Annotated in this window: 50 protein-coding genes (1 of these 50 running past the window's edge); 19 read left to right on the forward strand and 31 right to left on the reverse strand. The window is 61.1% G+C overall.

Annotation, left to right across the window (positions count from 1 at the left end; genetic code table 11):
• Positions 1-1,262: DUF262 domain-containing protein (locus OGI63_RS10240; protein ID WP_035136457.1), on the reverse strand; the 1,262-nt coding region annotated here is incomplete at its 3' end.
• Between the two features lie 147 nt (positions 1,263-1,409).
• Entirely contained in the window at positions 1,410-2,051 is a 642-nt protein-coding gene (locus tag OGI63_RS10245; RefSeq protein WP_004218733.1) for a sugar O-acetyltransferase, read from the reverse strand.
• 172 nt (positions 2,052-2,223) lie between these two features.
• On the opposite strand from OGI63_RS10245, the gene OGI63_RS10250 reads away from it, so the two are divergent.
• On the forward strand, positions 2,224-2,475 hold the full coding sequence (locus OGI63_RS10250; protein WP_004218732.1) for a hypothetical protein: 252 nt from the start codon (positions 2,224-2,226) through the stop codon (positions 2,473-2,475).
• A gap of 83 nt (positions 2,476-2,558) precedes the next feature.
• On the opposite strand, the gene acnA is transcribed toward OGI63_RS10250, so the two are convergent.
• The 7 genes from acnA to OGI63_RS10285 form a co-directional block, all read right to left on the reverse strand.
• Entirely contained in the window at positions 2,559-5,258 is a 2,700-nt protein-coding gene (gene acnA, locus OGI63_RS10255; RefSeq protein ID WP_004218731.1) for an aconitate hydratase AcnA, read from the reverse strand.
• 67 nt (positions 5,259-5,325) lie between these two features.
• Positions 5,326-7,896: an HAD-IC family P-type ATPase gene (locus OGI63_RS10260; RefSeq protein ID WP_004218730.1), complete on the reverse strand. Its 2,571-nt coding sequence runs from the start codon at positions 7,894-7,896 to the stop codon at positions 5,326-5,328.
• 48 nt (positions 7,897-7,944) lie between these two features.
• Positions 7,945-8,532, reverse strand: coding sequence for a hypothetical protein (locus tag OGI63_RS10265; protein WP_004218729.1), 588 nt, complete (start codon positions 8,530-8,532; stop codon positions 7,945-7,947).
• 335 nt (positions 8,533-8,867) lie between these two features.
• A complete protein-coding gene (locus tag OGI63_RS10270; protein ID WP_004218728.1) occupies positions 8,868-10,178 on the reverse strand; it encodes a class I SAM-dependent RNA methyltransferase in 1,311 nt (436 codons plus the stop codon).
• Positions 10,179-10,291: 113 nt separating this feature from the next.
• Positions 10,292-11,062 (reverse strand): DUF3159 domain-containing protein, encoded by a 771-nt coding sequence (locus tag OGI63_RS10275; protein WP_004218727.1) that lies wholly within the window; start codon positions 11,060-11,062, stop codon positions 10,292-10,294.
• Positions 11,063-11,130: 68 nt separating this feature from the next.
• Positions 11,131-11,988: a DUF3710 domain-containing protein gene (locus OGI63_RS10280; protein WP_004218726.1), complete on the reverse strand. Its 858-nt coding sequence runs from the start codon at positions 11,986-11,988 to the stop codon at positions 11,131-11,133.
• Between the two features lie 133 nt (positions 11,989-12,121).
• The gene (locus OGI63_RS10285) at positions 12,122-12,982 is read right to left on the reverse strand and encodes an exodeoxyribonuclease III (protein ID WP_004269170.1); all 861 of its coding nucleotides are present in this window, start codon (positions 12,980-12,982) and stop codon (positions 12,122-12,124) included.
• A gap of 173 nt (positions 12,983-13,155) precedes the next feature.
• Between OGI63_RS10285 and OGI63_RS10290 the strand changes: the two genes are divergently transcribed.
• Positions 13,156-13,830, forward strand: coding sequence for a membrane protein (locus OGI63_RS10290; RefSeq protein WP_004218724.1), 675 nt, complete (start codon positions 13,156-13,158; stop codon positions 13,828-13,830).
• Positions 13,831-14,089: 259 nt separating this feature from the next.
• Here OGI63_RS10290 and OGI63_RS10295 read toward each other — a convergent pair whose 3' ends face one another.
• From OGI63_RS10295 to OGI63_RS10315, 5 genes are all read right to left on the reverse strand, one after another.
• A complete protein-coding gene (locus OGI63_RS10295; protein WP_004269171.1) occupies positions 14,090-16,132 on the reverse strand; it encodes a dipeptide ABC transporter ATP-binding protein in 2,043 nt (680 codons plus the stop codon).
• 17 nt (positions 16,133-16,149) lie between these two features.
• Complete coding sequence (locus tag OGI63_RS10300; RefSeq protein ID WP_004218722.1) at positions 16,150-17,106, reverse strand: ABC transporter permease; 957 nt, start codon at positions 17,104-17,106, stop codon at positions 16,150-16,152.
• A 13-nt stretch (positions 17,107-17,119) separates the two neighbouring features.
• On the reverse strand, positions 17,120-18,046 hold the full coding sequence (locus OGI63_RS10305) for an ABC transporter permease (RefSeq protein ID WP_004218721.1): 927 nt from the start codon (positions 18,044-18,046) through the stop codon (positions 17,120-17,122).
• Positions 18,047-18,345: 299 nt separating this feature from the next.
• Positions 18,346-19,986 carry a peptide ABC transporter substrate-binding protein gene (locus OGI63_RS10310; protein ID WP_004218720.1) on the reverse strand — a complete coding sequence of 547 codons (1,641 nt, stop codon included), beginning with the start codon at positions 19,984-19,986 and terminating at the stop codon, positions 18,346-18,348.
• Positions 19,987-20,262: 276 nt separating this feature from the next.
• Positions 20,263-21,198, reverse strand: a complete 936-nt coding sequence (locus OGI63_RS10315) for a tyrosine recombinase XerC (protein WP_004218718.1) — start codon at positions 21,196-21,198, stop codon at positions 20,263-20,265.
• Between the two features lie 238 nt (positions 21,199-21,436).
• Here OGI63_RS10315 and OGI63_RS10320 point away from each other — a divergent pair, with 238 nt between their 5' ends.
• From OGI63_RS10320 to OGI63_RS10330, 3 genes are all read left to right on the forward strand, one after another.
• Positions 21,437-22,243: an ABC transporter ATP-binding protein gene (locus OGI63_RS10320; RefSeq protein ID WP_004218716.1), complete on the forward strand. Its 807-nt coding sequence runs from the start codon at positions 21,437-21,439 to the stop codon at positions 22,241-22,243.
• Between the two features lie 7 nt (positions 22,244-22,250).
• Positions 22,251-25,085, forward strand: a complete 2,835-nt coding sequence (locus OGI63_RS10325; protein ID WP_012619816.1) for an ABC transporter permease — start codon at positions 22,251-22,253, stop codon at positions 25,083-25,085.
• A gap of 144 nt (positions 25,086-25,229) precedes the next feature.
• The gene (locus OGI63_RS10330) at positions 25,230-25,481 is read left to right on the forward strand and encodes a DUF6725 family protein (RefSeq protein ID WP_004218710.1); all 252 of its coding nucleotides are present in this window, start codon (positions 25,230-25,232) and stop codon (positions 25,479-25,481) included.
• Between the two features lie 15 nt (positions 25,482-25,496).
• Here OGI63_RS10330 and OGI63_RS10335 read toward each other — a convergent pair whose 3' ends face one another.
• From OGI63_RS10335 to infC, 11 genes are all read right to left on the reverse strand, one after another.
• Positions 25,497-26,591 carry a prephenate dehydrogenase gene (locus tag OGI63_RS10335; RefSeq protein ID WP_004218709.1) on the reverse strand — a complete coding sequence of 365 codons (1,095 nt, stop codon included), beginning with the start codon at positions 26,589-26,591 and terminating at the stop codon, positions 25,497-25,499.
• Between the two features lie 8 nt (positions 26,592-26,599).
• A complete protein-coding gene (locus tag OGI63_RS10340) occupies positions 26,600-27,715 on the reverse strand; it encodes a prephenate dehydratase (RefSeq protein WP_004218708.1) in 1,116 nt (371 codons plus the stop codon).
• Positions 27,716-27,737: 22 nt separating this feature from the next.
• Positions 27,738-28,247, reverse strand: a complete 510-nt coding sequence (locus OGI63_RS10345) for a hypothetical protein (RefSeq protein WP_004218706.1) — start codon at positions 28,245-28,247, stop codon at positions 27,738-27,740.
• 109 nt (positions 28,248-28,356) lie between these two features.
• Positions 28,357-30,288, reverse strand: a complete 1,932-nt coding sequence (typA, locus tag OGI63_RS10350) for a translational GTPase TypA (RefSeq protein WP_004218705.1) — start codon at positions 30,286-30,288, stop codon at positions 28,357-28,359.
• Between the two features lie 353 nt (positions 30,289-30,641).
• The gene (locus tag OGI63_RS10355) at positions 30,642-32,051 is read right to left on the reverse strand and encodes an MFS transporter (protein ID WP_004218704.1); all 1,410 of its coding nucleotides are present in this window, start codon (positions 32,049-32,051) and stop codon (positions 30,642-30,644) included.
• 61 nt (positions 32,052-32,112) lie between these two features.
• Positions 32,113-32,922, reverse strand: a complete 810-nt coding sequence (locus OGI63_RS10360; RefSeq protein WP_004218703.1) for an NUDIX hydrolase — start codon at positions 32,920-32,922, stop codon at positions 32,113-32,115.
• 200 nt (positions 32,923-33,122) lie between these two features.
• Positions 33,123-33,962 carry a ParA family protein gene (locus OGI63_RS10365; RefSeq protein WP_004218702.1) on the reverse strand — a complete coding sequence of 280 codons (840 nt, stop codon included), beginning with the start codon at positions 33,960-33,962 and terminating at the stop codon, positions 33,123-33,125.
• 112 nt (positions 33,963-34,074) lie between these two features.
• Positions 34,075-34,998 (reverse strand): site-specific tyrosine recombinase XerD, encoded by a 924-nt coding sequence (xerD, locus tag OGI63_RS10370; RefSeq protein WP_004218701.1) that lies wholly within the window; start codon positions 34,996-34,998, stop codon positions 34,075-34,077.
• Positions 34,999-35,389: 391 nt separating this feature from the next.
• Positions 35,390-35,773, reverse strand: a complete 384-nt coding sequence (gene rplT / locus OGI63_RS10375) for a 50S ribosomal protein L20 (protein ID WP_004218699.1) — start codon at positions 35,771-35,773, stop codon at positions 35,390-35,392.
• Between the two features lie 49 nt (positions 35,774-35,822).
• Positions 35,823-36,014, reverse strand: coding sequence for a 50S ribosomal protein L35 (rpmI, locus tag OGI63_RS10380; RefSeq protein ID WP_004218698.1), 192 nt, complete (start codon positions 36,012-36,014; stop codon positions 35,823-35,825).
• 43 nt (positions 36,015-36,057) lie between these two features.
• The gene (infC, locus tag OGI63_RS10385; protein ID WP_004218697.1) at positions 36,058-36,732 is read right to left on the reverse strand and encodes a translation initiation factor IF-3; all 675 of its coding nucleotides are present in this window, start codon (positions 36,730-36,732) and stop codon (positions 36,058-36,060) included.
• Positions 36,733-37,183: 451 nt separating this feature from the next.
• Between infC and OGI63_RS10390 the strand changes: the two genes are divergently transcribed.
• From OGI63_RS10390 to ybaK, 3 genes are all read left to right on the forward strand, one after another.
• Complete coding sequence (locus OGI63_RS10390; protein ID WP_004218696.1) at positions 37,184-37,990, forward strand: thiamine diphosphokinase; 807 nt, start codon at positions 37,184-37,186, stop codon at positions 37,988-37,990.
• Positions 37,991-38,220: 230 nt separating this feature from the next.
• Entirely contained in the window at positions 38,221-39,279 is a 1,059-nt protein-coding gene (gap, locus tag OGI63_RS10395; RefSeq protein WP_004218695.1) for a type I glyceraldehyde-3-phosphate dehydrogenase, read from the forward strand.
• Positions 39,280-39,701: 422 nt separating this feature from the next.
• Positions 39,702-40,211: a Cys-tRNA(Pro) deacylase gene (gene ybaK / locus OGI63_RS10400; RefSeq protein ID WP_004218694.1), complete on the forward strand. Its 510-nt coding sequence runs from the start codon at positions 39,702-39,704 to the stop codon at positions 40,209-40,211.
• A 227-nt stretch (positions 40,212-40,438) separates the two neighbouring features.
• On the opposite strand, the gene OGI63_RS10405 is transcribed toward ybaK, so the two are convergent.
• A complete protein-coding gene (locus tag OGI63_RS10405; protein ID WP_004218693.1) occupies positions 40,439-41,416 on the reverse strand; it encodes a 4-hydroxy-3-methylbut-2-enyl diphosphate reductase in 978 nt (325 codons plus the stop codon).
• An 89-nt stretch (positions 41,417-41,505) separates the two neighbouring features.
• On the opposite strand from OGI63_RS10405, the gene OGI63_RS10410 reads away from it, so the two are divergent.
• Both OGI63_RS10410 and OGI63_RS14275 read left to right on the forward strand, forming a co-directional pair.
• A complete protein-coding gene (locus tag OGI63_RS10410; protein WP_004218692.1) occupies positions 41,506-42,498 on the forward strand; it encodes an aldose 1-epimerase family protein in 993 nt (330 codons plus the stop codon).
• A gap of 131 nt (positions 42,499-42,629) precedes the next feature.
• Positions 42,630-42,704: a 50S ribosomal protein bL37 gene (locus tag OGI63_RS14275; RefSeq protein WP_369803150.1), complete on the forward strand. Its 75-nt coding sequence runs from the start codon at positions 42,630-42,632 to the stop codon at positions 42,702-42,704.
• A gap of 142 nt (positions 42,705-42,846) precedes the next feature.
• On the opposite strand, the gene OGI63_RS10415 is transcribed toward OGI63_RS14275, so the two are convergent.
• Together OGI63_RS10415 and OGI63_RS10420 are read right to left on the reverse strand one after the other, a co-directional pair.
• Entirely contained in the window at positions 42,847-43,158 is a 312-nt protein-coding gene (locus OGI63_RS10415) for a hypothetical protein (protein ID WP_004218691.1), read from the reverse strand.
• Complete coding sequence (locus tag OGI63_RS10420; protein ID WP_225556805.1) at positions 43,155-43,907, reverse strand: sigma-70 family RNA polymerase sigma factor; 753 nt, start codon at positions 43,905-43,907, stop codon at positions 43,155-43,157. Before OGI63_RS10420 ends, OGI63_RS10415 begins: the two co-directional genes overlap by 4 nt.
• 129 nt (positions 43,908-44,036) lie before the next feature.
• Between OGI63_RS10420 and OGI63_RS10425 the strand changes: the two genes are divergently transcribed.
• A complete protein-coding gene (locus OGI63_RS10425) occupies positions 44,037-45,587 on the forward strand; it encodes a UDP-N-acetylmuramoyl-L-alanyl-D-glutamate--2,6-diaminopimelate ligase (RefSeq protein WP_004218689.1) in 1,551 nt (516 codons plus the stop codon).
• A gap of 50 nt (positions 45,588-45,637) precedes the next feature.
• A complete protein-coding gene (locus OGI63_RS10430) occupies positions 45,638-46,687 on the forward strand; it encodes a lipid II:glycine glycyltransferase FemX (RefSeq protein WP_004218688.1) in 1,050 nt (349 codons plus the stop codon).
• A 235-nt stretch (positions 46,688-46,922) separates the two neighbouring features.
• On the opposite strand, the gene OGI63_RS10435 is transcribed toward OGI63_RS10430, so the two are convergent.
• A complete protein-coding gene (locus tag OGI63_RS10435; protein ID WP_004218686.1) occupies positions 46,923-48,488 on the reverse strand; it encodes a bifunctional folylpolyglutamate synthase/dihydrofolate synthase in 1,566 nt (521 codons plus the stop codon).
• Positions 48,489-48,625: 137 nt separating this feature from the next.
• Between OGI63_RS10435 and OGI63_RS10440 the strand changes: the two genes are divergently transcribed.
• Together OGI63_RS10440 and OGI63_RS10445 are read left to right on the forward strand one after the other, a co-directional pair.
• Entirely contained in the window at positions 48,626-49,249 is a 624-nt protein-coding gene (locus OGI63_RS10440) for a response regulator (RefSeq protein WP_004218684.1), read from the forward strand.
• A gap of 1 nt (position 49,250) precedes the next feature.
• Positions 49,251-50,405: a sensor histidine kinase gene (locus OGI63_RS10445; protein ID WP_004218683.1), complete on the forward strand. Its 1,155-nt coding sequence runs from the start codon at positions 49,251-49,253 to the stop codon at positions 50,403-50,405.
• A gap of 12 nt (positions 50,406-50,417) precedes the next feature.
• Here the strand turns inward: OGI63_RS10445 and OGI63_RS10450 are convergent, their stop codons facing one another.
• Positions 50,418-51,209 carry a hypothetical protein gene (locus tag OGI63_RS10450; protein WP_004218682.1) on the reverse strand — a complete coding sequence of 264 codons (792 nt, stop codon included), beginning with the start codon at positions 51,207-51,209 and terminating at the stop codon, positions 50,418-50,420.
• A gap of 228 nt (positions 51,210-51,437) precedes the next feature.
• Between OGI63_RS10450 and OGI63_RS10455 the strand changes: the two genes are divergently transcribed.
• The 5 genes from OGI63_RS10455 to dtd all read left to right on the forward strand — a co-directional run bounded on the left by OGI63_RS10455 (position 51,438) and on the right by dtd (position 56,543).
• Positions 51,438-53,009: an aminopeptidase P family protein gene (locus OGI63_RS10455; protein ID WP_004218681.1), complete on the forward strand. Its 1,572-nt coding sequence runs from the start codon at positions 51,438-51,440 to the stop codon at positions 53,007-53,009.
• 23 nt (positions 53,010-53,032) lie between these two features.
• Positions 53,033-53,560, forward strand: a complete 528-nt coding sequence (locus OGI63_RS10460; RefSeq protein ID WP_004218680.1) for an NUDIX hydrolase — start codon at positions 53,033-53,035, stop codon at positions 53,558-53,560.
• 252 nt (positions 53,561-53,812) lie between these two features.
• Positions 53,813-55,018 carry an ROK family transcriptional regulator gene (locus OGI63_RS10465; RefSeq protein ID WP_004218679.1) on the forward strand — a complete coding sequence of 402 codons (1,206 nt, stop codon included), beginning with the start codon at positions 53,813-53,815 and terminating at the stop codon, positions 55,016-55,018.
• A 62-nt stretch (positions 55,019-55,080) separates the two neighbouring features.
• Entirely contained in the window at positions 55,081-55,977 is an 897-nt protein-coding gene (locus OGI63_RS10470) for a carbohydrate kinase family protein (protein WP_004218677.1), read from the forward strand.
• Positions 55,978-56,063: 86 nt separating this feature from the next.
• Positions 56,064-56,543 (forward strand): D-aminoacyl-tRNA deacylase, encoded by a 480-nt coding sequence (gene dtd / locus OGI63_RS10475; protein WP_004218676.1) that lies wholly within the window; start codon positions 56,064-56,066, stop codon positions 56,541-56,543.
• A 272-nt stretch (positions 56,544-56,815) separates the two neighbouring features.
• On the opposite strand, the gene OGI63_RS10480 is transcribed toward dtd, so the two are convergent.
• Positions 56,816-57,671 carry the 3' portion of a tyrosine-type recombinase/integrase gene (locus tag OGI63_RS10480; protein WP_004218675.1) on the reverse strand. Its footprint extends 245 nt past the window's final position, so the window shows 856 of its 1,101 coding nt (coding positions 246-1,101); its start codon lies beyond the right edge, outside the window; the stop codon is at positions 56,816-56,818.

Genomic DNA, 57,671 nt, shown 5'->3' on the forward strand with positions numbered 1-57,671 from the left:
CCTTTGTTCAGATCGCGCACGATTGTGGACGCGCGTGTGCGCCGTTCGAGCTCGCTCTTGCCGTTCAGGCAATCGGTGCCGGTGACGCGGTCGAGCGAGGCGAGCACGTCACGCAGACGTTGGGCGTCATGCACCTTCACCTGGTGTTCGCGCCCATGATCCGCCGTCTGCCGTTCGAAGACGACGGTGTCAGGGTCGTCGAGTCCTTTGAGCGAATGCACGAGCACCCACATGGCGACTGGATGCCAGTCCTTGGAGGGGTAGTCATTGAGTCCTATGAGCAGATCGACCACATCGTCCGGCAACAGGCTTTCTCCGGGTCGGTGAATGATCTCATTGGCGATCGCGTATGGCCGCAGCACCTCGTCGATGTATTCGATGCCCTCGCCCTTGCGCATATAGCGCTCGAGCACATGGTCCATGAAATCGGCGATGAGTGATTCACACAGCGGTGTCTTGGTGGCGATGAGGTCGAGATCCTTGAAGAAGCGTTCGATGCGTTCGGTGTCGTCGCCCATCGGCTCCATGATTTCGTCCCAATACCTGGCGTAGGCGTCGCGTGCCGCCGGTGAGATGGACGAAACCACCTTCGCCTTGAACACGTCGGAGGGGGTCAACGGCATGCCACGCATGTTCATCACGTCGAAGATGCGGTAGGCGCCGGAGATGTCGTCTGTGGTCACGATGACGAACATGACATCGTTGACCAGGTATTGCGCGAACTGGCGGCGTTCGTCGTCCTGCATACGCGCCAGGATGTCGTACGCGCATCTCGTGTTGCCCTGAATATTGCGCTGGGCCTGCGTGTGGATATCGGTCTCGCGCAGGTCGAACAGCGCCTCGAGGTCGCCCTGCTGCACGTATTCGCGGAAGAACCCCTCATCCTGCTCACGCAAGGTGAGTCTCGGCTCCGCGTTGATGCCACGCAGCTTGTCGCCGGCCTCCATAAGCAGTCCTTCCAGACTGGAGGTCAGCTGCGGGTCCTCCTCCAACGCAAGCAGGATCGAAAACAGGATCGACAGTGAGACCAGACGTTGCTGCCCGTCGATCACCTGGTGCATGCCGCGTTCGTCATGCACGAGAATCAGCGACCCAAGGAAGTACGGTCCGTCGTGCAACGCGCAGGCGTCCATGACGTCGTTGACGAGCTGCCGCATCTGCGCATCATGCCAACTGTATGATCGCTGGAACGAGGGTATGGTGAACCGGTAGTCGGAGGTGAACACCTTCGACAGCGGCTTCTCACTGGCACTAATCGACATCACGTCCCCCTTCCGGCATACGCCGATCGTGGCAGGGATGCGTGGTGCGCCCGCACGACGCCTGCCGGTCGCCCGCAATGATCGACACTGTTCTTTGCCTCACGCTGTCATTGTAACAAGGGTGACGCGCCGGGGTTCGTGCCGGCCTTAGATTCCCTCTTTCCATGCACGATATTCACGTGCCTTGCGCTGCCACTGTTCGTGGTCGGCATCGGTGATGGCACGGATCGGGCGGCACGGGTTGCCCACGGCAATGCAATGTGAGGGGATGTCCTTGACCACAACGGAGCCGGCGCCGATCACCACGTCGTCGCCGATCGTGACGCCCGGGCACACGGTGACGTTGCCACCGAACCATACGTCGTTGCCGATGGAGATTGGCTTGCCGCCCTCCAGCTGTTCGTTGCGCACCTGCGCATCGATCGGGTGATAGGGTGTGAGCAGGCTGACCCGCGGGCCGCAGAACACGTTGTCGCCGATGTCGATGCGTGCCACGTCGAGGAAGATGCAGTCGGTGTTCGCATAGAAATTCCTGCCGATGTAGGTGTTGCACCCGTAATCGGCGCGGAACGGCGGCTCGATGTACGAGCCTTCGCCGAAACTGCCGAACAGTTCACGGAACAGGGCTTCACGCTTGTCGAACTCGTCGTAGTCCGAACGGTTGATCTCCTGCACGAGCCTGCGACGCTTGAGGCTGTGTTCCTTGAGGTACGGGTCGTCTGCGATGTACAGCTCGCCGCTCAGCATGCGTTCGTACTCGCGGGTGTCGGCACTGGTTCCGTTGGTCATGGCGTTCGTCGTTCCTTGGGTTCGGGATTCATTCTCTGGCTCAAGGATATCCGAGGACGCACGGATTGCAATCCACGGCATCCCAGAACATTCCAATCTGCGCAGATTGGTGTATTCTGTTCTATGAAAGCGTTTGCAATACCAAACGAACGCTCTTTCAAAGGAGAAAGATATGACATTGCTGTGGAGCAGTCTGTTCACGATCATCGTCGTGGGGCTGGCACTGTGGGTCCTGTATTACATCATCCGCGCCGCTGTGAGCGCCGGCATCAAAGACGCCTATGCCCAGATGGGGTTCATTCGCGAGCCCGACACCAAGGAAGACCAGCTGCAGCGTAGGCGTGAGGAACTGCAGGAAGAGCGCGTGCAGACCATCGTGAATTCCGAGGCGGATCGAATGTCGGGGAAGAACGGCAAGCACTGAACAAGCGTTGAAATAACGTCTTATATGGGAAGGGGCGCACCTCGTTGGAGGTGCGCCCCTTCCCATATAAGACGGACCAATGCTCACTTCATGAGATTGCGCAGCACGTACTGCAGAATGCCGCCATTGCGGTAATAGTCGGCCTCACCCGGTGTGTCGATGCGCACAACCGCCTCGAATTCAGTCTTCGAGCCGTCTTTGTGTGTGGCCTCGACATGCACGCTTTTTGGCGTGACGCCGTTGTTCAGCTCGGTGATGCCGGTGATGCTGTAGGTCTCGGTGCCGTCAAGCCCCAGCGATTCGGCGGACTCACCCTCGGGGAACTGCAATGGCAGCACGCCCATGCCAATGAGATTCGAACGGTGGATGCGCTCGAAGCTTTCGACGATGACGGCCTTGACCCCGAGCATCGCAGTGCCCTTGGCGGCCCAATCGCGCGAGGAACCGGTGCCGTATTCCTTGCCGCCGAGCACGACGAGCGGCACGCCGTTGTCGATGTAGTCGCGGGACGCCTCGTAGATGGTCGTCGGCTTCATCGCCAGGAAATCGTAGGTGTAACCGCCGGGCCTGACCTCCTCTCCCACCGAGGCGAGGAGCATGTTGCGCAGACGGATATTGCCGAAGGTGCCGCGCACCATGACCTCATGGTTGCCACGACGCGATCCGTATGAGTTGAAGTTCTTCGGCTCGACGCCATGTTCGACGAGATACTTGCCCGCCGGGCTCGAGGCCTTGAACGCACCCGCAGGAGAGATGTGGTCCGTCGTGACCGAATCGCCCAGCAGCGCGAGCACGCGTGCGTCGCGAATGTCCTCGACCGGAGCCGGCGTGGCGCTCATGCCGTCGAAGAAGGTCTGCTTGCGCACGTACGTGGACTCCGGGTTCCAGGCGAACAGCTCGCCCTCGGGAACATCGAGCCCCTTCCAACGCGAATCGCCCTCGAACACGCTGGCATAGTCGTTGAGGAACATCTCACGGCTCACATTGCCGCTGACCACCTGCTCCACCTCGGCATTCGTGGGCCAGATGTCTTTCAGATAGACGTCGTTGCCCTCAGGATCCTTGCCAAGCGCCTCATGCTCGAAGTCGAAGTCCATCGTGCCGGCCAAAGCGTAGGCGATGACAAGCGGCGGCGATGCCAAGTAGTTCATCTTGACATCCGGGCTGATGCGCCCTTCGAAGTTGCGGTTGCCCGAGAGCACGGCGGTGACGGTGAGGTCGTTCGCATTGATCGCCTCGGAGATCTCGGGCAGCAGCGGGCCCGAATTGCCTATGCAGGTGGCGCAGCCGAATCCCACCAGTTCGTAGCCGAGACGATCGAGGTCGTCTTGCAGCCCGGCCTGTTTCAGGTAGTCGGCCACCACCTGGGAACCGGGGGCCAGCGAGGTCTTCACCCATGGCTTGGGCTTGAGGCCTTTGGCGACCGCATTACGGGCGATGAGGCCGGCGGCGATCATGACCGAGGGATTCGATGTGTTCGTGCACGAGGTGATTGAGGCGATGGCCACATCGCCGTTCGTCAATTCGAAATCACCCCGGAAATCGGTGGAGACGGGAACAGGGTTGCCGTTCGTCTTCTCGGTGATGTATCCGGGAAGCGTCTGCTCGAAGGTGGTCTTCGCATGGCTGAGTTCAATGCGGTCCTGCGGGCGCTTCGGTCCGGCGATTGACGGGACCACGGTGGACAGGTCGAGCTCCAGGTACTCGGAATAGCTCGGTTCCACGAAATTCGGATCGTTGACGTCATGCCACAGCTTGTTCGCCTTGGCATAGGCCTCGACAAGGGCCACCTGCTCCTCGGAGCGACCGGTGAGACGCAGATAGTCGAGGGTCACCTCGTCGATTGGGAAGATGCCGCAGGTGGAGCCGAATTCGGGGCTCATATTGCCGATCGTGGCACGGTTCGCCAGCGGCACCGAGGCGATGCCCTCGCCATAGAACTCGACGAACTTGCCTACGACGCCATGACGACGCAGCAGATCGGTGATCGTGAGCACCACATCGGTTGCGGTGACGCCCTCGGGAATCGATCCGGTGAGCTTGAAGCCGACCACGCGCGGCACCAGCATCGAGATCGGCTGGCCGAGCATGGCCGCCTCGGCCTCGATGCCGCCGACGCCCCAGCCGAGCACGCCCAGACCGTTGACCGTCGTCGTATGCGAGTCGGTGCCCACACAGGAATCGAGATAGGCCAGCGTGGTGCCCTTCGAGAGCTCCTTGCGCATGACCACCTGCGCCAGATATTCGATGTTGACCTGGTGGATGATGCCGGTTCCCGGCGGCACCACGCGGAAGTTCTCGAAGGCCTGCTGCCCCCAGCGCAGGAACCGGTAGCGTTCCCCGTTGCGCTGGTATTCGATGTCCATGTTGATCTCGACGGCGTTCTCTACGCCGTAGGCGTCGATCTGCACCGAATGGTCGATGATCATGTCGGACTGCACCTGGGGGTTGATCACCTCGGGATCGCCGCCAAGCGACTTGACGGCATCGCGCATCGTGGCCAGGTCGACCACGCAGGGCACACCGGTGAAGTCCTGCATCACCACACGCGAGGGGATGAACTGGATCTCATGGCTCGGATCGGCCGCAGGATCCCATGCGAGCAATTCCCGAACCTGCTCATCGGTGATGTTGGCGCCGTCGATGTTGCGCACCAGGTTCTCGACCAGCACCTTCAGCGAGTACGGCAGGTGATCGACGCCTTCAAGATCGGCGATGCGGTAGTAGTCATACGACTTGTCGCCCACCTTGAGGACATCCAGCTGTTCGTCGCGCAGAGACATAGTTCCTCCGAAATCTCATGGATGTTGCGTGCCACTAACACTACAGGGCGTTTGTGTCAACCCTTTTTCAGCCGTTTGTATTGTGAGATGCGCCATTAATCCCGGTCTCGCGGCCCGCCTCCCGCATCCACTTGGGCAGGAAGCGCGAGAACACCCAGATGCTGATGACGAACAGCACGGTGGCGACGGCCATCTGCAGCAACAGGATCCACACCGCGCGCCCCGCGGGCAGCCCGAATGCGAAGAAGCGCGCAATGAACGGGATGCACGCGCCGATCACGCCGGCGGCGGCGAAGGCGAGCACCAGCCAGCCACGCCATGAATTGAGCGGCTTCGACACCCTGGACAGCACGTAGATGCCCATGAGGAACAGCACGGTGGCACACATCGAACGCAACCAGAACAGCTGCTGCTCCGAGGTGAACACATTCCAGTGCATGAATCTGGGAATGAACCAGGCGCTCAGCAGCACCGAAAGTCCCGTGGCGATGCCGCAGGGCACCGAGAACGCGACCACCCTGCGTAGGAAGCCGGGAATGTAGCGGCGCGTGTTCGGGGCGAGAGCCAGGAAGAACGCCGGTGCGCCAATCGTCAGCGCACCGATGTAACTGATGTGGCGGGGCAGATACGGGAAGGGAATGCCCATGAGCACCACGCCGAGGGAAATCAGCGCGGAATAGGCGGTCTTCGTCACGAACAGGCTCGCCACACGCTCCATGTTCGCCATCACCTGCCGACCGCGCGCCACCACGTCGGGCAGATGCGAGAACTTCGAATCGACGAGCACCACCTCGGCCACGGCCTTCGTGGCCGGTGCCGCATTGCCCATGGCGATGCCGAGATCCGCCTCCTTGATCGCCAGCGCGTCGTTGACGCCATCGCCGGTCATCGCCACCACATGGTCCTGCGTGTGCAACGCCTGCACAATCGCCTTCTTCTGTTCGGGCAGCACACGGCCGAGCACGTCCACTCCCTCGAGCACCCGGGCCAGCTCATCGACGTTCTTCGGCAGCTCACGTGCGTCCATCGCCACAGGCTTGCGCTCGCCGGTCAACTGCACCTTCGCGGCGATGGCGCCCACGGTCACCGGGTTGTCGCCCGAGATCACACGGCAACGCACGCCCTGTTCACGGAACCAGCGAAGCGTCGGCTCGGCATCGGAACGAATGTGCTCCGAGCACAGCACGATCGCGACGGGCACCGCCGTACGCTCGAGTTGCGGGTTCGTTTCGAAATCGGCAGGCACATCGCCGCCGGGAACATGGGCGATGAGCAGCACGCGGTTGCCATTGTTGGCGTATTCGTTCACCTGCGCGAGAATCTGCTGGTATTCGCCGTCGAAACCGCTCAGCAGCACCTCGGGGGCACCCATGTACCACACGCCATTCTGGCCTTCGTCGGGAAGGCCGTGGAACGCGACCGCGCTCCATTTGCGCGCACTTGAGAACGGCACGCGCACCAAACCTGCGGAACCGGAGAAGCCTTGCTTGCCGAGCCCCTCCAACACCGCGCGTCCGGTGCCGTTGGGGCTCTCCTCGTTGGCGAGGTCGTATAGCGCCTGCATCGCATGTTGTTTGTTCCGGCAACCCGGCAGCGCTATGAAATCGTCGTACACGATGCCGCCGTCGGTGATCGTGCCCGTCTTGTCGAGATTGAGCGCATCCACGCGTGCGAGGGTCTCCACCGAGTCGAGGTCCTGCACCAGCGTGTTCTTGCGGGCAAGGCGAATGGCGGCGAGCGCGAAATTGAGTGACGTGAGCAGCACGAGCCCCTCGGGCACCATGCCCACGACGCCGGCCACGGAGGAGACGACAGCTTGGCGCCATTCTCCGGTCGCGATGGCGTTGTGCCAGCCGCCGACCGTGCGCATCTGCGTGACAATGAGCAGCATGCACAGCGGCACCACGAGGAACGTCATGAACTTGAGGATCGTGTTGATGCCCTTGTTCAGGTCGGAGACGTTCTTCTTGTACACCTTCGCCTGAGCGGTCAACGTGGCGGCATAACTGTGGGCGCCGACCGCGGTCACCTTGACGAGCGCCATGCCGGAGACGGCCGTGGAACCCGAATACACGGTCTCGCCCTCCTGTTTGCGCACGGTGCGTGACTCGCCGGTGATCATGGACTCGTCGAGCTCCAATCCCCAGGTATGCAGAATCTCGGCGTCGCACGGGATCTGCTCGCCGGAGCGGATCCACAGGCAGTCGCCGAGCACGATGCCGTTATGCGGGACGTCCACATCCTTGCCATCGCGGCGCACGAGGTAATCGGAGGCGATCAGAATGGAGAGCTTGTCGAGCGTGCGCTTGGCCCGCAACTCGGTGACGATGCCGATGCCGGTGTTGATCAGGATGACGAGGCCAAACACCGCGTCTTTCCACGAACCAGTGATGAGCACCATGACCATGGCGGTGAAGATGATGCCGTTGAACAACGTGAACACATTGGCGCGCACGATATCCGCCAGGGAACGCGACGTCGACGACTTCACCTCGTTCGTCTGGCCGCGCTCCACACGGTCGCGCACCTCGGCTGCGGTGAGCCCCTTCTCGGTGACGTCGGGCATATGTGCATGGTCGTCGCCACCTTGCGCACCGGTCATCGATACGCTCTGCTGTGCATTCGCGGAATCGCTCATGTTCGCCAGTCTACTCAACCGTACGCACGCAGGGGAATACGCCGGTGGTCAGGAACGCGTGCTGACGACGATCTCGCGCTCATGGGGATGGTCGAAGATCACCGAACGCAACGCCTCCCCCATGGGCTGCGCGTCCATCATGCGATCGTTGACGACGAAGGTGGCGGCGAACAGCTTGGTGTCGCCGGGCACATCGGCCGGATTGAGCAGCACGACCGGTATGCCCGCATTGCGCGCGTTGGCGAGCGCCGTATTCCACTGCGACTCGTCGTCATGGAAGGTGAGCCCGCTGATGACGATGACCTTGGGATGACGGCTCACCGCATCGCTCACCGCCTTCCGTGCGAAATCGGCGGCGCGTTGCGGGTCCGCCGAGTACTGCTGCACACCGGTGTAACTCGCCTTGAACTCCTTGGTGGCGAGCGAGCGCATCACCAGCTCATCCGCGCCACCGTGCGGCGAGCCAATCACCGCGACGTCCAGCCGCGCACCGGTGTTCTCATTGTGGTTGTGCTCATAGGTCTCGTTGTTTTGCGTGTCCCCCACCGCCGCACCTTTCGGCGTGCAGCCGGCCATCAGCGCCAGCGCCGCCACAGCGCATGCAATGGCCGCCAGCCGTTTCGTTCTCCGTGCCATGTTCCTCCCGCCTGCCGCGCTTCCCGTGCCCATCTCACCCAGTCGTAGCTCGGGTGCCGTGATGCATATAGCGTAGCGTGATTTCGTCATATCTGCGCAAATCTGCGACAGAACAACGCATATCGGCGTCCTATTTCGCCAAATCAACGCAGATTGGCGCAAGTACGACGACAATACGGGCATCTTTTCGTCCGTGTACCGCCAAAGTGCAGCGATATGACGAAAACAGCAGGTCTCAGCGAATGCAAGCACAGATTCGTGCCTGTGACCGCGACGAGCCATGGATACAAGCCCGCACCGGCACGGCACCGCCGGCAGATACGCGCTCTCTCCTCTCATTTCACGAAGACTGCGACGGTCTCCACATGGTGGGTCTGCGGGTAGATGTCGAAGGCCGCGATGGAGTGGATCCGGTACCCATGTTCGGTGAGCGTCGCCGTGTCACGTGCAAGCGAGGCCGGATCGCATGCGATGTAGACGACGATCGGCGCACCGCTGTTCGCGATCTTATGGCACACTTTGGCCTTCGCGCCGGCACGAGGCGGGTCGAGCACGACGATGTCGGGATGCGCGCGTTGAGGATCGATGTCCTTGTCAAGCGTGTGCAGCACGTCGCCGCACAATGCCTGCACGGTGTGGATTCCCGCGTTCCTCAGGTTCCGGCGCGCGTTGGCCACGGCGTCCTTCGCCCCCTCGATGCTCACGAGCTTGGCACGGTCGTCGAGCAGTGTGGCGAGGGGCAGCGTGAACAGGCCGGACCCCGAATAGAGATCCCAGATGACCAGATTGCGCCCATTGCGCGGTGCACGGTCGCCGGGCGTCTCACGAATCTGATCGATCACATACTGCGGAAGCACCATCGGCGCCTCGCGGTGCATCTGCCAGAATCCGCCGGCATCCACCGTGTATTCGAACGGTTTGCCGTCCACCATGATGGTTTCCTTGAGTGCGCGGCTGCCGTGACGCACTTTGCCGTCCACCATGATCGCATAGTTCCTGCCGATTGCCTTGCGCAACGCTTCGGGATCCGCAATCTGCTCGGCATCCACGCGCGGTTCGGGCACGGCGATGCGAATCTGCGCGTTCTCCGGCAGATTCCCGTCCCACACGCCGTTCATTTCGGCGACCTCGAGCACGGCACGCGTCGCCAGTGGCATCGTGTCGATCGGCACCCGCACATGGGTGCCCCGGCGGCGCATCGACGGGCGCCCCTCGTCGTCGGTGACCATCTCGATGCGGGTGCGCCAGTGAAGACCATGCGCCTGCTCATCCCCCGGCATCGCATATACAGGCACATCATCAAGGTCGACATGGCCTAGACGCTTCATCACATCCTTGAGGGTGGCTTCCTTCCAGCGTTCCTGGCCTTCCAAGGACACGTGGATGAGATCGGCGCCACCTGCTCCCCCTCCCATCGCAAGTGGTGCCGCCAACGGCCATAGCGGCTCCACGCGATCGGGGCTGGGTTCGAGCACCTCCACCACCTCGCCTGTCCAGAACCGGTCGTTGCGGTTCGTGGGTTCGTCGAGTTCGATGCGCACACGTTCGCCGGGCAACGCGAACCGCACGAAGACCACTCGGCCGTCAATGTGCGCCACGCACCTACCCTGATCCGCATATCGCTCGATGTCCACCGTGGCTTCCATATTCCGCCTTTCCGCTCAATACCAAACGAACTTAAGAGTACCGCATGCCATACATACGCGAGGGAGCCCGGTATTGCCGGACTCCCCCATGGCCCACTGTCGATGTGCCGCTGCTATTGGGCAGTCGGATGTGCGTCGCCGCCCTCAGTACTTGTGGATTCCCGCTCCTTCTCGAGCATGCGGTGACGGTGCAACGGGTCGGCGACGATGAGGTAGGAGATCCAGATCGCCAGCGCCCAGAACGGAATGCCCATGACCAGCCTCGTGGTGCCGAGCCACCCCACCTGATTCGTCATGTACAGTGGCACCTGCACGATGAGGCGCAACGCGAACAGGCCTATCCACAGCCATGTGATCCGGGCATACGCCTTGTAGAGCGCCCTGTCACTGCGCCAGCCGCTGAGCCAAGCCTTGAAATGCTCGGTGGGCAGCGATCGTATGAACTCCACGAGGAACCCGAGCCCCGGCACCCGTACCGCCATCGAGACGAGCAGCAGCACAATGTAGGCGGCGTTCGTAATGAACCCATACATGTAGTAGTTGCGGGCCTCGCCGCTCTTCCACGCCCAGAACAGGCATATGCCGACGGCGACGAGACCACCCAACGCGCCCATGACCGACTGGCGTTGAATGAGGCGTACGACCACCTGCACCACGGCAAGTGCGGCGGAGGCGATGACCGTCATACGCAGATCCGACGTGCAGATGAACAGCACGACGAACAGGAGTCCCGGAAGCATCGATTCCACGACGCCACGTACACCACCTATGGCGGCGATCACCGAGAACTCGTCGTTCTCCCCCGCATTCGCCAGTGCCGCCATGCCGCTTCGTGCGCGTGCCGGCCGGGTGTTGGAAGCGTGTCGCTCGTTCTGGTTGCTCATGACCTCGTTCGTGGGTGTTGGTCCGTAAATGTCGGATAGATGAGATGAGTAGGCGTTGCTAGGTGCCCTCAGCGCACTTCGGAGAACATCGGGCCTCGGCGCAACGTGGTCTGCTGCTCCACTTGCTGATCAGTGGACAACGGGCCATCCGGACGGCCGGGGATCTTCGAGTGGTCATCGCCTGCGAGATCGCCATCCTCCTCCTGGGCGGCGAGCGCACGGCGTTCATTCGGCGTCAGCGGACGGGCCATCGGAATGGGGTCGCGCGGCGACAACGGCTCATCGCCGCGCTCCACCACAATCTGTGCGAAGGCATCGTTGAGGATCTTCGTCTCGGTGCCGTCGGGGTCGGAGGCGGCCTTGCCGGAGAAGATACCCCTCAGCATCCACCGTGGGCCGTCCACACCGACGATGCGAGTGTGGGCCGTCTTGCCATTCGGCAGCTTGACCGGCAGCTTCACCTCGGTGCCGAAAATGCCGTCCACGGCCTCGGCCTCCGGATTCGATGCCAGCAGGTCCTCGCGCACGTCGTCCCACAGTCCCATCGTCTTCGGGGCGGCGAAGGCCTCGACCTCCAGGCTCGAATTGCCAATCGTCATCGTGGCCCCCACAATCTCATGGGTGGCGTTGTTCGCCTTGATGCGCAATTGGATGCCCTGCACGAATGGCAGATAGTAGGCGCCAAGTGAGAGGTACTCGTCGTAATCGGGGGCGTTCGCGTCATCCACATCCCACGGGCCGACCGTCTCGCCACGGCCCTCATAGTCGACACCGACCTCGGTGCGGGCGCCCTCAAGTACCTCAGTCTGCTCGTCGTCCTCGCTGTCTTCGACGGCGACGTCCTCGGTCCGCGAGTCCACCGCCTCGGCCAGACGCTCGTCATCCTGCTGCTTTTTCTTCTTTCTGCCGAATCCAAACAAGCCCATCATGCCTCCATGCAAGACGTATACCAATCGGTGAATAAGCTGTGTCCAACACTAGCACGCGCACTGGCAATGCACGTCAAATCAGGCCATCCCACGCCCAATCCACACACATCGACCCTGCACGCTGCGCCTCTCATACGTCGTAGCTGATCGTCAGCGGCGCGTGGTCGGACCACCGGCTGTCGTACGACGATGCGCGGTCCACCACAAAGCCGCGCGCCTGCTGGGCCAATTCGGGAGTGGCGAATTGGTAGTCCAAGCGCCATCCGGAATCGTTGTCGAAGGCACGCCCGCGCTGCGACCACCAGGTGTAGGGGCCTTGGATGTCGCCGGCGAGATCACGCATCACATCCACGTAGTCCATCTGGTCGATCCACTTGTCCATATAGGCGCGCTCGCGGGGGAAATACCCGTTGTTGTTCTCATTGGACTTCGGGTTCTTCAGATCGATCGGGTTATGCGCAATGTTGAAGTCCCCGCACACCACGGCCTGCCTGCCACCGCTTGCCGCCTCATCCTGCAACTGCTGCATGCGCTCGGTCATCGTGTCGAGGAAACGGTACTTCTGCGCCTCCTTCGGGTCGTCCACCAAGCCACCCGCATGCACGTACACGCACACGACGGTGATCACATACCCCTGTTCGGTGCGAACATCCGCCTCGATCCAGCGCCCCGAATCCACGTCTTCCTCGAGTCCGGGCAATCCCACGCGTGTTTCGAGCACCGGCATGTCGCTGATCATGCCCACGCCGGCGCGCCCCTTGATTCTGCAGACGTCCACCAGCGTATGCAGTTCCTCCGGCGACGCGATCTTGCCGGCATGCACATAGTCCGCCGCGAGCTCGCCGTAGATGTCGGCGATGATCTCCTGAGGCGCGCGCGTCTCCTGCATGCACCAGACATTCGGCGTATGCGCCTTCGCCCAGTGGTCGAATCCTTTGCGTTTGGCCGCACGGATGCCGTTCAGATTCGAGGTTGTGATTGTCAAAGCCATGCTTAAAGCCTACCAGCGCGCGCAACATATGGTTCTGGCGAACAGGTTTCATGCGGTGTTTCACATAAGCTGACATATGAAAGTCCCCTCGTCCCGCTCCCAACGAACTACTGTGTGAGCTGGGCGATGCCCACACCCGCCATCGCCGTGCTGTTCGATTACTGGGAGTGGATATGACCAAACCAACCGATTCCCCTGCCGCCAAGCTGCCCATGCCGCGTGGATTCAAGCTCTTCATTGCGCTCGCCGTGCTCATGGTGGTCGGCGCCGCCATCTCGCTGTTCGACAAAAGCGAGTTCTATGCGGACGTGTTCATCGAGATCTCAGTATTCTGCGTGTTCCTCGCCGGCTTCTTCACGAATACACGCACACTGCAGTTCGCCTATCTCGTCGGGGCGAACATCTATGTGATCGTCTGTCTGGGCGCATTCTCCACCGTGTTCTTCACGAAGATGAATCAGGGTGTGGGCGTGCTGCTGATCATCCAGATCATATTCTCATGCCTGAATCTTGTGCCGATCATCATCTACCACCTGACCGACCGCGAATTCTTCTATACCTACCAACGCCAGCTCATCTACCCCACGCTGTTCTTCGTGTTCGTGCTATTGGGGCATCTGCCAGGCGGCGATGTACTCACCAGCGAGGTCTCGCACGAGATCTTCTCCCTGATCATCTTCGCGCAGGCATTCGAGATCATGGACGCGATTCACAAGGTGGGCAAGGCGCACCATATGGCCGCCTATGCGATCAATACACAGCCGCTCGGCACGAAGCTGGTTCCCGATACCGATGATGCAGATGATTCCGAGGGCTCCCTCGACGAACCCGAGGATGTCGAGGAATAGACTTGCGTAAAAGGAGACAGATTAAGCAAGAATCTGTCCCTTTTACGCATGATTATCTCGTGTGTGAACACCTTGTGTGCAAGTGCCCCTCAGCGTAATCAGCGTAAAAAGAGACAGTTCCGGTAAGGAAATTGTCTCCGATTACGCAACTAACCGTATGCACTCCCGTTTGCGTAAAAAGAGACAGAGGCCCATAGAGCAACGACCCGCGGCACGCAGATTATGCGGGCAGCGGGTCGTTGTGTATGTTCAGGATTGCTCAGGCCTTGTCTTCAAGATTGAGACCGAGCTCGAGCTTGCCGCCCGGGATGGCGTCAAGCAGGTCCTTGGTGTACTGCTGCTGCGGATGCAGGAACACCTCGTCGGTGGTGTCGTGCTCTACAAGCTTGCCATGCTGCATCACGACCACGTCGTCGGCGATTTGACGCACCACGGCGAGATCGTGCGTGATGAACAGGTAGGTGAGCCCCTGCTTGGCCTGCAGGTCGTTGAGCAGATGCAGCACCTGATCCTGCACGAGCACATCCAGGGCGGAGACGGCCTCATCGCAGACAATGACGTCGGGGTTGAGCGCCATGGCTCGTGCGATGGCGATGCGTTGGCGCTGACCGCCTGAAAGCTCGTTCGGGTACCGTGCCATCACCGACTCCGGCAACTCCACCATGTCGAGCAGTTCCTTGACGCGGTTGAGGCGGCTCTTCTTGTCGCCGATCTTATGGATGCGCAACGGCTCCTCGATGGAACGGTAAATCGAATACATCGGGTCGAGCGAGCCATAGGGGTTCTGGAATACCGGCTGCACATGACGGCGGAAATCCAACAGGCTCTTGCCCTTGAACTCCTGAATGTCCTGACCGTTGTAGAGCACCTTGCCCGAGGTCGGCTCGAGCAGCCTCAACACCATGTTCGCCACGGTGGACTTGCCGGAACCGGACTCGCCCACAATGGCCAGCGTGGTGCCACGACGAATCTTGAAGCTTACGTCGTCGACGGCCTTGAACATCTCACGGCGTCGCGGCAGCTTGAATTCCTTGGTGAGATGGTCGACGTCGATGATCACGTCGCTATGCTCGAGCTTGTCTTCGTCCACCTTGTGATCCATGAGCGAGGTGGCGTCCTCACCCTTCTCCTCCACGGAGATGATGCGCTGCGAGGCCAACGATGGGGCCGCGGCCACCAAACGCTTCGTGTAGGGGTGCTGCGGGTTCTGAAGCACTTCGAGCGAGGGGCCGGATTCCACCACCTGCCCCTTGTACATCACGACGATATGCTGGGCGCGTTCGGCGGCCAGGCCGAGATCGTGCGTAATGAACAGCACGGCGGTGCCGAGCGAGTTCGTGAGCTCCTGCAGGTGGTCGAGAATGCGCTTCTGCACGGTCACGTCAAGGGCGGAGGTCGGCTCGTCGGCAATGAGCAGCTCAGGACGGCATGCCAAGCCGATGGCGATAAGCGCACGCTGTCGCATGCCGCCGGAGAACTCATGCGGGTACTGGCGTGCACGCGTGGCGGCATCGGGCAGACCTGCTTCATCGAGCAGGCCCGCGATGCGGTCGGTCATCGTGGAACCGGTGACGTATTTCTTGGCGATGTACCAAGCGTCGTCATCCTTCACACCGCTTTTGATGAGGTCGTCGGCAACACGCCAGCGGGTTTCGGAACCCGGCACCCACTCCTCGCGGAAATACGCCATGCGCTTCTCGTACTTGCCGCCTTCCACACCGGCCTTGACCAGGGCCTGCCCGGCCGCTTCGAGCAGCTCAGGCAGCTCCTTGGAACCGAGGAAGGTCTCATCGCCCTCGCTTTTGATCGTGATGTCGGCCTGGGCCAATGCCTTCGACAGGTTCGAACGCTTCTCGTGGGCGACGTCCATATGGTTGGCCGTCAACGCCTCCTTGACCTGGGTGCCGATGCGGTACACCGGGTTCAGATTGCTCATTGGGTCCTGCGGCACCAAACCCATCTTCGAACCACGGATCGAAGCGAACTGCTTGGGCGAGTATTGGCTGATCTCTTGCCCTTCGAGCTTGATCGAACCGCCCACCACATGGCCGGTACCCGGCAGCAGGCCCAGGCATGCCATGGCGGAGGTGGACTTTCCGGAGCCGGATTCGCCCACAATGGCCACCCACTGGCCCGGGTACACGCTGAACGAGCTGTTGCGCACGGCGTGGATCGGCTTGCCCTCATCGGTGGTGAAGTCCACCTGGAGGTCTTTGACCTCAAGCAGCGGGCCCACCTCATGCTGCATGTCCTCGATCTTCTCTTCGATCGTCTCCTGATTGGACTGTGTCTCGTTTGTCATCGATGTCTCCTGTGCGCTCATGCGGTACGGCTCTTCGGATCAAGGGCATCCTTGACGGCATCGCCCATCATGATGAACGCGAGCACAGTGATGGCCAACGCCAGCGACGGGTAGAACAGCACCATCGGGTCGGTGCGCAGCACGGTCTGCGCCTTCGAGATGTCACCGCCCCAGCTCACCACGCTCGGCGGCAGACCGATGCCGAGGAAGCTCAGCGTGGCCTCCGAGACGATGTAGGAGCCCAGCGACGTGGTGCCGATGACGATGATCGGTGCCACCGAGTTCGGCAGAATATGGCGGAACAGATTGCGCATCGGCGTGGAGCCGAGCGCCGTGGAGGCGGTGTTGAACTCGAGGTTCTTCGAGCTCAACACGGCGCCGCGGGCGATACGTGCCGTCGAGACCCATCCGAACAATGCCAGCACGAGCACGACCTTCCAGATTGACGAGCTCGTACGGAACATCTGCAGCACGACGATGGCGCCGAGCAGCATCGGGATGGCCAGGAAGATGTCGACCAGACGGCTCAGCACCGCATCGACCCATCCTCCGAAGAAGCCGGCGATGGCACCGATGAGCGTGCCGACAGCCACGACGATGATCGTGGTGAGCACGCCGACGCTGATCGAGGTGCGTGCACCATAGACCACACGGGCGTAGACGTCGCAGCCCTGCAGGTCGAAGCCGAAGGGGTGGCCCGGCTGGGAGCCGTCGAGGGAATTCTCGAGATTGCAGTAGTTCGGGTTCGTCCTGGTGAACACCCCCGGGAAGATCGCAACGAACAGGATGAACAGGATCACGATTCCCGAGATGATGAACATCGGGTTCTTGCGCAACGTACGCCACGCATCGGCCCACATGCTCGTGGCCGGTGCGGATTCATCCACATTGTCCACCGAAAGCAGCGGGGTCTCATCCAGGGGGGCGACAAAGCGCTCCTGCCCAGGCAACGGTTTGTTGGTGATGTCAGTCATGTCCCTCCCTCCTTCACACGTAGCGGATGCGCGGGTCAAGCGCCGCGTAGAGCATATCGACAATGAGATTGCAGATCACGAACACGAGCGTGAGCAATGTGACCACCGACACCACGAGATTCGCCTCGCCTTTGAGGATGCTCTGATAGGTGAGATAGCCGATACCATGAATGTTGAAGATCTGCTCGGTGATCATGGCACCGCCCATCAGTGCGCCGAGATCCTGACCCAGGTAGGTGACCACCGGGATCATTGAATTGCGCAGGATGTGACGGAACGTGACCGCGGTGTTGCTCATGCCCTTGGCACGGGCGGTGCGCACGTAGTCCTGTGCGATGTTCGACGAGATTTCGGAACGGGCCAGGCGAATGATGTACGCCATGGAAACCGACCCGAGCACCATGGCCGGCAGCAGCAGGTCGAAGAAGCCAGGGTCCGCGCCCGCCGTCACCGGGAAGATGTGTCCCTTGACGCCGAGGAAGTACTGGCCGACGAAGCCGGTGACGAAGGTCGGCACCGAGATGAGCAGCAGCGAGACGATCAGGATGACCGAATCGTACCACTTGCCTTTCTTGAGGCCGGAGATTGCGCCGAACACGCAGCCGAAGATCGCCTCGAAGCAGAACGCCATGAGGGCGAGCTTCAAGGTGACCGGGAACGCCCGGCTTATCTCGTCGATCACTGGCTGGCCGGCGAATGTGTTGCCGAAGTTCAGCGACAATGCGTTCTTCAGGAACAACAGATACTGGACAATAAAAGGCTTGTCCAAATTGTATTCACTGCGGATCTGGGCTGCGACGGCCTCATTGACTGGCTTGTCGCCGAACATCGCCTTGACTGGATCGCCTGGCAGCGCGAATACGAGCGCGTATACCAGCAATGTTGTACCAAGAACCACGGGGATCATCTGCAGAATACGTCGCAGAAGATACTTGCCCATCGGTTTCTCCTTGCAAATTCAATGCCGGTGCAACGCGGCGAACTCGACACGCCAGCGGTTGCATCGGTTATTCAGTTCGTGCCTAGTTTACCGCATGCGTTGACTTACGTCGAGAAGAAGATGCCCCATATGGGCTATGGGAGGTGTGGCCCGCCACGTAAATCACAGTGGCCTTCTGCCTGCAACCGAAATACAAGAAGAGGGCGAAACCAATGGTTTCGCCCTCTTCCCATGGATGGTGGCTCATGTGCTCACACAATTGTGAACAAATTGAGCATCACTTGGACATCACCTGGACATCACTTGGACATCTCTTCATAGATGGGCTGGTTCTGCCAATCCATCTGGAAGTTCTTGACGCCCTTGGCTGCCACGCCGTCCGCATTGGAATAGTACAGCGGGAACGCCGGAAGCTGTTCGAGCAGGATCTCCTCGGCATCGTGGTAGTACTTGATGGCCGTTTCCTGATCGGTCGCCGAAGCTGCCTGATCGAGGAGCTTGTCGACGTCCTTGTTCGAGTAGTCGCCGTCGTTGGAGCCGTGACCATTGGCCGCAGCGGTGTCGTAGAGCTGGTACAGGTAGTTCTCGGCCGACGGGTAGTCAGGCTGCCAAGCGGTGCGGAAGGCACCCTTGATCGTGCGGTTCGAAATGGCGTCGCGGAACTCCTGGAAGGTCGGCATCGGGTTGATCGAGGCCTGGATGCCGAGGGTGTTGTTCACCTGGTTCACCACGGCCTCGTAGATCGGCTGAGCGCCGCCATCGGCGTTGAACGAGAACGTGAGCTTGCCGTCGTACTTCGAGATCGCGTCGGCCTTCGCCCACAGCTCCTTCGCCTTGGTCGGGTTGTACTTGAGGTTGTCGGAGCCCTTGAGATCCTTCGAATAGCCCGGGATCACCGGTGCGGTGAAGTCGGTGGCCACGGTGCCGATGCCATTGAGCACCTTCTCGACGATCTGCTCACGGTTGATGGCCATCGAGAGGGCCTGACGACGCAGCTGGCCTTCCTCGGTGCCGGTCTTCCAGTGGTCGAGGTCAGCCGGGATGGTGAAGGTCTGAATCACGGAGCCGGCCTTGTTGTAAGGCTCAACATCCGGATCGCTCTGGAAGGTCTTCGTGTTAGAGGCCGGGACGGTGTCCATCACATCGAGGTTGCCCGCCTGCACATCGGCGTACGCCGAGTCCGGGGAAGTGTAGATCTTGAAGGTGACGCCGTTGTTGGCGACCTTCTGCGAGCCCTTGTAGTCGGCGTTCTTGGAGAGCACGATCTGCTTGCCGTGATCCCAGCTGTCGAGCTTGTACATGCCGTTGCCCACCGGCTTCTCGCCGAAGGCCTTCGGGTCCTTGTAGAACGATTCCGGCAGCGGAGCGAAGGCCAGGTAGCCGATCTTGACTGGGAACACCGAATCAGGCGCGTTGAGGTCGACGGTGAAGGTCTTGTCGTCCTTGACCTTCAGGCCTTCGAGCTGCTCGTCACCCTTGAGGGAGTTGGCGTCCTGCAGCTTGTCGTAGCCCTTGATCGAGCTGAAGAAGGAGGAGCACTTCTGGGCGTTCTTCGCATTGGCCACATAGCTCCAGGCCTTGGTGAACGACTCGGCGGTGACCGGCGTGCCGTCGGTGAACTTCCAGCCGTCCTTGAGCGTGATCGTGTACTGGGTAGAGTCGGCGTTCGGCTTGATCGAGTCGGCGACCTCGTTCTCCGCCTCGCCCTTGGCATTGAAGGCGATGAGGTTGGCAAACAGCAGCTGGCCCACCTTGCCGCCGCCGGTCTCATTGGTGTCGCCTGGGATCAGCGCGTTCTGCGGCTCGGAGTTGTATGCGGTGATGATGTTGTCGCCGGAGCCCTTGGCCGAGCTGCCGCCGTTGGAACCACAGGCGCTCAGGCTCAGCATCATGCCCAGTGAGCAGATGCCGGCGATGAGGCCGAGTGTCTTCTTCTTCATGGTATCTCCTATTCATATGCAGACGAATACTCGCCTAATAGCAGCGGGGCTGAAGGTGGGACCCTCAACCCCGTTGCTGATTACCCATCATTATTGCCACACCTCCCGTCAAATCAAAATCCGCAGCAGATTCATTCCATCGATACATCTCATTTGCGCATGCGTTGCAATACGCGCATTTGCCGCGAATCCCCGTCAATTCACGTGGGAGGCGTACGCCGCTACATTGTTACCGATGTGTTAACAAGTGACGCCGACGGTCCGGGGCAATGCGCCCTATGCTCGGGGAAAGGCCTGCCTATAGCGGTCCTTGAGCTGTTCGATCGAGACATGCGCATATCGTTGCGTGGTCTGCAACGAGGAATGGCCGAGCATCTCCTGCACCTCGCGCAGATCCGCACCCCCGTCGAGCATATGGGTGGCGGCGGAATGGCGCAACGCATGCGGCGAGATGTCAGGCACCCCCGCCTGCTCGGCCTGCTCATGCACCACCTGACGCACCACACGCTGGTCGATGCGGCACCCACGTACACCAATGAACACCGCGTTGCCGCTGTTCCCATTCGCGAATACCGGCCTTCCCCCGTGCAGCCAGTGCTCAACTGCCTGTTGTGCCGGAGCCCCGAACGGGATGACTCGCGTCTTGTTCCCCTTGCCGAGTACACGCACTGTGCGGTTCGACCAGTCGAACGAGCCCATGTCCAATCCCACGAGTTCGCCCACACGCATACCCGTGGCATACAGCAATTCCAGCATCGCACAGTCACGGAGCGCCTTTGCATGAGCGTTCAAGGCGTCGTCCTTCGACTTGCCCGCGTTCTTCTCCCCTGCTTCGGCATCCACGGTGTCCATCAGTCGTTCGGCCTGGTCCTCGTTCAACACGGCCGGCAGGTTCCTGTCGATTTTCGGCGTGCGCAATGCATGCGCCGGGTTGTGGGCGAGCATCCCATGCTCATAGGCCCAGGTGAAGAAACTACGGACGGCTATCGTTTTGCGGGCGAGCGACGTCTTGCCCACGGTATGCGCCATGCGCCCCATCCACATGCGCAGGTCGTCAAGCGTGACATCGTCGGGATTCCCACGGCCGAAGGCATCGAGCGCTTCCAGGCACTGCAGAATATCGCCGCGGTACGCCATGCAGGTGTGCTCGCTGAGTCCCCGGTTGGAGCGCAGATATTCGATGAATCGCTCCATCAGCACTTGCGCATCCATGGCACCTTCCATCTCGTGAGATTGTGCGATCCAGCATACCCTGCTTCCGGTACTGTGGTCTGTGCAAACGACCCTCATCCATGACCATATTCGACTCATATGGAGCGGTCGTGCAGTGAAGATGAAGGGGCCTGCGCCGTTTTGCGGGGCAGATATCGCGCCGTGCCATGCACATATGCAGATTGGCGCATCCCACCCATCGGATACCGGGCGACGCAAGCCCGGTGGAAAGGTTTCCATGAGCAAACAAGCCCGCACAGTCACAAATCCTGACGACCCGGTCGTCGCCCGCGCAGTCGATCTGGTCAAGACCTACGGCGATACGGACAGCCAAGTGACGGCGCTCAACCATGTCAGCGTCGAATTCCAGCGCGGCGAGCTCACCGCAATCATGGGGCCGTCCGGATCCGGCAAGTCGACACTCATGCACTGCATGGCCGGATTGGACGTGCCGACGAGCGGACAGGTGTTCGTCGAAGACCTCGAGGTCTCGTCAATGAAGCAGAAGCAGCTCACCCAACTGCGGCGCAAAGAGATCGGCTTCATCTTCCAGTCCTTCAACCTCGTGCCAACGTTGACGGCCGAGGAGAACATTCTGCTGCCGCTGCAGATCGCGCACCGCCCGGTCGACCGCGACTGGTTCAGGAAAGTCGTCGGCGTCGTAGGGCTCGAAAACCGCCTCGACCACCGCCCCAGCCAGCTCTCCGGCGGCCAGCAGCAGCGCGTCGCATGCGCCCGCGCGATGATGGAACGTCCGAGCGTCATCTTCGCCGATGAACCCACCGGCAACCTCGACTCCCGTTCGAGCCGCGAGGTGCTCGGCTTCCTGCGCCAATGCGTGCAGGACTATGGCCAGTCGATCGTCATGGTGACACACGACCCGCGTGCCGCGAGCTTCGCCGACCGCGTGCTCGTGCTTTCGGACGGTTCGATCACGCAGGATATGGACCACCCGACCTACGACGACATCCTCGCCGTCTTCGCCGAGCACGACGACCCGGACAACGGCCCGGTCGACGTCGAGCCCGCAGCCAGGGAGGCCTGAGCCAACGATGTTCCGTATCGGATTAAGGGATACCAAGGCGCATTTCCGTCGCTTCATCATGTCGATCATCGCGATCGCGCTCGGCGTCGCGTTCGTCGTCGGCTCGTTCTGCTTCCGCGAGATGCTCAACGACCAAGTCTCGCAGATGATGGGATCGAATTCGGACGCCGACGTCTATGTGCGCGGCGCGACCGAGGAGAAGCAGGAGCCGGGTGGCAGTGTCACCAGCTACAACAGCACATACAACGAAATCAGCACAAGCATCATCCCCGACATTGAGAATGTCGACGGCGTCGCGAGCGCCGATGCGACGATGCAGCTGGGCAACGCCGTGCTGCTCGACCACAACGGCGACGCGCTGACGACGGTCGGTGCACCGACGCTCGTCATCGGCGTCGATCAGGACGCCCCATGGCGTTCGGCGCATTTCGTCTCGGGCGAATACCCGCAGACGGACGATGAGGTCGCGCTGCTTGAAGACACGGCCGACAAAGCCGGGCTCAAGACCGGCGACACGGCGAAACTCATCGTTGACGGCGAGGCACGTGAGATGACCGTCTCCGGTGTCTTCACTTCGCCGTCGACACAGCTCGGCGCAATCCTCATTCTCGCCCGCCCGAGTTTCGTCCAGCATGTGCTGCAGGAGGAGGGAGAGGACACCTCGAGCATCCAGTTCATCGGCGTGTACGGCAGCAAGACGACGCCGCTCGACGAGGAGGCCCAGCAGCAACTCGCCGACCGCATCAACAAAGCACTGCCGAAGAGTGCGGACGCGCACGCCGTGACCGGCGACTCGGTGCGTGACGACGCGACGAAGAGCATCCAGGACCAGCTCGGCTTCATCCAGCCGCTCATCCTGATCTTCGCGGCGATCGCGTTGTTCGTCGGCGCGTTCATCATCGCGAACACGTTCACGATGATCGTGCGCGAATCGATGCGCGGTTATGCACTGCTGCGTTCGGTCGGCGCCTCGCCGTTGCAGGTGTTCGCAAGCGTGCTCATCCAGGCTGTCATCCTCGGCCTGGTCGGCTCCGGCATCGGTGTGCTGCTCGGCTGGGGTCTGCTCGAATTGATCGCGAAGGGCATGACGCAAAGCGGCATGCCGCTGTCCGGCTCGCCCACCCCTTCGGCGACCGATGTCATCGTCGGCGTCATCGTCGGCGTCATCGTGACGATCATCGGCGCGACATTGCCAGCGAAGACCGCGGCGACCGCTCCCCCGATCCAGGCGATGAACGAGACGGTCAATCCGGAGAAGCCGGTCAGGGCACGTGGATGGATTGGCATCGCGATGGTCGCCGTCGGCGCAGCCTTCTGGGTGCTGTGCTATCTCGATGCGGACAAACGCGTTGATTGGCAGTGGCTCAAGGACCTCGGTTCCGGCTGGACGCTCGGCCTTGGCGCGGCATTCGTCGTCATCGGCGCAATCGTGTGCGCGCCGGCGTTCGTCGCGCCCGCTGCGAAAGTGCTCGGCTGGATCCCGTCGAAGGCGTTCCCGGTCACCGGCAAGCTCGCGACGCGCAACATCGGCCGCGCGAAGCGCCGCACCGCGAACACGGCGGCCGCGCTGTTCATCGGCGTCGCGATCGTCAGCTGTCTCGGCGTCGTCGCATCCTCGATGAAGACCTCGGTGAGCGACCTCGTCGACAACAACGTGAACGCGGACTACGTGGTCATGGCGGCGAGCATGACGCAACCGATCTCCACGAAGGCCGTCGACGCGGTCGAGGACACGGAAGGCGTGGGTGCCTCGTCGGCCGTCTCCATGCTGCCCACGGTGAAGGTGACGAACGCCACGAAGACCATCATGCCGACCACGAGCAAGGTCGATCTGTTCACGAAGATCGCACCGGTCGAACGACAGGATGGCGATGCCGCGAAGGCGATCGAGAACGGTGAGGCCGTGATCGGCCGTACCGTCGCCAATGATGAGCACTGGAAAATCGGTGACACGATTGATCTCAAGTCCGAAAACACATCGGTCGACGAACAGGCCACGAAGCAGGCGTACGAAGCCTACCAGAAGAAGATCGAATCCCAAGTGACGGCACTGCAGCAGGAAGCGCAGCGGCTTGCCTCCTCGGGCGACGTCTCCGGCGCTCAGAGCAAAGCGAAGGAGGCGGAGAGCATCGTCAAGCAGGCGCAGAATACCGACCCGAAGCAGTTCGTCAAGATGAAGACCGAGACGAAGAAGGAGCAGGTCAAAATCGGCGCAATCGTCGATGACGCTCTGTACTCCGACGGCATCATGATCTCGCTGCCGACTGCGGAGAGGCTCACGAGCAAAGACATGATGATGGTCACGCAGATGTACGTGCAGGCGAAGCCCGGCGCGAACATCGAGCGACTCGGCAAGAACCTGGAGAAGGCCGTGAAGCCGTTCTACACGATCTCGGTGCTCACACGCGACGAGTTCAAGTCGTCGATGAGCTCGATGATCAACTCGATGCTCGCGATCATCTACGCGCTGCTCGCATTGTCGATCATCATCGCGATCTTCGGCATCGTCAACACGTTGGCGCTCAACGTGTCGGAACGTACAAAGGAGATCGGCCTGCTGCGCGCGATCGGCACGTCGAACGGCCAGGTGCGTGGCATGCTCGCGATCGAGGCGGTCATCCTCTCGGTGTTCGGCACACTGGTCGGCATCGTCGTGGGTGTCGCGGCCGGCGTCGTGATTCGCATAGCCTACGAGTCGCAGGGCATGACGACGTTGACGATCCCGTGGGACCAGCTCGTGCTGTTCCTCATCGTCGCGATCCTCGTCGGCCTCATCGCCAGCATCTCGCCGGCAAGGCGCGCGCTGAAGCACCCCGTGCTCAACGCAGTCGCCAGCGAGTGACGGAAACCCGGTCAGCAGTGGCTGGGCCCGGTCAATCGCACGATTGGCCGGGCCCAGCCGTTATATGCACTCCCCGAAGGCCATGGCACGATGTCTGCGCAGCGTTGCATGTTGGGAGGGCATCGTTTTCGGGAAGGAGCGCGAATGAGATTGCCGGAACGAATCCCGGTGGGAGCGCGCGTGGTCGTGCGCATCACCGATGGCGTCGACGAGTACACTGGTCGACACCAGTACCGTGACTATGTGGGCCATGTGCGTGCGTGGGATGGCAGAACACTGCAGCTGACGCGCGATGCCGCGGCGAACGGCAGCAGACCCGCACAGGACGTGGATATATCGGCGACCGACATCGCCATTCTCAAACCGGTGCCAGAGCGCCCGGCTGCCCGTAGATGAGCAGCCAGCAACACGTCAGGAGCGAATGCTCGGATGCTGCTCGGCGATCAGGCGGTGCCCGGAGGTGAAGCGCACAATGTACTCACCCCGTTGGGCGGATTTGAGCAGCTGTTCGCGCCAATGCTCAGGGTCGATGCGCAGCGACTGGAAGATGGTCTCGGTGCTGTCGCTCACCTTCCCCGCATTGATCTGCGCCTTGTAGTCGCGATATGGCTGCCCCTCGGCGAAGAAATGGCGAATCTCGGTCTCGTCTTCCTCATGCAGGGCATTGGCGAACTCGCTCAGCCAATCGATCATGCGATGCAGCAGTTCCTCCACATTATGCGCGTTCTCGACCACCATGGCACGCGTGCGATCCGGGTCGGTCAATGCCACGCGGGTCATGTCGCGCCAAGAGCCGGCAGAAAGTGCCGAGGCGATGGCGTTGTTCGCATCGCTCGTCATCTCGTTGATGAGCGCCGTGGACAGCACATGCGGCATATGCGAGATGAGCGACGCCTCGCGGTCATGGGTCACATCGTCAATCACGATCATCGTGTTGCGCACGCCGCGTGTGATCATGCCGGCGATCTGCACAACGCGCCGGTACTGCGTGTGCAGACCGAATGTGACCGCCCACAGCGCGTCATCGAACAGTGTGGGGTCTGCGGCCACCCAGCCAGAATGCTCGTTGCCGGCCATCGGATGCGCTCCCACGTAGCAGTCAAGCAGACCGACTTCGCTTACCTGTGTGCGCACGGGCCCCTTCACCGAACCGACGTCGGACAGCGTGGTCTTCTGTGGATTGATGATCGGTTTGATCGTCTGCAGCACCTGCGGCATCGCCACGAGCGGATTGCACAGCATGAGCACATCCGGCTCCTCCGCCACCAGCTCCTCAAGCGTGTCCTTGCAATCGATGCCGGCCGCACGAGCGTTCGCATATGGGTGATCGCGATGATTCCACGCACTCACATGGCAGCCGGACTCACGCAGACGGCGTGCCAGCGAACCTCCGATGAGCCCGAGGCCCACTATGGCGACATGCTTGGGGCATTCGATGCCCTCCGGTGCGATTTGGGGTTCGCCGGCGTTGTCGCGATCCCACTGCTTGATCGTCTCCTCGTGCATATCCCGCTCTACCACAGCAATTCCTTTCGCACATCTGCGCTCTCACGCCAATTCGCCATGTGGGGTTCACCTTCAAATCGTACTCCACCTGCAGGAAGCATCCATTCCGAGACCGTTGGGTAGTTACGCTCGTCTCGCGGGTAGACCGCCAGCGTGCGCACCCAGTCGCCGTGCTCACATATCTCCACCAGTGCGTTCACGAACCGTTCATCCCACGGTGCCGCGTCGAGCGTCGCCAGGAAGCTGTAAGTGCCGTCGCGTCCCTTAACCGGCCGCGAGATCAGGCTCACCATGTTCAGTTGCGCGTCGCGCAGCACGTCGAGCAGATTCGCGAGCACACCGGGCCCCGTCACCAGCGGAATGAACGCGATGACCGATTCAAATTCAGTCTTCGGATCGCTACGTGGGATTCGCAACCGCTCCACCACCTGACTGCGCGGGGCGATCGTGAGGAACTCGGTGCGAGCGCCGTCGAAATCTCCCACATTGGCCGCCACGCGGTGCAGACCGTAGATGTTGGCACAGATCGAGGGGCCCAATGCAATCTGGAAGTCCTGAAGATCGCGACAGGCGGCGGCATTCGATGCTGCGGGAACCGGTTTCAGTCCATGCTCGCGCGCGAATCGCCGGCATTGTGCGAGTCCGTGCGAATGCGCGCAGACCGCGGTGCAATCGCGAATCGCAAGCTCGTCAATCGTGGGCGGCGTTGAGGCGGCACCATAGGCATTCGCATTGTCGCGGGCGGGAATCTGCGCATCGTCGACGGCGATCTCACTGGCATATTGTTCGCACGCATGCCGGTAGGTGCGCTCGGTGACGAATGCGTCGAATCGCACATTCACGCCCACGCGCAGGAAACCGGCGGCATCGGCGGCGTCCATCATGAGGTCGAGATTGGGAACCACGAATCCCTCGACATTGTTCTCCCAGGCGATGGTGCCCCATCCCTGCCCGAGCTCCACTGCATGCAGGATCTGAGGAACCGTGTCGCAGGCGACGAATTCGAAATCCGCGACGTCCATATGCAGCCTACGTGATGCCTCGGCGGCAGACTCAATGGCCGCCTGATGCGTGAACGAACCCTGCGGGCCGAGATAATGGATGCGTGTGGATTGCCGCGTCATGGATTCCCTCACCTACCTGCCGTCAGTCGTCTGTGCCGGAGTCATTCTCGGATTTGCGTCTGCCCACACGTCGCGTCGGCATGCTGAAGAATCTCCTCGGGAACACGAGCAGTAGCAACTGCACGACAACGACGCCGAACAGCCAGCTGTAGCCCGCATGCTGCGACCAGAATGGCAGCGAATCCGAGGCGAATCCGGCAGCGATGAGTACGTCGCCCGAACGCAGTGCCAGGAAATACAACACCGTGGTGCTGGCGATGAAATACAATGCGAAGCCGGCCACGCCATCCCTGCTGCGCGCACTCCATGCACCGAGTGCCACGAGCAGCAACGCCAGCACCAAGCCGTATGGGATGTTCTGCGCGGCACCCATGCGGTGCGCAAATGTTCCCACAATGCCGAGCGCCGCGCCACTGACCACATCGATGAGGTAACGCAGCCACGGCCGCTGCCTGTAACTCCATGGCAGCGCGGACTCCTGCGCATCATCGCCCGCCGTGACGTATTCGGTGACGTTCGTGTTCTGGCTCATGGCTCCATCGTAGGCGTCCCGCGGGATTTCAGGGCACGCACATATATGCATATGCGATGGAGGGCGGCTTGCACCGCCCTCCATTCCGATCACATGCGCATCGCCGGCATCACTTGTTGTTCTGCTGCGCGTTGGCGCGACGCTGCTTGGCGCGCCACTTGTACCAATCCTCACGGCCAAGGATGATCTTGCGTACACGGATCGATTCGGGCGTGACCTCCACGCACTCATCCTCGTTTGCGAAGTCAAGCGACTCCTCCAGGCTCATCTTGATCGGCGGGGTGAGCGTCTCGAGCACATCGGCGGTGGAGGAACGCATGTTCGTCATGTGCTTGGCGAGCGTGATGTTCACGTCGAGCTCGTCCGGCTTGTTGTTGATGCCGACGACCTGCCCCTCATACACCGGCGACTGCGGTTCCACGAAGAAGTTGCCGCGGGCCTGCAGACGCTGCATGGCGTATGGCGTGGCCACACCCTGGCGGTCGGAGACCATGGAGCCGTTCTGGCGGGTCACGATCTCGCCAGCCCATGGCGCATAGCCGGCCGCGATGGAAGACGAGATGCCGGTGCCGCGGGTGGATGACAGCAGTGCGGTGCGGAAGCCGATGAGGCCACGCGACGGCACGGTGAACTGCAGACGCACCCAGCCGGAACCGTGGTTCGACATCGAGTCCATGCGGCCTTTGCGGGCGGCCATGAGCTGCGTGACGGTGCCCATGTACTCCTCCGGCACGTCGATCGTCGTGTTCTCCATTGGCTCGCACAGCTGGCCGTCGATGGTCTTGGTGACCACCTGCGGGCGCCCGACGGTGAGCTCGAAGCCTTCGCGGCGCATCTGCTCGGCGAGCACGGCCAGTGCCAGTTCGCCGCGGCCCTGCACCTCCCAGGCGTCCGGGCGGTCGGTGGGCAGCACCTTGATCGACACGTTGCCAATGAGCTCGCGGTCGAGACGGTCCTTGATCATGCGGGCGGTGAGCTTGTGGTCCTTGCCCTCGGTGCCGGCCAACGGGGAGTCGTTGGTGCCGAAGGTCATCGAGATGGCCGGGTCGTCGACGTGGATCAGCGGCAGCGGGCGCGGGTCGTTCGGATCGACGATCGTCTCGCCAATCATGATGTCGTTGACGCCCGCGACAGCCACGATGTCGCCGGGACCGGCGGACTCGACCGGCAGACGGTCGAGACCCTGAGTACGCAGCAACTCGGAGACGCGGAAGTTCTCGATGGAGCCGTCCACGCGCGACAGGCCGTAGGTCTTGCCCTTCTCGAGCGTGCCGTTGTAGATGCGCACGAGACCGAGACGGCCGAGGAAGTCGGAGGAGTCAATGTTCGCCACATGGGCCTGCAGCGGTGCGCCCGGCTCGTATTCGGGGGCCGGGATGTTCTTGATGATCGCGTCGAACAACGGTTCCAGATTGTCGTTGTCGGGCAGCTGGCCATCGGCCGGCTGGTTCTCGGAGGCATAGCCCACCTTGGCGGCGCAGTAGATCACCGGCAGGTCGAGCAGTGAGTCGAGGTCGAGGTCCACACCCTCCTCGATCACATCCTGCGCCAAGCCAAGCAGCAGATCGGAGGCCTCGCCCACGACCTCCTCGATGCGAGCGTCGGGACGATCCACCTTGTTCACGCACAGGATGACCGGCAGCTTGGCCTCGAGCGCCTTGCGCAGCACGAAACGGGTCTGTGGCAGCGGGCCCTCCGAGGCATCGACGAGTAGCACGACGCCGTCGACCATCGAGATGCCGCGCTCCACCTCGCCGCCGAAATCGGCGTGGCCGGGCGTGTCGATGACGTTGATCGTGATGCCCTCCGGGTGACCGTATTTCTCGGCAAGCGGTCCGGTGTACTCGACGGCCGTGTTCTTTGCGAGGATGGTGATGCCCTTCTCGCGCTCCAGGTCGTTGGAGTCCATGACGCGGTCCGGCACTTCCTCGCGCTCGTTGAACACATGGGACTGCTGAAGCATGGCGTTGACCAGCGTGGTCTTGCCATGGTCGACGTGAGCTACGATTGCAACATTTCGAATATCGCCGCGAACAGCCATTCAAAGCCTCTCTTGATTATTCCTATGATGTGATTCACACTCAGGCATACGTATAGGTGTTGCGTTGACTCGCAAACCATCGCAATCGTACTCTCGCAGTGTGACAGCGTTGTATAATTATTCGTCCTATTTCGCCTGAGGAGTGGCTCGGCATATCTTTCACCAGTCTGTCTGCACGTCGACGACCGAGCTTGGCATATATGGTCGTTGAGCGGGCAATCTGTCCATAGAACGACCATAGTAGAGACAAAAAAGGTCGTTTACCCACATTGTTGTCAGGTAAACGACCAAAGTTGGCATGAACTATGGTCGTTCAGTGGACACAGTCTGCAAGGAACGACCAAGTCTGCAGATTAATCCTCCAGGGATTCACCGGTACGCTCGGGCAGGAACAGCGCGGCGACGCAGGCGAGCACGAAGGCGACAGCGAAGACGATGAAGGCGACGGACTTGTTGCCGCCGGACATCGTGAGGAACCACGGCACGAGAAGCGGCGCCACGATGGCGGCGATACGGCCCACGGCGGCGGCTGCACCGGCTGCGGTGGAACGCATGCGGGTCGGGTAGATCTCCGGCGTCACCGCGTACATCACACCCCACGCACCCAGGTTGGAGGCGGAGAGCAGCATGCCGAAGCACAGCACCTGCGCCACCGTTGCGGATTGCGAGAACAGGAACGCGGCGAGCGCGGAGACGGCGAGGAACACGCTCAGCGTCTTGCGCCGGCCCCAACGTTCCACGAGGAATGCGGCAAGGAAGTAGCCGGGCAGCTGCGCGATCGAGATGGCGAGCGTGTAGCCGAACGACTTCGTGAGCGAGCCGAACTGGTCTGCAAGCAGCGACGGCATCCAGGTGAACGCACCGTAGTACGAGAAGTTGACGAAGAACCAGGTGGCCCAGATCGCCAGCGTGATGCCGAGGTATTTACGGCCGACGAGTTCGCGCATGCGAATCCTACCCAGTTTCCTGGCGGGTTTCGATGGCACGGCGGCGACACCCGAGGCTTGTTCGAAGTAGCGGACGGAGGCCTCTGCGCGTTCGTTGTCGCCACGGGCCTCGAGGAAGCGCACGGACTCGGGCAGGTGGCGGCGCGCGACAATCGCATAGAGCAGCGGGATGGCGCCGATGAGCAGCGCCCAACGCCAACCCCAGTCGCCGGTGTTTGGAATCACGAAATAGCCGATCATCGCGGCGAGAATCCAGCCTACCGCCCAGAACGATTCGAGCAGCACCGTGATGCGGCCGCGCTGCTTGGCCGGCGAGAATTCGGAGACGAGCGTGGAGGCGACCGGCAGTTCGGCGCCCAGACCGAGGCCGATCACGAAGCGTGCCGCCAAGAGCGCGAGCAGCGTCCACGAGAATGCCATGGCACCGTTGGCGAGTCCGAACACGATCATTGTGGCGGTGAACACCGTCTTGCGGCCGAGCTTGTCGGCGAGGAAACCGCCCAGCGCGGCGCCGATGGCCATGCCAATGAAGCCGATCGACAGCACCCATGACTTCTGCGTGGCGTCAAGGTTGAAATGCGGGTCGGCGGCGATGGCGGTGACGACGAACGACACCAATCCCACATCCATGGCGTCGAAGGCCCAACCGATGCCCGACGCCATGAGCAGTTTGCGATGCGCCTTGTTGAACGGCAGGCGGTCGAGTCGTTCGTTGCGTGTGAGCGTGGTCGCTTCGGCATTGGCGAGCGGCTCGCGCTCCGGTGAGGGGCCGTCGATCGGCGTTGCGGCGCCGAGGCCCAGTTCCGCGGTGGTCATAGCACTCCTCGGTTTCTTCTCTCTGTGTTCTCGTTGCTCTGTCCTGTGTTGGATGCGATGCCTATGCATGCGGCATGAGGGCGGAAAGCGCGTCGTCAGGCGTATTCACCTGCAAAGCTTCGCAAGCACCATGCGGGTTCCCGGCTACATGCTCGGCGAAGAAGGCGAAGCCCTCCTCCTCGGCATGGTCGGCGAAGTGATACAGCGCGGCAGGCCGTCTGCGGCCCTCCCGTGCCACCTCGCCGGTGTCTTCCAACGTGTGCGAGGCGAGCATCTTGCGGCGGAAATTCGCCAGATCGATCTCCTCACCCAGCACCGCCTCCACCACATCGTGCAACTGGCCAAGCGTGAACGGCTCGGCAATCAGCTGCCGTACCACATTCGGCGCATCCATGCGGTGGCGCAGACGCCACAGCGCATACTCCACGATTGTGGTGTGGTCGAAGGCCAGTTCGGGCAGATCGTCCACCGGGAACCAACGCACGTTGTGCGCATTGCCCGCCGTGCCAGGCTCTGTGCCGAGATCGGCATGGTCGAGCAGCGCCCAGTAGCACACCGACACCATGGGAATGCCGTTGCTCGAGCGCATTGGGTCCCCGAATGTGTACAGCTGCTCCAAGTAGGTCGGGTGCAGGTCGGTGGTGGAGGCCAGCGTGGCGAACGCGGATTCCTCAAGCGAACGGTTCGCCTGCAACCGCCCTCCCGGCAGCGCCCACATTCCCTTGAAGGGTTCGCGGGTGCGCTGGACGAGCGGGAGCCAGAGTCGGCGGCGCGCATGCCCGTGCGTCTCCGATTCCAACGCCAGAATCACCGAGGTGACGCCAATCTGCGGCGGGGCGAATCTCCGTTCGCTCACATTGCCGTACCCCATACCTCTCCTATCGGACTCGTCTGCCTCGCATGCATCCCTATGGCATGGCAGCATGCCCGGTTGCATCCACCCCAAGCATATCATTAATAGTCACTATGACTATTAATATGTGTCCACATGGTGGAACACTGTTTGCCCATACAATCCCGCGGACAATGAAAAAAGAGAAGAAGGAAAAGTGGAGGGGAAGGAAAGTGGAATCAGGCGACGATGTCGCGGTAGATCATCTCGCGGGCGACCTCGCGGTACTCCTTCGCCGTCTTGTGGTTGTGCGCGAAGAACGTGATCGGCGCTGCGGCCACATTGGCGTCGGGAAGCTTGATCGAACGCGAGATCACCGAGTGGAACACCTTGTCGCCGAACGCCTCGTAAATGCGCTGCAGCACCTCGTCGCTGTGCAACGTACGCGTGAACATCGTGACGAGCACGCCGTAGATCTCCAACGACGGATTGATGCGCGACTGCACCTTCTCAATGGACTGCATGAGCAGCGCCACACCACGCAATGCGAAGAACTCGGCGGCGACGGGAATGATCACGCCGTCGGCTGCCGTCAGCGCGTTCACGGTGAGCAGGCCGAGCGAAGGCTGGCAATCGATGATGATCGCGTCGTATTCGTTGATGATCGGCCGGAGCACCGAAGCGAGGATCTGCTCGCGCCCCACCTCAGTGACCAGCTGCACCTCGGCCGCGGAAAGGTCTATGTTCGCCGGAATGATGTCGAGCCCATCGAATTTGGTGTGCTGAATCACCTCATGCACATCCATACGCGGATTGAACAACGCCGTGTAAATCGTGTTCTCAAGCGCGTTCGCATTGATGCCCAGACCCACCGTGGCCGCCCCCTGCGGGTCGAAGTCCACGATGAGCACGCGCCTGCCGTACTGGGCGAGCGCGCCGGCTATGTTGATCGAACTCGTGGTCTTGCCTACGCCGCCCTTCTGATTGCACATGGCAATGACCCGTGCGGGACCATGCTGCCGCAATGGTTCCGGCACCGGGAAGGTCTCGTATTCACGTCCAAGCAGATCGGTAGGCATATCGTTCACTTTACCAGTTCAATAACACAAGAGCGCCCGCATTTGCCCCATGCAAACGCCGCGTTCACTCACTGCATATCAGTGTAATGCGCCGAGTAGATTGCGCGCTGCACTACTTCGCACGGGGATGCGAGGTGATGTACGTCTCGATCAGCGTGTCCTGGCTGACATGCGTGTACATTTGCGTCGTCTTCACCGAGGCGTGCCCGAGCAGCTCCTGCACGGTGCGCACATCGGCGCCTCCCTGCAGCATATGTGTGGCGAAGGAATGCCTCAGCGTGTGCGGATGCAGGGGTTTGCTCACATGTGCCAACGCACCGGCATGCTTGATGATCTCCCACACCGACTGCCGGGTGAGCCGCTTGCCGCGTTTGTTCAGGAAGATCGCGCTGCGCTCGCGCTCGCCTTTCGCCTTGTTCTCGAGTTCCGGTCTGGCATGCTCCACATACGCGCGCAATGCATTCGCCGCATACGTGCCAAAGGGCACGAGCCGCTGCTTGGCGCCTTTGCCGGTAAGTCGCACCACTTGCGCATCCATGTCGACGTCGGTGAAGTCGAGTCCCACCGCCTCGCTCACCCGGCAGCCCGTGGCATACATCAGCTCGAGCAACGCCGAATCACGCATCGACACCGCCTCGCTGGCGTCGTCATGCCGCGCCGCATCGAGCAGACGCTGCACCTCGTCCACGGTGAGCACTTCGGGCAATGTCTCCGCAGATTTCGGCGGACGCACGCTCTGTGAGACGTCGTCGGCCACCACACGCTCGGATTGCATGAACCGGTGGAACATATGGATGCTTGCAAGCCTACGCGCCAATGAGACCGCGCTTGTTCCCGACTTGGACTGCGCGGCGACGAAATCCTCCACATCGTTCGACGTGATGGACGCGGCCTTGGCGATCCCCTGTTCGCCGAGCCAACGCACATACTGGTCGATGTCGTTCTCGTATGCCTGCACCGTCGCCGCAGACAGGCCACGTTCCACATCGATATGCGCGAGGAACCTCGCCTCGAGCATCGGCAGCTCGCCGTTCATCGCCACGCCTCCTTCTGCTCCCTAATCAATGTATCTGTATATCAGCATCTTCGGATTGTCATTGCGCGCCAGTTTTTCCCTGCGCCCCTTCTGCGTAGAAAGAGACAGATTGAGGGCATCGGATGTCCCCGATTACGCAAAGGGGAGCCGCTTACGCAAAAAGGGGAACCATCCTACGCCACAGGCCCTCCCCTGCGTAAAAAGAGACAGATAGGGGGGCATCAGATGTCCCTAATTACGCAGAGGCGGAGAGATTACACAGCGGCGGGGAGATTACGCATAGCCGGAGAGACGGCAGAAGACGCTGATTGCGGCATGTGAAAGACCCCGCCACATTGGACGGGGTCTTTCACATGGAGAACGCTATGGCGTCACTGTTGCGGCCTGAAGCTCAGGCGTTGACCGGAGCGTTGACATCCTCAGGCAGAGCGGCCTTGGCCTGCTCGACAATGGTCTTGAAGGTGTCCGGATCGTTCACGGCGAGCTCGGCGAGGGCGCGACGATCGAGTTCGATGCCGGCCAGACGCAGGCCCTGGATGAAGCGGTTGTACGTGATGCCTTCGTTGCGCACGGCAATGTTGATGCGCTGGATCCACAGCTTGCGGAAGTCACCCTTGCGAGCCTTGCGGTCGCGGTAGTTGTAGTTGAAGGAGTGGAGCAGCTGTTCCTTGGCCTTGCGGTACAGGCGGGAACGCTGGCCGCGGTAGCCCTTGGCCCTCTCGAGAACTGTACGACGCTTCTTGTGTGCGTTTACTGCGCGCTTGACACGTGCCATGTGATTCCTCTTTCCAGTAAAGCTTTATTCGTTGTTGTCGATGCCGGTTTCAGCCGAGCAGGCCCTTCATCTTCTTGGCCTGTGCCGTCTGCAGCACGTCGTCACGCTTGAGTGCACGGCGCTTGCGAGCGGACTTGTGCTCGAGGTTGTGGCGCATGCCGCTGCCAGCGTGCATGACCTTACCGGTTGCGGTGAGGCGAACGCGCTTTGCTGCTGCGGTCTTTGTCTTCATCTTCGGCATTGCTGCCCTCCTTGTTGTTCTTCGTGTTTGAAGATTGCTATTGCTACTCGTTGTCGATAGCGGCCTGGGCTTCCTTGGCCTCCTCGGCCTTCGCCTCCTGCTTGGCGGCGAGACGAGCTGCCTGGCGTGCCTGGCGTTCCGCGCGGGATTCTGCGCCACGCCTGCGCTGCTCGGACTGCGTGTGCACCTTCTTGCCCTTCGGGGCCAACGTCATGATGATGTTGCGTCCCTCCTGCTTCGGTGCGTGTTCCACAGTGCCCAGGTCGGAGACCTCCTCGGCGAGACGCTGCAGCATCTCCACACCGCCGATCGGGCGGGACTGCTCACGTCCGCGAAGCATGATGGTGACCTTGACCTTGTCGCCTGCGTTGAGGAAACGCTCAACGTGGCCCTTCTTGACTTCGAAGTCGTGGTCGTCGATCTTGAGGCGGAAACGAATCTCCTTGATTTCCGCGGTGCTCTGGTTGCGTCGCGCTTCGCGCTGCTTGATCTTCTCGTTGTACTTGAACTTGCCGTAATCGATCAGCTTGGCAACCGGAGGCTTCGCATTGGGCGCCACCTCGACGAGATCGAGGTTCGCTTCCTTTGCCAGGTTCAGTGCGACGGAAGTCGCGATGACCCCCACCTGTTCGCCGTTCGGTCCGATAAGGCGTACCTGGGAGACGCGAATCTCGTCGTTAATGCGTGGTTCGTCGCTAATGATGACTCCATTCCTCATATTGTGCCGGGGACCTCTGGATGTCATACTCGCGCCATGGCAGCAGCAAAACGGCCTTCGAAGACCTCATACATGCGGTAGACATGCAATTCCAAACGCCGTTTCCGCATGCCCATGCAGATCGGACGTCGCACCTGCCGTGCCGTGACCCGAAACCATGACAGGTTTCCAGGTGGGTTTCCCACTTTCTTGATTTCTCAAGCCTGTTAGATAATACCACACCCCTGGACCAAGGCGATTCCATTGCCACGCCCGCACGCAGCCGGCAGACTCACCAGATTCGCATGCGCTTGAAAATCTACCACGGCAGGGGCTTTCATTCAGACATGCGCCGCGGTTTTACACAGGCGCGCAAAACCGCGGCATTCTACAATGGGGAGTGAGTATTCGGGTGCGCGGACGATGGCGTTCGTGCACCCCCATACCCGGTTCAGCCCTCCCCCGCATTACCATGGGTGCAGGAATCATATGCGTAGCACGGCAGCGCAAGTCGCCGGCAAGCCAAGCGGAGGGGGTCACCACGAACACCGCATCCCGAATCTGCGTCGTTTTCGGCGCCGGCGAGTATTACACGCGCCCATATTCTCTGCCAGAGCATGCGTTCGTCGTGGCGGCGGACGGCGGCTATGCCCATGCGCGCGAACTCGGCGTGCATGTCGACGTGGTCGTCGGCGACTTCGATTCCACCGAGGATCTCGCGACGGAATCCACCAGCGATCCCGGTATGCGCACACTCAGGCTCCCTCCCGAGAAGGACGACCCCGACATGCTTTCCGCACTCAAAGTGGGCTGGCGGCATGGGTCGCGTGAATTCCATATCTACGGCGGTCTCGGCGGCCGCGTGGACCACACGATCTCCGACATTCAGCAGACCGCCATCGTCGCCTCGCACGGCGGCATCGCCTATCTGCACGGCGACGGCCGCATCGTCACGGCGATCTCGGACGCCGCACTGCACTTTGCCGCGCACGAGGTCGCCGACACCCAGTACGTGTCGGTGTTCGCGCATTCCGACTCCGTGCGCGACGTGACCGAGCGCGGTCTCAAATACCGACTCGACCATGCGACGCTGAGCAATCTGCAAGTCAACGGACTGAGCAACGAGTTCATCGACGGCGATGCCGCGCAGATTGCCGTAGGCGGCGGGATTGCGATCATCGTGTTCGACGATCGCGCACCGTTGCCCGAACTCGTCGGCGCGACTCCTCACGGCACACTCGGGGAACCGAGCACACACGTCACCGACGCGCTCGCATAGCGCGATATCTCGCGAACAGACATCACGGGTTCGGTTCCGCGTAGCATATCGAGCGTTCAAACCGAGCATTGGGCGCCTCAATGTGAGACATAATCGTTCGCCAACAATTCCAACGGCTTTCGGCGCGCAAGCGGGGGCTTGAAGTCAAGCAACGCCGGTAGAATGGGCAATGTTGGTTAACCAAGCCAGCAGGTGCTATGCATCCGCCGGCATCCCCAAGGGAGAACTACATGACAGTAAAGATTGGTATCAACGGCTTTGGTCGCATCGGTCGCCTCGCCTTCCGCCGCATCTTCGAGCTGCAGGAGAAGGGTGGCGAAGCCGCCGACATCGAGGTCACCGCAATCAACGACCTGACCTCGCCTGCCGCACTGGCATACCTGCTCAAGTACGACAGCACCCACGGTGTGTTCAAGCACGTTGACGGCACCCCGGTCGACGTCAAGTCCACCGACACCGCGATCGTGGTCGACGGCAAGGAATACCCGGTCTACGCAGAGCGTGACGCCCGCGACCTCAAGTGGGTTGCCAACGATGGCGTTGAGTTCGTGCTCGAGTGCACCGGCTTCTACACCTCCGCCGAGAAGAGCCAGGCCCACCTGGACGCCGGCGCCAAGAAGGTGCTCATCTCCGCTCCTGCCAAGGACGAGACCACCCCGACCGTCGTCTTCGGTGTCAACCACGACATTCTGAAGAAGGACGACAACATCGTGTCCGCCGGCTCCTGCACCACCAACTCGATGGCTGCAATGGTCAAGCTGCTCAACGACAAGTGGGGCATCAAGGCCGGCTTCATGACCACGATCCACGCCTACACCGGCACCCAGATGATTCTGGACGGCCCGCGTGGCAACAAGAGCGGCCGTGCACTGCGTGCCGCCGCGATCAACACGATCCCGCATTCGACCGGTGCCGCCAAGGCCATTGGCAAGGTCGTCCCGGAGGTCAACGGCAAGCTCCAGGGCCACGCACAGCGCGTGCAGGTTCCGGACGGCTCCATCACCGAGCTCTTCACCGTGCTCGAGAAGGATGCCACCGTTGACGAGATCAACGCCGCATTCAAGGATGCCTTCGCCGATTGCGCCTACTACGGCTACAACGACGATGAGATCGTCTCCGGCGACATCGTCGGCGACACCCACGGTGGCGTCTTCGATCCGACGCAGACCGATGTCAACACCGTTGACGGCGTGACCATGGCCCGCACCGTTGCCTTCTACGACAACGAGTACGGCTTCACCTCCAACATGGTGCGCACGCTCGAGTACTTCGCCGAGATCTCCGAGTGAGCTTCTAGCCAAGCATCACGAGCATGAGGGCCCCGCTTCCACGCGGGGCCCTTTCGTATGCCGCTTGAATGCCGAACCAAATACTGCCACCTATTGATCCCGCTATTATCGCGATATTTCAATATTTCAATATTTCAATATCCCAATACCTCAATCTTGAATCTTGCGTAAAAAGAGACAGATGGAATCCGCAATTGTCTCTTTTTACGCAGGGTTGTGCCTATGCGCCTTGGTACGTCTCTGCGTAATCGGGGACAGCCGTGGGCTCCATCTGCCCCCTTTTACGTCGGATTGCTGCTTGGATGCGTTGGATTTCTGCGTAAACAGAGACAGATGGAGCCCGCAGCTGTCCCCGATTACGCAGAATGGACGCCGTAACCAGTCTCTCTCCCCCTGCCCAGCTGTGGTCCTAGACTGATAGCATGGGTAAGAAGAAGCGGAGGGCAGCCGCGACGCCGGCCATCAAACAGCTTGAAGACACCAAGGTCACGTTCACAACGCACGAATACGAACACAGCAACGACGATGCTGACGGATACGGGCTCGAAGCCGCACGCAAACTCGGCTACGACGAACGGCAGGTGTTCAAGACGCTCATGGCCGACACCGGCGATGAGCGTGTGATCGGCGTCGTGCCGGTCAACGGCCATATGAGCCTCAAGGAGCTCGCCCATGCCGTCGGCGCGAAGAAGGCGGAGATGGCGGACCCGAAGGTGGCCATGCGTGAAAGCGGCTATGTGGTGGGAGGCATCTCCCCGCTCGGACAGAAAACGCAACATAGGACGGTGCTTGACGAATCCGCGCTCGAATTCGATGAGATACTCGTCTCCGGAGGCAAACGCGGACTGAGTCTGGGTGTCAACCCGCACGATCTGCTCGCCGTGCTCGACGCCACCACCGCACCAATCGCCACACAGAAGAAATCGTACTAATATCCTCGTTCCCTGGCAGTGGGGCAACCGGTGACCTTTCGTCACTAGATCGCAAGCGCCCTTTACGTTCCTCAATGTCACCGGCTGCCCCACCTCAGGGAACGTGCGAAAGCGGCGGTGCGGGGGATGGCCGGCGACGTTGAGGAACGTAAGGGAGCTTGCGACAGTGACGAAATGTCGCCGGCCATCCCCCGCACCGCCAGAGGCAGACCAGCGTGGTCGGATGTTCAGCCTCGTTTACGCAATGCCGCGGGGAGCACGAAATGCATGTTCTCCTCAATCGTCTCCACCGTGTCGACCTCGGTGAAGCCAAGCCGCTGCAGTGCGTCGATCACACCCTGCACCAGCTCGTCCGGCACCGACGCCCCTGACGACACGCCGACCGCAGAGACACCTTCGAACCATGCGGAATCGAGCTCGTCGGCGTCATCGACACGGTGGGCGGTGCCACGTCCGCCAAGCGCCTCGTTCGCCACCTCCATGAGCCGCACCGAATTCGACGAGTTCGCCGAACCCACGATCACCATGGCATCGGCCTGTTCGGCCACCAGTTTCACCGCGGCCTGCCGGTTCGACGTGGCGTAGCAGATGTCCGAGCTCGGCGGCAGTTCAATCCACGGGAATCTGCGCTGCAATGCGGCGATCGTGCCCGTGGTCTCGTCGACGCTCAACGTGGTCTGCGAAAGCAACACGAGCTTTTGGTCGGGCGAGAAATCAAGATCGTCCACATCGCGCTCATGCTCGATCAGATGCACATGCTCGGGCGACTCTCCGATCACGCCCACGGCCTCGTCATGACCGCGATGGCCAATATAAACGATCTCATAGCCTTCCCGCACGAAACGCAACACCTCGCGGTGCACTTTGCTCACCAGCGGGCAGCTCGCATCGACGACGCTCATGCCGAGTTCGTTGGCTTCGCGCACCACCTGCGGCGACACGCCGTGCGCGGAGAACACGACCGGTATGCCGGCCTGCGCCGCCGCCTGGGGAATCTCGGAAAGCTCGTCGACGAACACGGCGCCCTGCTCGGCGAGTTCGTCGACGACATGCCTGTTGTGCACGATCTGCCGGCGCACATACACCGGGGGCAGATCGTCTTCACGCGGCGCGGCAGTGTTCAAAATGGTCTGCACGGACTGTATCGCGCGATCGACACCCGCGCAGAACCCGCGCGGATTCGCCAGAATGATTCGTTTCGTCATGCCTGCCTTTCGTCGCATCAATCATAACCGAATGAATGAACACTACACTTGGTTGAATCGCTGAATAAATAGGGGCCACGCGCGCTACAATGGGCACACGTCTCAACAACGAGGCAATCAACGACGACTGGAGTCCCATGAGCGCACTTCCCCCTCGCACAGGTCAGCAATTCTCCATTTCACACGGCGATTACACCGCGGTGATCGCGCAGCTTGGCGCCACATTGCGCGTGTTCCGATACCAAGGCGACGACGTGACCGTGTCCACCGGTCCCGACGATGTGGTCACCTGCTGCGTCGGCCGCGTGCTCGTGCCGTTCCCGAACCGTCTCGAGCACGGCTCCTATGATTTCGACGGCGCCCACTACCAACTGCCGATCAACGAACCCGAGCGCGACAACGCGATCCACGGCTTCGGCATGAACTACTACTGGCAGCTCGAACGACTCACCGAAGATTCCGTTACGCTCAGCTGGCGCGTGCCGCTCACTGAAGGATACCCGTTCTCGCTGCAGGTGTTCATCACATACACGCTTTCCAATTCCGGCATGCGCATCGACTGCGACGCGGTGAACAACGGCGACGGCCCGGCACCGTGGGCGATGGCCGTGCATCCGTGGTTCTCGAACGGCGAGGACGCCCATGGCAACGCGATCGACGCCGTCACCTCGCGTTGCAGTGTGCAGATTCCCGCGAACACGCATGTGCTCACCAATGGGAACCTGATCCCGACCGGAACCGAGCCGGTGGACGGCACGAAATTCGATTTCCGCACGGCCGCGTTGCTCGACCGGCAGCCGTACGACGACGCGCTGACCGACCTGACCCATGCCGCCGACGGCACCGTGACCGCGGTGTTCACGCGGCCGGACGGCCGGCAGGTGGCGATCATCGGCGACGAGAGCATCACCTCGTTCCAGGTGTGCACCGGCACCGGCTTCCCCGAGGCGATCCATCCGACCGGCGTCGCCGTGGAACCGCAGACCGCGTACGCGAACACGTTCCGCACAGGCATCGACCTCATCGAGATCGCTCCGGGAGACACCGCGCATACGACGATTCGCTATCAGGTGCTTCAGTGACATACAAGCCGTCCGTCAACACGGCTACACTATGACCATTGTGCCCTGTGCAAAGTGTATGCACCCTGCAACGTCTGGGCGGCATGCGACAATGCATAAGGCATATGACGGCTTTAGAAAAGGAGTCCACTATGGGTATGCGCGGACGTAAGCGTAAGGCTCGCCGTAAAAAGGCAGCAAATCACGGCAAAAGGCCAAATGCCTGAGCAGCTGTGACCCGTCTTGAACGGAAATGGGAGAGGCCCGTGGAATTCCACGGGCCTCTCCCATTTTTCGCATATATGAAACCAATGCGCAACCATAACCAAAAAGCCGGCATCCGGGAAACCTGGATACCGGCGATGCCACTCACAGTCCCTGACGGTGCGTGTGATGGATGATCGTATGCGAGGTGACCACGGTGTGCTCGGTGATCACTTCGCCACAGCATTTGTCCAGCGTCATCTTCAATCGTTCATACAGGCATTCCGGCGCCTGCTGGGGTCTCAAATACGCTTTCATAGCGGCGATCATCACCTGTTCACGCGCGTCGCAGCATGATGACGGATCGAAGCACTCCCCCTCCACCTGCGGCGCGGATGCATCATTCGAATTATGCAGATCGTCCAGCGACACAGGCTCATCATGCTCATCCAAAGGCTGCGATATGCCCTTGCTCATTGCCTCGCCTTTCCGTGAGCTCCAACTAGTTCCTTCTCGCGAGCGTCATCTCGCGTTTCATTGCTATTTGTCTCAACGGAATTCGCCTCCGTTTTATTTCCACGCTTCGCTTTGGCCGTCGAAGTGCCACGGGAGGTCTTCGTGGATTTGCCGTAACCGCGGGCGGCGGCGTATTCGGCGAGCTCCTTGCGCAGTTGCGTGCGTGCACGGTTAAGGCGGCTCATCACCGTGCCGATCTTGATACCCTGTTCATCGGCCACCTGCTGGTACGACTTGCCATCGATGGCGGCATCGATGAACACCTGACGGCGCTCCGGGGGGAGCCTGTCGAGCGCAGCCATGATCTCCTCCGGCGCGAACGCCTCCAAATACTGCTGTTCGGCGGACTGTAGACCTTGCGAAGTATGCTCGGAGGCCGCGAAGATATCCCAGTCGTCGTATTCGCCGGTGGAATCGTTCGCACGCTGCGGGCGACGCTTCGCCTTCGCATACTGGTTGAAGAAGGCGTTGCGTTCAATCGTCGTCATCCAGGCTTCGAAATTGGAACCCGGCTTGAAGGTGTCGAAGGCCTTGAAGCCGCGCTCGAACGTGTCTTGCACCAGATCCTGGGCATCCTCCGGATTGTTCGTGAACTTCATCGCCTGACGGTAGAGCGCATTGACGGCGGGCATGGCAAGCTTCTCGAAGCGCGCCCGCTTCTCCTGCATCGTTTCGTGTTCATTCTCGCTTGTTTCGCTCACGCCCTCCATTGTACGGTACGAGGTGAAGGAAATCTGAAAGCCAGCTGGGGGCGCAAACACCGCGAGTGTCCGTCTGGTATTCGCCGCTCGCGCACATGCACGGCGCACGGTAGAATTCAAGCGGAATAAAGGAGAACCATGTCTTTGTCGTTGCAATCCGCAGCACGCGAGCTCTTCGCGGAGAATCTGCTGCATGAGATCATCACCCCGCACATGTGGACCATGAACGCGGCCTCCGTAGAGAACAACGAGGTGCCGTTCACGGCAATCACCTACGACACGCGCACGGTGACGCCAGGCAGTCTGCTCGTATGCAAAGGGAACTTCAATCCGAAATACCTCGAGCAGGCGAACAAGCTCGGCATGGCGGCGTACGTGGCGACGAACGATTATTCGGCGTACACGGACGCGCCCGGGCTCATCGTCTCCGACGACAAGAAAGCACTCAGCATTCTCGCCCAGGCATACTACGACCACCCGGAGCGTCAGCTCACACTGATCGGCATCACCGGCACCAAGGGCAAGACCACCACCGCGTACTACACGCACGCCATCATCAACGCGCTGAGTGGAAACACGACGGCATTGTTCTCGTCGGTGGACAATTGCGTGGACGGCATGCACTACGTGGAATCCGACCTCACGACGCCCGAATCGCTCGACGCGGTGCGCATGATGCGCGAGGCGGTGAACAACGGCATGAAATACCTGGTGATGGAGGTCTCCTCACAGGCATACAAAGTCAACCGCGTCTACGATTTCCATTTCGACGTCGCCGCGTTCCTCAACATCTCCCCCGATCACATCAGCCCCATCGAGCACCCCAGTTTCGAGAACTACCTGTGGTGCAAGCGGCAGATCATACGCAATGCCGACATGCTCGTGCTCGGCGAGCGCAGCGACCACGAGCAACTGCTGCTCGAGGATGCCGAACTGAACCGCGTACCCGTCTCCACGTTCGCATTGGCCGATTCGCCGGCGCAGTCCGACATCGCGGACGTCACCTGCGCACCGACCAATATGGAGCACACGGCATTCGACTACTTCGTGGACGGCGAGCGTCTCGGCAGCCTCACGCTCGCAATGGAGGGCGACTTCAACTATGCGAACGCGGCCGCCGCTCTGGCAATCGCGCATGACATCGGCATGGATGTGAGCGACCCGCGTGCGCTCGCCTCACTCGCCGACGTACGCATCTCGGGACGCATGGAGGAGATGCACGACAGCAGGTCGAACACGCTCGCCATTGTCGACTACGCGCACAATTTCGCCTCGGTGAACGCGTTGCTCGATTTCGTGGAGCAGCGGTACGGCGCCGAGCATCCGCATATCACGCTGATCACCGGTTCGGCCGGCAACAAGGCATACGACCGTCGCGAGGGAATCGTCAAAGCCGCACAGGACCGCGTGCAGAAGCTCATTCTCACTGCGGAGGACACCGACACCGAGCCCATCGAGCAAATCTGCAGCGAGATGGCCAACAACGTGACGAACGAGGATCTCGATGTGCAGACGATCCTCGACCGTGCCGAAGCCGTGAAGCATGCCGTCGACGAGGCGCGTGCGGCGGACGGCGGACTGAGCATCCTGCTGCTCATAGGCAAGGGCGACGAGCAGTGGATCAAGGACCGCAACATCCACACGCCATACGAGGGCGACTCGCAGATCATCCGACGTCTGTTCGCTTGATTCGCATGCGACGCGCCTACAATGGGAACAGACGCCTTGGAAAGGAACACATGATCATCATCGAACGCGTCACTCCGGCCACCATGGAGGAGGAAGCGAGCAAGCACAACATTGAACTGCCAATCGAGCAGACGTCGGTTTGGGCGGATTTCCAAGCGGACATCAACGGCCGTAGACCATGGGGATGTCTGCTCATACGCCGTGACACCGAGCTCGTCGCCGTGATCTCGCTCATCGACATGGAGACGCATGGATACCATTACCTGCGTTCCGTGCACGGACCGGTGTGGGCGAGCAAGCCGAACGAAGAGCTTGAGGAGCAGATGATCGCCGCGCTCGCCGACTATGTGAAGCGCAACGACAAGCGCGTGGCGTTCCTGCGCATCGACACATGGACCAGCAAGGGCACGTTCCCCGTGCTCTCCACCGTGCCGTACAACGAAACCGTCGTGCTCGACATCACCGGCGACGACGAGGAGATTCTCGCGCGCATGAAGAAACGCGGCCGACGCGACGTGCGCAAGGCATTGCGTGAATCGCCGGCCGTGATCGCCGACGAGACCGAGTTGGCGACCCGTGATTTCTCGGATTACTACGCGGTGATGGTGGAGACCGCGCATCGCGACGGCTTCAATCCCGCGCCGATGAGCGACTACACCGACATGATCAAGGCGCTCGGCCCTGAGCATTGCCGTGTATTCGCGGGACGCATCGACGGCAAGGTCGTGGCATGGTCCATCGTGACCGTGCACGGCAAGACTGGCGTGTATTACTACGCCTCCATGCTCACTTCGGTGCGTCGCGAGCATGTGCCTGACAAACTGCTGTATTTCGTGGCCTGCGCGCTCGGCAAGCAGGGATGCACGAAGCTCGATCTGATGGGCATAGGCAACGATTTCGCCCCGTCACTCAAGTCGCTCAACGAATTCAAGACGAAGTTCGCCCCCGAGACCACGCAGATCGCCGCCGGGCGCGACATTCCGATCAAGAAGGCCTTCTATCGCATGCTGCGCATGATGCAAAGCGTGCGCAAGGCGTTGAAACCGAAGCCGCACGGCAATGCGGAGAAGGTGCGGGCCAAGGAATCGGCCGCAAAGTGATGCAATTGTAATACGGTATTTCGGCACTTTGGTCGTTTATTTCGCACAGTGTGAGGTAAACGACCAAAATGGGAGGAACTTTGGTCGTTTACCTCGCACTGCGTGATATGAACCGCCAAAGTGGGACGAACTATGGTCGTTTGGTGAACAGATTACCCAGTGAGTGATCATAGTTGCCCGCAGTTTGACCCTTTACCGTGCGCCGTGTGAAGAAAACGACCAAACCACGGCGATATCACTCGGATTCGATATCCCCGGATTCGCCGTCTTCCGCAAGCTTCTTCAGACCAAGCACGTCATCGACGTCGAAATCCGGGTTCGCATCGGTTTCGTAATCGATTTCCGCAGCGTCCGCTTCCTGCGCCTTCTGCCGATATTCCGGATCCACGGCGACCTGATGCACGCGCTCGGCCTTCGGCTTCGTCAAATCCGGGTGTACGCTCTCCTTGAGCAGCATGCGTGCGTCGCCCGCGGTGACGAAACTGCCGCAGATGAGCACGCCATGCCCGTAGCCCACGCCGAGCTCATCGTCTGCATCCACGCGGTTCACCGCCTCCTGAATCGCATCCGGCAGCGACGGAATGCAGGTGACGCGCTCCGGCCCGAACACGCCGCGCGCGATCTCGGCGAGCTTGTCGGCAGGCATCACGCGGTCCGTCCACGAATTCTCGGTGACGATGAGCTCGCTGACAATCGGTTCGAGCACGCCGAGATATTCCTCCACCTGCTTGTCTTCCATCATCGCGACGACGGCGACGAGCTGCGTGAAATCGTAGTTCTCTTCGATCGCCGCGCGCAACGCCTCGGCGGCGTTCACATTATGACCGCCGTCGATGATGATCGTCGGTGACGAGCGCACCTGTTCGATACGTCCCGGAATCTTCACCGAACTCAGCGCTTCGGCCACCAGATCGCCGTCGAGCGCGCCGCTGACCGGAATCACCACCTCGCACGCGCACAATGCTGCAAGCGCGTTGTGCGCCTGATGCTCGCCGAACTTGTCGACCGGCACGTCGGCATAGGTGCCGTTCGGCATACGCAGCGTGACCATCTGACCTCCCACTGCGGGCATGCGCGAGACGACCTCCGCCTCATAGCCGTCGCGGATGATCGTCGCATGGTTTTCGGCCGCCGCCTGCTCGATGATCGGCATGACCTCGCTCTCGTGCGGCTGCCGCCCGATGATCGCCGTGCAGCCCGGCTTGATGATGCCCACCTTCTCCTGCGCGATCTGCTCGACCGTGTCGCCGAGCCAGGCCATGTGATCCATGTCGATCGGCCCGATCACCGCCGCATCCGCGTCGAGCACATTCGTCGCGTCCCATCGACCGCCCATGCCGACCTCGACAATCGCGACGTCGACCGGCGCGTCCGCGAACTTCCAGATTGCCATCGCCGTGAGCACCTCGAAGAAGCTCATGCGCGGCGCGCCCTCCTCGTCCATTTTCTTGTCGACGAGCGCAACGAAGTCCTTCACCTGATTCCACAGTTCCACGAAGTCGTCGTCGGACAGGCGCTGCCCGTCGATGACGATGCGCTCGCTCACATGCTCGAGATGCGGCGACGTGTACAGGCCGGTCCGCATGCCGTATGCCCTGCAGATCGCTTCGGCCATGCGTGCCGTGGATCCCTTGCCGTTCGTGCCGGTGATGTGGATGATGCGGAACGAGTCCTGCGGATTGCCGAGCAGGTCGAGGATCATCCTCATTCGCTTGAGATCCAGGTTCGTCGTGTTCCGCTCGCTCGGACGGTTCATGATGTCTCGCTCGACGTCCCGCACACTCATCTGATTGTCGCTCATAAGCACTCTTCCCGCGTATGTATACAAACCTCGTCCATTCTATGCATTTGCCCGACCTTCCACCGCCAGCGCACGCTATAGTGTTTCCCACATGGTTGAGCGCGGGACTTGGGGGCCGTATTGATGACGATGCAGGCATGACGACGAAGACATCGGAGGCGACGGATCGGCACGGCCGATATACGCTCGGCATTGTGGACAACGACCCGCTGGTCGCCGAGGCGCCACGCTCCTCATTCGAACGCTTCCACGCCCCGCTCGAGGTGATCTGGGCGCTCACCGACCCCGAAGACGCTCTCGTCCACTGTCTGCATGCGAAGGGCCGCCCCGACGTCCTCCTCACCGACATCGACATGCCCCGCCTCTCCGGCCTCGGCCTCTTCCACGAACTCCAAACCCGCAAACTCCCCATTACCGTCATCGGCATCTCCGCGTTCCCGAACATCGCCGAAGAACCCGGTTTGGTCATCCTGCCCAAGGAATCCGCCGTCGAGGAGATCGTCCAACTCGCCGGCATGCTCCGCCGTGACGACGACCTGACCCGCTGGTTCCCGACCCCAACAAAACCAAACCCACTCTCCCCCAGTGAACTCCATGCCCTCACCCACTACTCCGAAGGTCTTACAACCACCGCGATAGCCCACACCATGCACGTGAGCGAGTCAAGCATGAAGACCTTCGCCAAGCGCGCGTATGAGAAACTCGACGCCCATTCCCGCACCGAAGCCATCGCCATCTGCGTAAGAAACGGGTGGATCTGACATGACCGAAATACTATCTGCAGACTCCCCAACCAAACCGAAACCGCTCACCAAACTCGTCGCCCACCTGCGCGCGCACCCATTCATCATCGCGGGCACATTGTTCTGCGTAGCAGTGCTCGTGTTTGAATGGCTCACATATTGGCCGGATCTCAACGGCTTCGAGACTGCCCTGAGCACACTGATTCCCGTGCTCACGCTTGGTGTCGCCATCATGCCGGTTCCGTTCAGTCTGTCGATCATCGTCGTCGAAGTACTGCGTGGGATCTTCTACATCTTCCCAGTCGTCCACTCCGGTCCGACCGTCTATTACAGCGTCTGGCTTGCGCTCATCGTAATCGGTTACGAAATGCCCGCGAAATACGCGATTCCGATCACCGTGATTGCCGCGCTCGACACGATGGTCGACAACGCGATCTTCCAGGTGCCGTTCGATGCGAACGACATCGGTTTCGCCGCCACGTTCCTGCTCGATGGGTTCGCCGGCCTCGCAATCCGCCGCAACAAGGAGTTCGCGCGACTCAGATACGAACAGCGTGAACAAGCCAAGCAGATTCATCTCGTCCGCACGCTGCACGACGACATCGGCGGCTCGCTCTCCTACGCACTGCTGCTATGCCGGAACGCTCAGGCCGAGACCGATCCGGACACGCTGCGCACGTCGCTGGAGACAATCACGCAAACCGTGGAATCCACGCTTGCAGATCTGCGCACCAATATCATCACGCCACTTTCCGCATCCACACCGGCATCCACGGCGATATCCCGTAACGTGGATGAGTCGACGACCACCGGCAGCTGCGCTCGCCTATGCCAGAACGTGCTCAGGCAGCCGGCACTGCTGGAACAAGCGGGATTCAACGGCACGATTCATGTGTCTGGCGAGGCGACAGACGAATCCGCGAACCTCGTGAACATATGCCTTACGGAGATCTGCAACAACATCCTCAAGCACGGCACCCATTCGTATGTGGTGCGCATCAGGTTCGGCGAGCGCACCACACTTGTCGCCTCGAACGAGATTGCAGCGGGTGAGGCACAGCCTGATTCGGCTCATCATGGTCTGGAGATGCTCGAATCCAGACTCCACGACCTCGGCGCGGCGATGACCGTCAGCGAGGAGGATGGAATCTGGACTCTGGCAATCGAACGATGAGGAATCAGAAGTTCAATTGGCATCCGGAGCCTTCCAGTGCATGCGTGGGTTGGGTGCGAAGTCAGTCGACAGGTAATCGGTTGTTCCGCTCAGCATCTCGTTGAGTCTGCCGTCGGTGTCGATGGCATATACGGAATCAAGGTTCTGAATGTCCGATTCGTAGAGCTTGTATACGAGGATCTTGCAGCGATTGCGCCCATCCTCCGGCACTGCAATCACCGTGGCGAAGCCGCCGGTCCCTTTGGTCAGAAGGGTCCTCGAGAGTGGGTAGCTGTCATTGCCCAGTGAATCGGGAAGATGGAAGTGCTGGTGGTCGATGTGGCTCGTGGTTGTGTTCACTGTCTCGATGGCTCCGGATTCGAGGAACACCGTCAGTTGGTCGCCTACGGTGAGCCCTGCGTCGTTCGCAACCGATACCAACGCCCATTGTGTTCCGAACGCCTCTTGCCGGTCCTTGACATATCCCTTGCAGTGTTCATTCGAAATCAGGTAGTCACGCTTCTGGTCCTGGAAGAACACGCCGGTGCCGTTCCACACGATGTGCTGTTGGAGCATACCTTCCGTCTGGATGTATTCCGCGCGGCCATTGCTGTGTACGAGTGCCACATAGCCCTTGTCGACGGTCTCGAACTTCTTGCTCGACGGGTTGAGCGCAATCGCCGCAATCACATCATCAAGTTCTGCAGACTCCGGCGAGACGATCCTCATTCCGAACGCCCCGGCCATGCCGTCACGCACGCTGCATCCGCCCACGACCATGCATACGCATATCACGGCTGCGATCTTGGCGAATATCCTACGCATCGCGCTCACCTCCTGAATGATTGATGTACTTCCATTCCAGCATCAGCGAGCGCGACACTCAATCTATCGCTGTCCCCAAAACGGTCAATCTGCGAACAGAGTTGACCGCACACTGTGTTCGGTAGCCGACACTGGCGGCCTGCTGTGCACGACGAACAGATTCGCGCCCGCGACTACCATGTTGGGCAACGGATATCTCATGCCCAAACAGTGGAGAAAAGAGCAGCAATGAGCGAAGTAATCACCGAGCAGGACAAGGAATACGAGGCGCGTGAGCAGGCGGCGGCACCCGGCGACGATCAGCCAATGAACGACCGTGTGAACAACCGTTCGCTGCGCCCGCGTTCCGATGCGTTCGTGGACTTCATGAGCAGCGGTTGGGACAACAACGAGCCCGAGATCGAACGCCTTGAATCCGCCTCCTACATTCCGGCACGACTCCAGGTGCTGAGCGAGGCGTTCCCCGGCGAACGTCTGGTGATTCCGGCAGGCCAGCCGAAGGTGCGCAACAATGACTGCGACTACGCGTTCCGCCCGGATTCCGCGTTCTCCTATTACACCGGTCTCGGCCAGGACTACGAGGCGGGCGCGGTGCTCGTGCTCGACCCGAACGAGGACGGCACGCATACGCCGATGCTGTTCGTGGCCCCGCGTGCAGACCACTACACACAGGACTTCTTCAAGGACCCACACTACGGCGAGTACTGGGTCGGCCCGCGCGCTGGATTGAAGGAGCTCGAGGCGATGACCGGCATTGAAACACACGACATCGCCCAGCTGGACGACATGCTCGGCAAGGACGTCGGCACTGAGAACGGCGCCGTGCAGCTGCGCGTGATTCGCGAGACGGATCCGCAGATCACGGCCATCGTGAACGAGCTGCGCGAGGGGCATGGTTTCCCGGATGAGGCAGACAATACGGTGCGCGACGACAAGCTGCACGAATTCGCCTCCGAAGCGCGCATGGAGAAGGATGACTTCGAGGTGCGCGAGATTCGCCGTGCCGTCGACGCCACCAAGCACGGCTTCGACAACATTCTCAAGAAGCTGCCGAGCGCACTGGGCAAGCCACGCTCCGAACGCATTCTCGAAGGCGCATTCAATGCGGTTTCGCGCGAGGAAGGCAACGAGGTCGGCTATGACACAATCATCGCCTCGGGTGCCCATGCGCCGATTCTGCATTGGATCCGCAACACGGGCACCGTGAACGATGGCGAGCTGCTGCTCATCGACGCCGGCGTGGAAGTCGATTCGCTGTACACCGCCGACATCACGCGCACGTTCCCGACGAACGGCAAGTTCACCGATTTCCAGAAGAAGCTGTACCAGGCTGTGCTCGACTCGCAGCAGGCCGGGTTCGAAGCCGCGAAGCCGGGCGCGACCTACTCCGACATCCACCATGCCTGCATGCGCGTGATCGCCGAACGGCTGCATGACTGGGGCATTCTTCCGGTGGACGTCGAGGAGAGCCTTTCGCCCGAGGGACAGCAGCACCGCCGTTGGCTCGCATGCGGCGTCGCGCATCATCTCGGCCTTGACGTACACGACTGCGCGCAGGCCCGCTATGAGTCGTACCAAGGTGCGAAGATCACGCCGGGCATGGTGTTCACGATCGAACCGGGCCTCTACTTCCGCGAGGACGATCTGATGATTCCGCCGGAGTACCGCGGCATCGGCATTCGCATTGAAGACGACGTGCTGATGACCGAGGATGGCCCCGAATGGATCTCCGCCGGCATCCCGAAGCAGATCGACGACGTCGAGGCCTGGATGGCGCAGATGGCGGACACCAACAACTGAGCCAGTCGCTCGAAAGGAGCATCATGCCGACCCCGGATTTCATTCTCGAATTGCGCGAGCGCATCGGCCACATGCCACTGTGGCTCATCGGCGTCACCGGCTATGTGCGCCGCGACGACGGGCTTGTCTTGCTCGAACAGCGCACCGACAACGGCAAATGGACGCTCGTCACCGGCATCAACGAGCCGGGTGAGGAGCCTGCGGACACCGTCGCACGCGAGGCGAAGGAGGAGACGGGCGTCGATGTGATCGTCACCGATCTGGTGAGCGTGAAATCCGACCGGCGCATGATCACCTACGCCAACGGCGACCAGGCGCAGTACATGGATCACCTGTTCCTGTGCGAAGTCGCGCCGGGCGGCAACGGCGAACCGGTCGTCGGCGATGACGAAAGCATGCGCGTCGGGTGGTTCGCGCTCGACGATCTGCCCGAACCGCTCAGCGACAGCACACGCGAACGCATCGCATACGTGCAGCGGTATCTCAGGCACCGTGCGGAAGGAAGCGCACGGGCACAGTTCGCGTTCGACGGGGTCATCGAGCATCTGTAGGCCGCATACAGCGGCATATGAATCAATGGATGCTGCCGAACTCCACCGGGCACCTGTCCGAGTAATGGTTTGGCAGAAAATAGCACACGGCACCCGAATCGGGATTGGCATCGCGCATGTCACTCAATTCGGGTGCCGTGTTTTTGGGCGTGTCGCATGTATTAACTGCGTTAATATATAAACATCGTTAACACATGAGTTCGCGGCTGCCCAGCGGCCGTACACAACGAAGTGAACGCCGAAGGAGGTGCCATGAACTCGCGGACCACCACCGAACAGCAGACCCTGAGCGAATACAATCGGGCCCGCACACTGCAGTATCTGCACCACCATGGCATCGCCTCACGCGCACAGATCGCCAAGGCACTGCACCTCACACCGGCGGCACTGAGCAAGATCAGCAACCATCTGCTCGCCAGCGGCGCAATCGTGGAGACCGGTGCCCTCGAAGGCAAAGGCAACCGCAGGTCAATCGGACTGGCGGTCAATGCCCGGGCGTTCCAGGTGCTCGGCGTCAAATTCGCGCGCAGTCTCATCGAGATCGGTCTGTTCGACCTCGCCGGCAAGCCATCGTTCATACGAGAACTACCCACCGTGGAGAACACGACGATTCCGCAGGCCATCGAAAGCCTGCATGCCGAAATCAGACGCCTGCTCGCCGAGCACCCGCACATCCTGGCCATCGGCATGGCCGTGCCGGGCCCCTACCTGCGCGATCGCGGGCACACTGCGGTCGTCTCATCCATGGGACAATGGCGACAGGTCAACTTCCGCGCCGAATTCGAACATGCCTTCGACGTGCCGGTGATCATAGAACAGGACGCCCGCGCCGGCGCACTCGCCCAGTATCTCTTCGACCCGAATCCGGCGAATGAGAATCTGGCATACTATCTGCTCGGCGAAGGCATAGGCCTGGGCGTCATCGACCACGGCACCGTGATCAACGGCTCGCTCGGCGCGGCCACGGAGATCGGCCATGTGAGCATAGACGTGAACGGCAAGGCATGCGATTGCGGCAATGTCGGCTGTCTCGAACGCTACTGCTCGGCGGTCGCCATACACGAGGCGATGCTCGGCAACGGCATGCTCGCCACAGATTCCCGGCTCACCCATCGCGAGGCATGCGCCGAGCTGTTCGCACGGGCGCAATCCGGCGACGGGCAGGCACGTGAGCTGGTCGAGCGGATCGGCACGTTCGTCGGCTATGGCTGCGTGACCATCTGCAACGCGTTCAATCCATCTCGCATCGTGATCGGCGACATCGTGGCGCAAGCCGGCGAACCGCTGCTCCAGCGCGTGCGCGAGGTGGTCGGCGAGCGCGTGATCCCCGAAATTACGCAGTCCACGCAGATCGAGCTTTCGGCACTGCCCACCGATGCGGCGGTGACCGGCGCCGCAGCTGTGGCGATTACGTACATTCTCGACCATCCATCGCAATTCTTTGCCAGCGGTACGTAGAATTGAATTAATCCGTTCACAAGCAACACAACCAAACAACAACACACAAGAAAGGTGACATCATGTCAAAGCCAATCGTGGTCTCCCTCGGCGAACTCCTGTGGGACATGCTCCCCACCGGCAAGCGTGCCGGCGGCGCCCCGGTGAACTTCGCCTACCACGCCACGAACAACGGCTGCGAAGCCTATGCGGTCAGCGCCGTCGGCGAGGATGAGCTCGGCGATGAACTCGCCATCGCCGCGGAGAAGGCCGGCATCCATGCCGTGCTGCAGCGCAACGCATGGCCCACCGGCACCGTCGAGGTGGCCCTGAAGAACGGCATCCCGGAGTACACGATCGTCGAGAACGTCGCCTGGGATCACATCTCCTACACCCGCCAGCTCATCGACATCGTCGAGCAGGCCGACGCCGTGTGCTTCGGCACGCTGGCACAGCGCTCCCCCGAGTCGCACGACACGATCATCGAGCTGCTCAAGCACACCAAGGACGGCGCGCTCAAGTTCTTCGACATCAACCTGCGTGGCGACATGTATTCGAAGGAGCTCATCGAGGAGATGCTCAGCTATGCGAACGTCTTCAAGATCAACGACGAGGAACTGCTGCTGATGCGCGGCATGTTCGGCATCGAGAACACCTCCGACGAAGAGGCCTGCAAGTGGTTCATCGAGCAGTTCGACCTGCGCTACCTCATTCTCACCGGCGGCGCCACCTTCTCCACGATCATGTCGAACGACGGCGAGGTCTCCACGCTGGCAACCCCGCACGTCACCGTGGCCGACACCGTTGGCGCCGGCGACTCGTTCTCCGGCACCTTCACCGGCCGCATTCTCAACGGCGACTCCCTCGGCCTCGCACACCGCGCAGCCGTGAACACCGCCGCATTCGTGTGCACGCAGGAAGGCGCATGGCCGACCTACCCGGCCGAGATCACCGACTACCTCGCCGAGATCGGCAAGTGAGCGTGACGCTTTTCCGACAATGAACCGGAGTCTGCAGACTGCTGCGACTCCGGTTTTCTTACGCCCCGCCGCGCTATAGTGCCGGTATGAGAATCGTATTGCAGAAAGTGAGCCACGCCGGCGTGACCGTGACCGACGAGGCAATCGGCGAACTCGACACGACATTCACCGAACAGACCATCGCAGCCGGCTATGTGCTGCTCGTCGGCGTGAGCGATGCCGACGGCACCAGGCAGATCGACTGGCTCGCCCACAAAATCTCGAATCTGCGCGTGTTCGAAGACGAACAGGGCAAGATGAATCTGTCTATCCACGACGTCGGCGGCTCGATTCTGTCTATCTCGCAGTTCACATTGTTCGCGGACACCAGAAAAGGCAATCGTCCGAGCTTCGTGCGCGCCGGCAAACCCGAGCATGCCGAACGGGTCTGGCTCGAATTCAACGAGGCGTTGCGCGCGCAGGGACTTCAGGTGAAGGAGGGCAGATTCGGCGCACATATGAATGTGTCGCTGGTCAATGATGGCCCGGTGACGATCCTGTTCGACACGGAGGAGCTTGGCATATAACGCCACAATCAATGATGGCGAGAGCATAAGCCCTCGCCATCATTCCCGTACTTCACCCGGAACGTTGTTCCAAGTCGCGGATACCCATAGTCTACACCGCGCCGCGGTACATAGCCGGTCACATACGAAAAACCCACTATTTCCAGTGGGTTTTATGCTATTTGTGGAGCCGCGGGGGATTGAACCCCAACATATCATCCTAGAAAACGTTGAAATAACGCCATTCTCAAGCATCACATCTGTGTTTTGGACACGTTTTGGACGCATTTAGCCTAGGCGGCCGGGAAGATGCTGTCCATCTCCACGCGCACCACGTCCAAGTCGGCGTCGAACAGGTCGGCGTAAGTATCCAACGTCATGGCGGCGCTTTCATGCCCCAACTGCCTTTGCACGACCTTGACGTTCGCGCCCGCGCTCACGAGCAGGGACGCGGCCGTGTGCCGCAGGTCATGCACGGTCATCTTCCTCGCCAACACATCACCCAGCGCACGTTTCTTCGCCCAATAGAACCACGAGCTTGGAGAGTTCGGCCCATGAGTGCGCCTGAGCATCTTCCCTTGCTGATCGACAAACAGGGGTTCGTCGCCGTCACGTCCTTGCGCCATCTCGACGAGCATCGGCTCCAATATGGCCGGGTAGGTGATCGTCCGTTTCTCGTATGTTTTCGGCGTGCCTATCACAACCTCCCCTTTGACCTCGACGGCGTTGCGTTCGATCCTGAGCCGGTGTCCTTTGGCATCGAGGTCACGCACCCGCAAGCCGACGAGTTCACCCCAGCGCATTCCAGTCGTGCCCAAGGCGAGCACGGCCGGCCGACGCCACCCGGCCTCGTCGGCCAAAGCCATGAGCTGCTCGGCCGTGAGGTATACATGGTCTTTCCTCTTCTTGCGGGGCACTGTGATGTCGTCGGCGGGGTTCGACGCGATCAGCCGGTTCTTCACCGCGGCCTTCAACAGACCCTTGAGCATATCGCGTGCGCGTATCACCACGGACGCGCTGTATTCCCCAGCCAACTTGTTCACCCATTCCTGCACTTCGTCGTGGCGTATCGACCCGACCTTGCGCGCACCCCATTGCGGCCCCACATGCTTATTCCACGCGCCCCCCAATGATTCCATGTAGCTTGGT

Source organism: Bifidobacterium sp. KRGSERBCFTRI (assembly GCF_025908335.1).

Bases quoted from the DNA above. Each gene is read 5' to 3' on its own strand.
- OGI63_RS10265 (WP_004218729.1), bottom strand. From the start codon at position 8,532: ATGGCACGGAGAACGAAACGGCTGGCGGCCATTGCATGCGCTGTGGCG.
- OGI63_RS10345 (WP_004218706.1), bottom strand. From the start codon at position 28,247: ATGAGCCAGAACACGAACGTCACCGAATACGTCACGGCGGGCGATGAT.
- OGI63_RS10425 (WP_004218689.1), top strand. From the start codon at position 44,037: ATGTCTTTGTCGTTGCAATCCGCAGCACGCGAGCTCTTCGCGGAGAAT.
- OGI63_RS10355 (WP_004218704.1), bottom strand. From the start codon at position 32,051: ATGACCACCGCGGAACTGGGCCTCGGCGCCGCAACGCCGATCGACGGC.
- ybaK (WP_004218694.1), top strand. From the start codon at position 39,702: ATGGGTAAGAAGAAGCGGAGGGCAGCCGCGACGCCGGCCATCAAACAG.
- OGI63_RS10295 (WP_004269171.1), bottom strand. From the start codon at position 16,132: ATGACAAACGAGACACAGTCCAATCAGGAGACGATCGAAGAGAAGATC.
- acnA (WP_004218731.1), bottom strand. From the start codon at position 5,258: ATGTCTCTGCGCGACGAACAGCTGGATGTCCTCAAGGTGGGCGACAAG.
- OGI63_RS10360 (WP_004218703.1), bottom strand. From the start codon at position 32,922: ATGGGGTACGGCAATGTGAGCGAACGGAGATTCGCCCCGCCGCAGATT.
- OGI63_RS10325 (WP_012619816.1), top strand. From the start codon at position 22,251: ATGTTCCGTATCGGATTAAGGGATACCAAGGCGCATTTCCGTCGCTTC.
- OGI63_RS10435 (WP_004218686.1), bottom strand. From the start codon at position 48,488: ATGAGCGACAATCAGATGAGTGTGCGGGACGTCGAGCGAGACATCATG.
- OGI63_RS10340 (WP_004218708.1), bottom strand. From the start codon at position 27,715: ATGACGCGGCAATCCACACGCATCCATTATCTCGGCCCGCAGGGTTCG.
- OGI63_RS10315 (WP_004218718.1), bottom strand. From the start codon at position 21,198: ATGGATGCGCAAGTGCTGATGGAGCGATTCATCGAATATCTGCGCTCC.
- OGI63_RS10415 (WP_004218691.1), bottom strand. From the start codon at position 43,158: ATGAGCAAGGGCATATCGCAGCCTTTGGATGAGCATGATGAGCCTGTG.
- OGI63_RS10290 (WP_004218724.1), top strand. From the start codon at position 13,156: ATGACCAAACCAACCGATTCCCCTGCCGCCAAGCTGCCCATGCCGCGT.
- OGI63_RS10270 (WP_004218728.1), bottom strand. From the start codon at position 10,178: ATGGAAGCCACGGTGGACATCGAGCGATATGCGGATCAGGGTAGGTGC.
- OGI63_RS10465 (WP_004218679.1), top strand. From the start codon at position 53,813: ATGAACTCGCGGACCACCACCGAACAGCAGACCCTGAGCGAATACAAT.
- infC (WP_004218697.1), bottom strand. From the start codon at position 36,732: ATGAGGAATGGAGTCATCATTAGCGACGAACCACGCATTAACGACGAG.
- OGI63_RS10430 (WP_004218688.1), top strand. From the start codon at position 45,638: ATGATCATCATCGAACGCGTCACTCCGGCCACCATGGAGGAGGAAGCG.
- OGI63_RS10330 (WP_004218710.1), top strand. From the start codon at position 25,230: ATGAGATTGCCGGAACGAATCCCGGTGGGAGCGCGCGTGGTCGTGCGC.
- OGI63_RS10250 (WP_004218732.1), top strand. From the start codon at position 2,224: ATGACATTGCTGTGGAGCAGTCTGTTCACGATCATCGTCGTGGGGCTG.
- OGI63_RS10300 (WP_004218722.1), bottom strand. From the start codon at position 17,106: ATGACTGACATCACCAACAAACCGTTGCCTGGGCAGGAGCGCTTTGTC.
- OGI63_RS10365 (WP_004218702.1), bottom strand. From the start codon at position 33,962: ATGCCTACCGATCTGCTTGGACGTGAATACGAGACCTTCCCGGTGCCG.
- OGI63_RS10470 (WP_004218677.1), top strand. From the start codon at position 55,081: ATGTCAAAGCCAATCGTGGTCTCCCTCGGCGAACTCCTGTGGGACATG.
- dtd (WP_004218676.1), top strand. From the start codon at position 56,064: ATGAGAATCGTATTGCAGAAAGTGAGCCACGCCGGCGTGACCGTGACC.
- OGI63_RS10245 (WP_004218733.1), bottom strand. From the start codon at position 2,051: ATGACCAACGGAACCAGTGCCGACACCCGCGAGTACGAACGCATGCTG.
- OGI63_RS10420 (WP_225556805.1), bottom strand. From the start codon at position 43,907: ATGGAGGGCGTGAGCGAAACAAGCGAGAATGAACACGAAACGATGCAG.
- OGI63_RS10410 (WP_004218692.1), top strand. From the start codon at position 41,506: ATGGGCACACGTCTCAACAACGAGGCAATCAACGACGACTGGAGTCCC.
- OGI63_RS10445 (WP_004218683.1), top strand. From the start codon at position 49,251: ATGACCGAAATACTATCTGCAGACTCCCCAACCAAACCGAAACCGCTC.
- OGI63_RS10460 (WP_004218680.1), top strand. From the start codon at position 53,033: ATGCCGACCCCGGATTTCATTCTCGAATTGCGCGAGCGCATCGGCCAC.
- gap (WP_004218695.1), top strand. From the start codon at position 38,221: ATGACAGTAAAGATTGGTATCAACGGCTTTGGTCGCATCGGTCGCCTC.
- xerD (WP_004218701.1), bottom strand. From the start codon at position 34,998: ATGAACGGCGAGCTGCCGATGCTCGAGGCGAGGTTCCTCGCGCATATC.
- OGI63_RS10310 (WP_004218720.1), bottom strand. From the start codon at position 19,986: ATGAAGAAGAAGACACTCGGCCTCATCGCCGGCATCTGCTCACTGGGC.
- OGI63_RS10275 (WP_004218727.1), bottom strand. From the start codon at position 11,062: ATGAGCAACCAGAACGAGCGACACGCTTCCAACACCCGGCCGGCACGC.
- OGI63_RS10260 (WP_004218730.1), bottom strand. From the start codon at position 7,896: ATGAGCGATTCCGCGAATGCACAGCAGAGCGTATCGATGACCGGTGCG.
- OGI63_RS10405 (WP_004218693.1), bottom strand. From the start codon at position 41,416: ATGACGAAACGAATCATTCTGGCGAATCCGCGCGGGTTCTGCGCGGGT.
- OGI63_RS10390 (WP_004218696.1), top strand. From the start codon at position 37,184: ATGGGTGCAGGAATCATATGCGTAGCACGGCAGCGCAAGTCGCCGGCA.
- OGI63_RS10440 (WP_004218684.1), top strand. From the start codon at position 48,626: ATGACGACGAAGACATCGGAGGCGACGGATCGGCACGGCCGATATACG.
- OGI63_RS10455 (WP_004218681.1), top strand. From the start codon at position 51,438: ATGAGCGAAGTAATCACCGAGCAGGACAAGGAATACGAGGCGCGTGAG.
- rplT (WP_004218699.1), bottom strand. From the start codon at position 35,773: ATGGCACGTGTCAAGCGCGCAGTAAACGCACACAAGAAGCGTCGTACA.
- OGI63_RS10285 (WP_004269170.1), bottom strand. From the start codon at position 12,982: ATGGCTTTGACAATCACAACCTCGAATCTGAACGGCATCCGTGCGGCC.
- typA (WP_004218705.1), bottom strand. From the start codon at position 30,288: ATGGCTGTTCGCGGCGATATTCGAAATGTTGCAATCGTAGCTCACGTC.
- OGI63_RS10450 (WP_004218682.1), bottom strand. From the start codon at position 51,209: ATGCGTAGGATATTCGCCAAGATCGCAGCCGTGATATGCGTATGCATG.
- OGI63_RS10320 (WP_004218716.1), top strand. From the start codon at position 21,437: ATGAGCAAACAAGCCCGCACAGTCACAAATCCTGACGACCCGGTCGTC.
- OGI63_RS10305 (WP_004218721.1), bottom strand. From the start codon at position 18,046: ATGGGCAAGTATCTTCTGCGACGTATTCTGCAGATGATCCCCGTGGTT.
- OGI63_RS10335 (WP_004218709.1), bottom strand. From the start codon at position 26,591: ATGCACGAGGAGACGATCAAGCAGTGGGATCGCGACAACGCCGGCGAA.
- OGI63_RS10280 (WP_004218726.1), bottom strand. From the start codon at position 11,988: ATGGGCTTGTTTGGATTCGGCAGAAAGAAGAAAAAGCAGCAGGATGAC.
- rpmI (WP_004218698.1), bottom strand. From the start codon at position 36,014: ATGCCGAAGATGAAGACAAAGACCGCAGCAGCAAAGCGCGTTCGCCTC.